Origin of the sequence: uncultured Massilia sp. (assembly GCF_913773735.1) — a bacterium.
In the GTDB taxonomy this organism is placed as follows: Bacteria; Pseudomonadota; Gammaproteobacteria; order Burkholderiales; family Burkholderiaceae_D; genus Telluria.
On record NZ_CAJYEB010000050.1, the window covers coordinates 1 to 45,944 of the forward strand.

The following is a 45,944-nucleotide window of genomic DNA, read 5'->3' on the forward strand; positions in this document are numbered from 1 at the left end:
AGGAAGAGGGCGGCCGTCACACCCCGTTCTTCAACAACTACCGTCCGCAGTTCTACTTCCGTACGACTGACGTGACCGGCTCGATCGAGCTGCCGGCCGACAAGGAAATGGTCATGCCGGGCGACAACGTGTCGATCACTGTCAAGCTGATCGCCCCGATCGCGATGGAAGAAGGTCTGCGCTTCGCAATCCGCGAAGGTGGCCGTACCGTCGGCGCCGGCGTGGTTGCCAAGATCCTGGCCTGATACGCTGAGGAGCCTGCCCTTGCAAGGGCAGGCCGCCACGCGGGCGCGGGACATGTCCCGCGAATTCCCCGCTACGCCGTGGTTGCCAGGATCCTGGCCTCATCGCCGGGTCCGGTAGCAGGAAGCGGCAGCCTCCGGGCTGTCGTATCCGACAGACAGAAGGGACAGGATGCAAATTCTGTCCCTTCTGCTTGTGCAGCAAGGGATGGTTCGGTGTTATACTGCCGTCCCCTCCGCAGTACAGCAACACCTATTACATGATTGCCGGCCGCGCGCCGGTTCGTTCTTTTTTAAGGAAATAGCATGTCCGCTCCGAATCAGAAAATCCGCATCCGCCTGAAAGCGTTCGACTACAAACTGATCGACCAGTCCGCCCTGGAAATCGTCGACACCGCCAAGCGCACCGGCGCCGTCGTCAAGGGCCCGGTCCCGCTGCCGACCCGCATCCAGCGTTTCGACGTGCTGCGTTCCCCGCACGTGAACAAGACCTCGCGCGACCAGTTCGAAATCCGTACGCACCAGCGTCTGATGGACATCGTGGACCCGACCGACAAGACCGTCGACGCACTGATGAAGCTGGACCTGCCGGCTGGCGTCGACGTCGAGATCAAGCTGCAGTAATCCAGGTTTCACTCCGGCGGATCCGTCCGCCGGCGATCACGGGGCCGGTTCCGCTTTGCGGGCCGGCCCCGTTTTCTTGTGCATGTCGTCCTGCTATGCTGTCATCAGAACAACAGCGGCAGCAAGGACATCCATGCCCCTATTTTCCCTGACCGGCGTCGGCCAACGCCTGCGCCTGCGTCCCTGGACGGACGTCCTGCGCGCTGCCTGGCTGCTGCTGTTGGCCGGCATCTGCCTGAAGATGCTGCTGCCAGCCAGCGCGTCGGCGCTGCGTTCTCTCGTGCCAGTCGCGCCGCTGCTGCCGCTGATGGCCAAGGACCTGGCGCACCTGCCGGACGCCCTGGCGCGCAGCCGCGCCCTCGCCGCGGCCAGGCGCTGGCATGCGCTGCCGGCCGCCTGGCTGCCGCCCGAACTGGTCGGCCTGCTACGGCTCGGCCAAGCCCAGCGCCAGGGCGTCTTCCACTGGCTGCGGCGCCGTCCGCACGCCGCACTCCCTGTCGGCCAGGCATTTACCTATCTCGAACGCGGTTCCTACCGCACCGCCGTCGCCATCGCCGTGTTCTGCGCGCTGGTCGAGCTGCCGCTGGATGCGGCCATCGTGGCGGTGCTGCCGGTCGCCGACGACAAGCGCCAGCTGCTGCACGTCCTGATGCTGGCCGGCGGCGTGTCTGCGCTCGCGTGGGTGCTGGGCGACCGCTGGCACGTCGGCGCCGGCTGCCACGTGTTGAACGCCGACGGGCTGGCCCTGCGCGTCGGCGCGCGCGCCGAAGGCACGATCCCGCTGGCGGCGATCGGTGCCTGCCGGCACCTGGACGAACGGGTCGCGGCGTGGTGCCGCAAGCATGGCATCGATGTGCGCCGGACGGTGACCGTGTCGCCATTCGACAGGCCGAACGTCGTCCTGCTCCTCGATCCCGCGCACCGCGCCAGCCTGCGCCACCTGGGCCGCGAGCGCGACGGGCTGGCTTGCGTGTTCCTGTACGTGGACCGGCCCGCGACGCTGCTGCAGGCGCTCAGCTAGATTCTTGCTGCAGCGGCGAACTGCAGGCGCCGAAGCGGCGCGACTGCGCCACCATGCGCTCGGCCCACGCCCGGTGGGTGGCCACCTCGCACATCGCATCCTGCATGCGGAACACCGCCGGGGCTTCCTGGTCGAGGATGGCGCGCGCCACCGCCAGGTCCTGCGGCCGGACCTGGAAGTGACGCTCGATCGGCGCGATCTGGGTCGGGTGGATCGCGGTCTTGCCGACCATGCCGTGCGCCAGGTCTTCCTGCACCTCCTCGTCGAGCAGCTCGGGCAGGTCGAGGTATTCGAACACCGGGGCCGTCAGCGTGAAGCCGTAGGGGCGGAAGGTGGTGACCAGGCGCGCGATCACGGGGCCCAGCGGCGTGCGGTACAGCGTCATGCCGCGCGGGCGGCGCAGGCCCAGCAGGGCGAGCAGGTCGTTGCCGCCGATGCGCAGCGCCAGGATGCGGTGGCGCACGCCGGGCGCCTCGAAGGCGGCGCGCAGCAGGCGCATCTCGGCGTCGTCGAACACTTCCGCCGTTTCCAGCGTCGGCATCAGGACGTGACGGGTGTCGCGCACCAGGCGGAAGTAGGTGCCGAAATTCTGGCGCGTGATCTTGGGCAGCACGAAGCCGTCCAGCTTGTCCGCGCCCGGCAGCGCGAGCACGCGCGCCATCACGTCCGGATTGCGCACGCGCACGAAGCGCTGCGCGGGCACCTGCGCGCGCATGTTCGCCAGCACGATCGACAGGTTGAACAGCGCCCAGCTCAGGTCGCGGTCGGCGATCGCGTCTTCGAGGCAGAAGATCAGCGAGCGCGCCTGCGCCAGCCGTTCGCCGTCGGCGATGTCCGCCAGGTGCTTGTGATTCGCCGGCACATACAGCGATGCGCCCAGGATGTCAGCCATCGGATGCACTCCTGATCAGGGATACCGCTTGGTAGGGAAGGTCCGGGTCGATCTCGACCGTCACCCGTTTTTCGCCGGCCAGCAGGGCCAGGTGGGCGACGTCCGCGCCCGCCGGGTCGCGCAGCAGGACCCGCCGCGGCACGCGCCGCAGCAGCACGCGCGTGGCTTCGCCGATGCCCGGCTTGACCAGGTTGGCGTCGCGGATGTCGTAGCGCCGCATGACGGCGTCGATGCAGGCGCGCGAGCGTTCCCGTGCCGCCGCCACGTCCTCCACGTCGGCCGCGTCCGGTTCGCCATGCGCCATGCCGGGCGCCCGGGCCAGGGCCAGCGCCGTCAGCGCGTCGGCGAATGCCAGCGAGCGATCGTGCGGCGCCAGGTCCGCGTAGAACACGCAACCGTGCAGGTCGTCCGCGCCCATGGCGTCGTCCATCACCGTGCGGCTGACCAGGCCCGAGACCGTGGCGTTCAGGATGCTCGACGGGATCAGGTAGTCGTCGCGCGTGGCGGCGCAGGCGGCGACGCCGGCCAGGTCCGACAGCACGCACAGGCCAGCGTCGATCGCCGTGCCGTGGGCGCGGTCGAAGGCGGCCACGGTGCGTTCCAGCTCGCGCGCGATCACGCCCTTGCCGGTCCAGCCGTCGACGAACACGATTTCTTCCGGCCGGTGGCCCAGCGCCAGGATCCGGCGCAGCGCCTGCGCGTCGATGCCGCGGTCGCGCACGATCGATACCGAATAATGCCGCACCGTGCGCCCGAACACGGCGCGCAGCAGGCGCGTGACCACCACGCCCACCGGCGTGCCGGCGCGCGCCAGCGAGACGAGGGCGAGCGGCCCGGCGCGGCGCCGCGCCACCAGCGCCGCCAGGCGCAGGCAGTCGCGCGCCATGCGGCCGTTGTTGGCGCGGCAGGCCTCGTCGAACAGTCGCATGTAGCGTGCCGACGGCGCGCTCTCCGGCGACAGCATCTGGCTGTAGTGGCGCGCGCCGCTCTGGATCAGGCGCTCCTTGGCGGCCACGGCGACGAAGTCCTGGCACGCCGGATCGAGGCGGCGCAGCAGGAAGTCGACGTCGTCCGGACGGTAGCTGCCGTGGAAGCTCACAGCGCCTCCAGCGTGGCGCCGGCCAGCTGCGTGCCGCGCGGGATGATGGCGTAGTCGCAGTCGGCCATGAAGCGCGCGTCGGAGCGGCTGTCGCCCATGCCGAAGGTGACGATGTCGCCGTGCTCGGCGCGCAGGCGCGCGGCGACGTGGGCCACCGCGTGGGCCTTGTCCAGCGCCTGCGGCAGGATGGCGAGGTTGTTGCCGTTGCGGTGGATGACGTAGGGGCGGTCGCCGTCGGCGATCCACGGCCGTACCACGTCGCGCTCCAGCGGCGCCAGGCGGGACGCCTCCTTGTCCGGATCCTTCACGACCAGGAAGAACGGGATGCCGAAGTCCTCGATCATGCGCGCGCGGCCGCCGTAGCTGCTGCGCGCGCCATGGTCGTCGACGTGGGCGGCGAGCTCCTGCAGGCCGGGCAGCGCCGCGTGCATGGCCGCGCGCATGGGTTCCATCCAGCTCGCGTCGACGCCGCCGCCGGGTTCCAGCACGACGCCGCCGTAGTCGATCACGGCGTAGCTGGAAAAGGGCAGGCCGACGCGGCGCAGGCCGTCGCGGTCGCGCGCCGTGGTCGGGATCACCGTCATCCCGTCGTGGAGCAGCGAGAACAGGGCGCGCTGGGCGCGCGTGGTGTAGGAGCACACGCTGCCGTCCTGGTACCAGGCGGCCGGCTCCAGGCCGTCCGGGCCGGGGCACTTGCCGATGGTCTGGAACAGCGTGTCGTCGAGGTCAGCGAACAGGAACTTCTTCAATGTCGTGCTCCGAGCGGAAGTGGAACAGGCGCGCGTCCAGCGTGCGCGCCAGGCCGTGCAGCGCCGGGCCGGGCGCCGTTTCGTGGCACACCAGCACGTGGTCGTACTGGCCGGGCGCGACGTTGTACAGGTAGTTGGCGATGCCCTCGCCGTAGTTGTCGGGGAAGTCGAGCGCCTGCGCCACCGCGCCCCAGCGCAGCACCGGCGAGCGCGTGGTCGACTGCACGACGACGTCCACGCCCAGCCGCTCGAGCGCCGCGCCCAGCAGCGTGGACGCGTGCATGAATTCGCCGGTGCCCAGCACCAGCACGCGCGCGCCCGGCGCGACGCCGGTGGCCAGGCGCGTGGCCAGCGCATCGGGCGCGGCCACGGCGCGCGCCAGGCCCAGGCGCCCGAAGGCGGGGCTGGCGCCGCGTTCGGCGTCCGCGTCGAAGCGCTGGGCCGCGCCCGGCGTGGTGGACAGCGCGCCCGGCGCGAACGAAAACGTGCCCTCGACCAGCGCGCCGGTACTGACGGGCAGGCCGAAGCGCGCGTCCAGCCCGGCCGTGGCGGCCGCGCCCATGAAGTTGACGATCGTCGCCAGGTGCACGCGTTCGATGCCCGGATTCAGGCGGCGGCAGGCATGCGCCAGGTTGACGAAGGTGTTGCCGGTGCTGGCTTCGTCGTCGACCAGCACCAGCGTGCGCGCCGCCGCCAGCAGGGCGTGCAGCGCGGGGTCCGACGGCGCGTGCAGGAACTGGCGCGGCGCGTGGCTGTGCGCTTCCTCGAATTCGATCAGCGCGCCGGCGCCGACCCGGTAGCGGGTGGTGTGCAGGAACAGCGCCGCGCGTCCCGGATGGGCGCGCAGCCAGGCTTCGAACACGCCCTGGCCCAGGCCGATCGCCGTCTCGGCCATGGCGATGAAGACCACCGGGCCGTCCGTGGCGGGCACGCCGGCGGCCAGGCGCGCGTGCACGTCCAGCATCGCGGACGGCCGCGACGGCCAGTGCTTGCCCAGCACCTTGCTCAGGAACAGGAAGCCGCGCTTCGCATTGGCGCGCGCGGCGAAGCCGAGCAGGTCGTCGAGTTCGGCGGCGCCGCGTTCCAGGCGCAGGTCGAGCATGCCGGTCGGCAGCGCCAGGCTGCGGCGCGCGGGGTCGGCAAAAGACGCGGCAGCAGGCGCCGCAATGGGGCCGGAGGAAGGGGCGGCGGAAGGATCGGCGAACAGCGGCGCGTTCATGGCAGTTCCGTCGCGACGCTCACTTCGCCGATGCGCATGCCGTCGCGCGCCGGCGGCACGTCCAGGCCGTCGAAGCCGTCGACGAAGCCGCGCAGCGCGATATAGGGCAGGTTGGGGCCGGCCAGGCAGGCCATGCCGATCCCGCCCGACATGCGCGGATTGATCTCCAGCAGGCGCGGGCGGCCGCCGCCTTCGCGGAACTGGACGTTGACGACGCCGTTCAGCTGGTACGCCGCGCACAGCCTGGCCGTCGCATCCAGGATGTCGGCGCGCATGTCGACCAGCTGGCCGGCGCCGGACTGCGCCAGCTTGCGCCGCACGACGGCGGACACCAGCCGGCCGTGGTCGCCCACGCAGTCGACGCTGTACTCGGGGCCGTCGAGGAATTCCATCAGCAGCATGGTGCGAAAGCGTCCCAGCTCGGCCAGGCCGCGGCGCAGGTCCTGGTAGCCGACGTGGTATTCGACGCCGGCCAGCAGCAGCGCGGCGCTGCTCCTCGCCTCGTCGACGACGGCGAAGCCCAGGCCGTAGATCGAGTGCGAGGGTTTCACGCACAGCTTGCCGTGGCGCGGGCGCAGTTCGGCCCAGGCGGCGTCGAATTCCTCCAGCGTCTCGAAGCGGCGGAACGCCGCCACCGGCGCCTGCGGCAGGTCGGTGTCGAGGTAGAAGCGCGCCTTGTCGTGGATGCGGTGCAGCAGCGGCGCCGGCGCCGCGCTCAGCACGCGCGTGCCGACGTCGGCGAAGCGCGCATGCTCGGCGGCCAGCACGGTGGCCTCGCGGCCCGGCACGAAGACGTCGATGCGCTGGTCGCGGCAGAAGGCCAGGCACCAGTCGACGTAGGCGTCGCCTTTCAGGCCGGTCGGCTCGAGGTGGAATGCATGGGCCAGGCGCGCCGCCGGCACGTGGCGGTTGGGGTGGCTGTGGACGATCGTGAAACGGTGTTCGGTGTCGGCATCGCGAATGAGGGCGATGGCCGCATGGACGGACGAGAACGTCCTGTTGTACCAGACGCGCATGCAGGATTCCCCGGGTGAGTTGGCAGGCCGCGGGAAGCCCCGGCGGCGCTGCCAATATAGGCGCTAATCAATCCATTGTATATCGAGAAATACCGAAGCAAATTTCAGATTGACAGCGATGCATCCCGCATGGACGGCGCCCCGGGGGCGGGGATCAGGGCTGCGGTGCCGCCGGCCCCGGCGCCGGCGTGATGCCATGCCGGCCGGCCTGCTGCGCCAGTTCCACGCCGGCGCGCACGTCCGGCAGGTGCAGCGTCTGCGTGGGGTAGGCCAGGCGCACCCCGCGTTCCTGCAGGCCGTCGACGACCTGCAGCAGGATCTGCTGCTGGATGTCCATGAAGCGGACGTAGTCGGGCGACTCGACCCAGTACACGACCTCGAAGTTCATCGCCGCCGGGCCGATGCCCTGGAAGTGGGCGCGGTCGAAGCTGACGTCCGGCTGCGCCTTGACGATCGCCGCCAGCATCGCCGGCAGCTCGGCGAGCCTCTCGCGCGGCGTGTCGTACGTGACGGCGATCGAGAACACGACGCGCCGGCGACTCATGCGCGTCATGTTCTGCAGGCGGCTCTTGAGCAGGTCGGCGTTCGAGAAGATCAGCTGCTCGCCGCCCAGGCTGCGGATGCGCGTCGTCTTCAGGCCCACGTATTCGACCGTGCCCAGGAACTTGTCGACGATGACGAAGTCGCCGTTGACGAAGGGCTTGTCCAGGACGATGGAGAGCGAGGCGAACAGGTCGCCCAGCACGTTCTGCACGGCCAGCGCCACCGCGATGCCGCCGATGCCCAGGCTGGCCACCAGCGTGGTGATGTTCACGCCCAGGTTATCCAGGATCATCAGGAGGATGACGACCCACAGCACCATGCGCAGGATGAAGCCGACCGCCGCCGCCGAGGTGGCGCGTCCCGGCTCGGCGGCGCGCTCCGCATAGTATTGCTGGAGCCAGCCGCGCAGCGCCGCATTGCCCCACAGCGCGGCCTGGAGCAGGCCGGTGACGATGGCCGCGCGCGTGGCGAACAGGTCGACCGAGGGCGGCAGGTCCAGGTAGGTGCTGCCGACGTAGACGCCCATGATCGCGATCACCAGCGGGCGGGTGGCGGCGAGCGCCTCGACGGCGATGTCGTCCAGGCGCGTCGCGGTGCGCCCGGCCAGGATGCGCAGGTGGTGCACCACCACCCGCTTGAGCACGTAGAGCGCCAGCGCGACCCCGGCGGCGATGCCGAGGGCCGTCAGCCAGGTCATGACCGTGTTATTGAAGAACACCAGTTGCATGCAATCTTCCTTTCGTTGGTTCCGGTGGCGCCGTCACGCCGCGCGCGCCTGGGCGCCGGCATCGGCCGCCGCCGCGGCGGCAGCGACGGCATCCAGGAATTCCCCGCCCCAGCGCGCGACGTCGTGCTCGGCCACGATGGCGCCCATGCGTTCCGTGCGGTAGGCGGCTTCGTCGGGCCCCATGGTAATGGCGCGGTACAGCGTGCTGGTCATCGAGTCGGCATCGTAGGGATTGGTCAGCAGGGCGCCGTGCAGCTCGACGGCGGCGCCGGCGAATTCGGACAGGATCAGCACGCCCGGCTTGCCCACCGCGCGGCGCGCCGCGATGTATTCCTTGGCCACCAGGTTCAGGCCGTCGCGCAGCGGCGTGATCCAGGCGATGCCGCAGGCGGCGTAGTGGGCCAGCACCGCCTCGAACGGCAGCGAGCGGTAGAAGTAGCGTACCGGCACCCACTCGAGCGTGGAGAAGCGGCCGTTGATGCGGCCCACCGTGCGGTCGAGCTCCTCGCGCAGGGTGTCGTAGATTTCCATGCCGGGCGCCGCCGGCGTGATGATGTTCAGCAGCGTGACCTTGCCGGCCAGTTCCGGGTGGCGTTCCAGCAGGCGCTCGAAGGCCTGCAGCTTTTCCAGCGAGCCCTTGACGTAGTCCAGGCGTTCGATCGAGACGATACCGGTGCGGCCGGCCAGGTAGGCGTCGATCTCGGCCAGGTCGGCCGCCACCCGCGGCGTGGCCACCAGGCGTTCGATCAGCGCCACGTCGGTGCCGACCGGGTGCGCGCCCAGCGCCACGCGCCGGCCCGCCACCTCGATCGCGGTGGTGGTGCGGTCCACGCCCAGCGCGCAGCCATAGGTCAGGAAGCGCGGCGCGCACGGGGCGCTGGCCACCACTTCCAGCGGGGTGAACGAGCGCGCGGCATCGAGGAAGTTCTCGGCGTAGCGCGGGATGTGGAAGCCGACGTAGTCGCACTGCAGCAGGCTGGCCACGATGTCGCGGCGCCACGGCAGGATGTTGAACACGTCGCTGGACGGGAAGGCCGTGTGGTGGAAGAAGGCGATCTTCAGGTCCGGGCGCAGCGGCCGCAGGAAGGCCGGCACCATCCACAGGTTGTAGTCGTGGATCCAGGCCGTGGCGCCTTCGGCGGCCTCGCGCGCGGTCTGCTCGGCGAACAGGCGGTTCACTTCCAGGAAGCGCTCCCAGTGGTCCTGGCGGAACACGGCGCGGTCGGGGAAGGAAAAGATGATCGGCCAGAACGCTTCCTTGGAAAATTTTTTGTAGAACAGGTCGACGTCTTGCGCCGTGAGGGCGATGCGCGCCGCCTCCAGGTTCGGATAGCGTTCGGGGTCGACGGCGACGTGGCTGGCGAACCCCGCCGGCGCGCGCGACTCCTGCTGCGACCAGGCCACCCAGGAGCCGGTGCGCCCGTTCGAGAACAGGCTCAACAGCGTGGGCATGATGCCGTTCGGGCTCTTCGGGCGGCGCCGCACCGGCACGCCGTCCTCGACCGCCTCGTCGAACGGCAGGCGGTGGTAGACCATGACGAGTTCGGCCTTGCCGCGCGTCTCGGCGGCCGGCGGCGCGCCGGGGCCGGCTTCGCGCAGGCCATGGTGGGCCAGGCCGTCGAGGATGCCGCCGCAGCCGGCGTTCTCGGCGATGAACACGTGCTTCATGCGGGCCACCGCCGCCACCAGCGCCGGTTCGGACCCGCCCACGGCGATGCCGCGAAAGCCCGCCTCGAACAGCGACAGGTCGTTCAGCGTGTCGCCGGCGACGACGATGTGGGCGGGATCGAAGCCCGCCGCGTCCGCCAGGCGGCGCAGGGCCGCGCCCTTGGCGACGCTGCGCGGCAGCACGTCGAGGTAGCGCCCGGCCGAGAACAGCAGGTCGCAGCCGAGTTGCTCGACGGCGCTGCGCAGGGCCGGCGTGATGGCGCTTTCGCCGACCAGGAAGGAGCAGCGCCGCTCCTGCGGCACGCTCTGGCGCGCCAGTTGCGGGAAGCCGGCCAGCGCCCTCAGCACGGCCTGGCTGCCGGGCCAGCGCGCGGCGATCTCGTGGTGCAGCGGCTCGACCGGCGTCAGGTCGCCGTGCACGATGGTGGCGCCGACGTCGGCGATGATGTAGGCGGGCGTGGGGATGGTCGGGTCGGCCAGCAGCGGCATCACCGATTCCAGGCCGCGGCCGGTGACGAACACCAGCTGCGCGCCTTCCAGTCCGCCGCCGAACAGGTCGCGTATCCGCCGCCGCGCCTCTTGCGGGCCGGCCAGCAGGGTGCCGTCGAGGTCGGTGGCAAGCACGAGCTTGCGCGGGTCCAGGAAAGGGGAACGGGAACGAAAGGGAATCGCTGCGGTCATGGGATCATCCTTGTTGTCGAGATGTCCCGCCGTATCGCCGGCACGGTGCCGGCACGACGAGAGATGGCGTGCGGGAACGGGGCACGATGCCACGTATGCGCACGGGAATGGCAGGACGCGTCGTCGTTGCGTCTGCCGCGAGGAGGGAACGAACCGCGGTGGCTGCATGAGCCGGGCCGGGCGCCAGCGTGAGGATGGTTGTTGTTGTGAGACGGCGTCTGTTCCCTCGTTGGAACCCCATTAGTCTAACATTGCAAAAAAACATCGACAACCGGGGCACGGTTGGCCGGCGCCGGTGGGGCATATTCGATGCGCATGGATTTTCGAAATTCGCTATTGCGCTTTGCCAAAAGATGCTCGTATAATGCGGCTCCCCGGGCGGTTAGTTCAGCTGGTTAGAATACTTGGTCGACATCCAAGGGGTCGCAGGTTCGAATCCTGCACCGCCCACCAGAATTCCTCCATTGCGCAGGCCCCGAGCCTGCAGAGAGAAGATGCAGCGGTGTGTCTTCTCTGTGCCATTCCGCCGGAATGGATTCCTCTGATCTCCAAGACTACAGCGTGAAAACGTAACAGCGTGCGTCAATCTTCGCATTCTCCTGTTGCGTCCATCCGTAGCGCGCGCTATACTAGCCGGCTTCGGTGTGGGTCTGTCTTTTTTGACCCATGCGTTTTGTAGTACTAACTAGCCCCGCCCAATCGTAGGTGGGAATGGAGAAAAAATGAGCCTGGGCCTTCTCGGTCGCAAGGTTGGCATGATGCGCATCTTCACGGACGACGGCGATTCGATCCCCGTCACCGTGCTGGACGTGTCGAACAACCGTGTTGCGCAAATCAAAACTCCTGAAACTGACGGTTACTCGGCAGTTCAGGTCGTATTCGGTCAACGTCGCGCCTCGCGCGTGAACAAGGCCGCTGCGGGTCACTACGCCAAAGCTGGCGTCGAAGCCGGCACGCTGCTGAAGGAATTCCGCATCGACGCCGCACAAGCCGCTGGTTTCAAGGCCGGCGACGCAGTCAATGTTTCCCTGTTCGAAGTCGGCCAGAAAATCGACGTGCAAGGCACCTCGATCGGTAAAGGCTACGCCGGTACCATCAAGCGTTACAACTTCGCATCGGGCCGCGCCACCCACGGTAACTCGCGTTCGCACAACGTGCCGGGTTCCATCGGTATGGCGCAGGATCCGGGCCGCGTGTTCCCTGGCAAGCGCATGACCGGTCACCTGGGCGACGTTACCGTCACCACCCAGAACCTGGAAATCGCCCGCATCGACGCAGAGCGTCAGCTGCTGCTGGTCAAGGGTGCCGTCCCGGGCGCGAAGAATGGCCAAGTGGTCGTCTCGCCTGCCGTCAAAGTCAAAGCCAAGAAGGGAGCTTAAACGATGGAACTCAAGCTCCTGAATGAGCAAGGCCAAGCCGGCTCGAACGTGACCGTCACCGACGAAGTCTTCGGTCGCGATTACAACGAAGCCCTGATCCACCAGATCGTGGTCGCCTACGCCGCCAACGCGCGCAGCGGCAACCGCAAGCAGAAGGATCGTGAAGAAGTCAGCCACACCACGAAGAAGCCGTGGCGTCAAAAAGGCACGGGCCGCGCCCGCGCCGGTATGTCGTCGTCGCCGCTGTGGCGCGGTGGTGGTCGCATCTTCCCGAACTCGCCGGACGAGAACTTCACGCACAAGGTCAACAAGAAGATGCACCGCGCAGGTATCTGCTCGATCTTCTCGCAGCTGGCCCGCGAAGAACGCCTGAACGTCATCGAGAACCTGACGATCGACGCCCCGAAGACCAAGCTGCTGTCGCAGAAGCTGCAGAGCATGGGCCTGGAATCGGTCCTGGTGATCACCGACACGATCGATGAAAACCTGCTGCTGGCATCGCGCAACCTGCCGAACGTGCTGGTCGTCGAGCCGAAGCATGCCGATCCGATGTCGCTGGTGTTCTACAAGAAAGTCCTGGTCACCAAAGCTGCTCTGGCCAAGATCGAGGAGATGTACGCATGAGCGCCGCAATCAAATTCAGCGAAGAGCGCCTGATGAAGGTGCTGCTGGCTCCGGTCATTTCCGAAAAGGCGACCTTCGTCGCGGAAAAGAACGAACAGATCGTGTTCAAGGTCCTGCCGGACGCGACCAAGCCGGAAATCAAAGCCGCCGTCGAGCTGCTGTTCAAAGTCGAAGTGGAATCGGTGCAGACCGTGAACCGCGAAGGCAAGCAGAAGCGTTCGGGCCGTTTCGTCGGTCGTCGCAACCACACCAAGCGCGCTTTCGTGGCCCTGAAGCCGGGCCAGGAAATCAATTTTGTCGAGGAGGCTAAATAATGGCACTCGTTAAGATGAAGCCAACCTCCCCAGGCCGCCGCGGCATGGTGAAGGTTGTGAACGCCGACCTGTACAAGGGTCGTCCGTTCGCAGCCCTGGTTGAGAAAAAATCGAAGACCGCCGGCCGTAACAACAACGGCCACATCACCACCCGCCACATCGGCGGTGGTCACAAGCACCACTACCGCGTGGTCGACTTCAAGCGCAACAAGGACGGTATCCCGGCCAAGGTCGAGCGCATCGAGTACGACCCGAACCGTACCGCGCACATCGCTCTGGTGTGCTACGCCGACGGTCACCGCGCGTACATCATCGCCACCAAGGGCATGTCCGTGGGCGATACCGTCATGAACGGCTCGGAAGCGCCGATCAAGTCGGGTAACTGCCTGCCGATCCGCAACATCCCGGTCGGCACCACCATGCATTGCGTCGAGATGCTGCCGGGTAAGGGCGCCCAGATGGCCCGTACCGCAGGCGCCGGCGTCGTGCTGATGGCCCGCGAAGGTACCTACGCCCAGGTTCGCCTGCGCTCGGGTGAAGTGCGCCGCGTGCACATCGAGTGCCGCGCAACGGTTGGCGAAGTCGGCAACGGCGAGCACAACCTGCGCAAGATCGGTAAGGCCGGTGCCATGCGTTGGCGCGGCGTTCGTCCGACCGTCCGTGGTGTCGTGATGAACCCGATCGACCACCCGCACGGTGGTGGTGAAGGTCGTACGGCTGCGGGTCGTCACCCGGTGTCGCCGTGGGGCCAGCAGACGAAGGGCAAGAAGACGCGTTCGAACAAGCGTACGTCTTCGATGATCGTTTCGCGCCGCGGCAAGAAATAAGGATAAGACATGACTCGTTCATTGAAAAAAGGGCCGTTCATTGACGCCCACCTGGTGAAGAAGGTCGAAGCCGCGCAAGCGACCAAAGACAAGAAGCCGGTCAAAACCTGGTCGCGCCGCTCGACGATCACCCCGGACTTCATCGGCCTGACGATCGCTGTCCACAACGGCAAGGTGCACGTGCCGGTGTACGTCTCCGAGAACATGGTCGGTCACAAGCTGGGCGAATTCGCCCTGACCCGCACGTTCAAGGGCCACGCCGCTGACAAGAAGGCGAAGAAATAATGGAAACTAAAGCTATCCTCAAAGGCGTTCGCCTGTCGGAGCAGAAGGGCCGCCTGGTTGCGGACCTGATCCGCGGCAAGAAGGTCGACGCTGCGCTGAACATCCTGCAGTTCAGCCCGAAAAAAGGCGCCACCATCATCAAGAAAGTGCTGGAGTCCGCCATCGCGAACGCCGAGCACAACGATGGTGCCGACATCGACGAACTGAAAGTGGTTCAGATCTATGTCGAAAAGGGCCCGATCCTGAAGCGTTTCACGGCTCGTGCAAAAGGCCGCGGCGATCGCATTTCGAAACAATCCTGTCACGTCTACGTGACTGTCGGTAACTAAGGAGCATACGATGGGTCAGAAAATCCACCCAACCGGCTTCCGCCTGGCGGTCACCCGTAACTGGGCATCGCGCTGGTACGCTGGCAACGGCAACTTCGCCGACATGCTGAAGGAAGACCTGGAAGCCCGCGCCTTCCTGAAGAAGAAACTGAAGAACGCCTCCGTCGGCCGCATCGTCATCGAGCGTCCGGCCAAGAACGCGCGCTTCACGATCTACTCGTCGCGTCCTGGCGTCGTGATCGGCAAGAAAGGCGAAGACATCGAAGTCCTGAAGTCGTCGCTGACCAAGATCATGGGCGTGCCCGTGCACGTGAACATCGAAGAGATCCGCAAGCCGGAAATCGACTCGCAGCTGATCGCCGATTCGATCGCCCAGCAGCTCGAAAAGCGCATCATGTTCCGCCGCGCCATGAAGCGCGCGATGCAGAACGCGATGCGCCTGGGCGCCGTCGGCATCAAGATCATGTCGTCGGGCCGCCTGAACGGCATCGAGATCGCACGTACCGAATGGTACCGCGAAGGCCGTGTGCCCCTGCACACCCTGCGCGCCGACATCGACTACGGCACCAGCGAAGCCTCGACCACGTACGGCATCATCGGCGTGAAGGTCTGGGTCTACAAGGGCGACCGTTCGCCGACCGGTGAAGCTCCGGTCATCGACGTGCCGGCCGACGAGAAAAAACCGCGCGGTCCGCGTCGCGATGATGGCAAGCCGGCAGGCCGTGGCCGTCCGGGCGCCAAACCAGGTACCGCTCCAGCAGGCCGCCGCGCTGCCAAGCCGGTTGCTGCTGAGAAAGCAGGAGAATAAGCATGCTGCAGCCATCCCGCAGAAAGTATCGTAAAGAGCAGAAGGGCCGTAACACCGGCATTTCGCACACCCGCGGCACCGCAGTGTCGTTCGGCGAATTCGGCCTGAAGGCAGTTGCCCGCGGCCGTATCACCGCACGCCAGATCGAAGCGGCGCGTCGTGCCATGACCCGTCACATCAAGCGTGGCGGCCGCATCTGGATCCGCATCTTCCCGGACAAGCCGATCTCGAACAAGCCGGCCGAAGTCCGTATGGGTAACGGTAAAGGTAATCCGGAATACTACGTCGCTGAAATCCAGCCGGGCAAGGTCCTGTACGAGATGGACGGCGTCGCAGAAGAACTGGCGCGCGAAGCATTCCGCCTGGCCGCTGCCAAACTGCCGCTGGCAACCACTTTCGTGGTGCGCCAAGTCGGCCAATAACAGGAGTTAAGAATGAAAGCAACGGAACTCCGCGGCAAGGATCAGGCAGCTCTGCAGCAAGAGCTGAATGAGCTGCTGAAGGCGCAGTTCGGCCTGCGCATGCAAATCGCTACGCAGCAGCTGACCAATACCGCCCAGCTGAAGAAAGTTCGCCGCGATATCGCGCGTGTCAAGACCGTGATGAACCAGAAGGAAGCCAAATGAACGACACCACTAAAACGGCGCTGAAGCGTACGCTGGTCGGCAAGGTCGTGTCCGACAAAATGGACAAGACGGTAACCGTGCTGGTCGAGCGTCACGTCAAGCACCCGCTGTACGGCAAGATCATCGTGCGCTCGAACAAGTATCACGCGCACGACGAGACCAACCAGGCCAAGACCGGCGACACGGTCGAGATCCAGGAAGGTCGCCCGATCTCGAAGACGAAGGCTTGGACCCTGACCAAAGTCGTACAGGTCGCACAGGTTCTGTAAGAAAAGCGAGTCGTAACGCGCCGTAGCGTTTACGACACGCTTAAAATTTGTCTTGCGAGGCCCGCTGGTATCTGAGATACTAGCGGGCTTCGTTCATGTGTTGCCGCAGTTTGTCCCCCGCGATTGCTGCGGCCTGCAATGAAGTACATTGGAAAGTCCAATCACCCAAACGTGGCGTCCGGTTCCGGGCGGCGCGGCGGGACCAAGACTGACCGCAGGCCTACGGTAATACCGTGGGATTTTCTACGGCTTAAGTTGGGAAAGAAAATATCATGATTCAAACCGAAAGCCGGCTCGAAGTGGCCGACAATACCGGTGCAAAAGAAGTCCTGTGCATCAAGGTATTGGGCGGCTCCAAGCGCCGTTACGCCAGCATTGGCGACGTGATCAAGGTCACCGTGAAGCAAGCTGCTCCGCGCGGCCGCGTCAAGAAAGGTGAAATCTACAATGCCGTGGTCGTGCGCACTGCCAAGGGTGTGCGCCGCCAAGATGGTTCCCTGGTGAAGTTCGACGGCAATGCCGCCGTGCTGCTGAACGCCAAGCTGGAGCCGATCGGCACCCGTATCTTCGGACCGGTGACGCGCGAACTGCGCACCGAGAAGTTCATGAAGATCGTGTCCCTGGCACCTGAAGTTCTGTAAGGGAGTCGTAATGTCTAAGATTCGTAAAAACGACGAAGTCATCGTCCTGGCCGGCAAGGACAAGGGCAAGCGCGGTGTCGTTCAGCAGCGCGTAGATGCTGAGCACGTCATCGTCGAAGGCGTGAACGTGGCCAAGAAGGCCGTCAAGCCGAACCCGATGACCGGCGTAACTGGTGGTATCGTCGACAAGACCATGCCGATTCACGTGTCGAACGTCGCGCTGTTCAATGCAGCGACCGGCAAGGCTGATCGCGTTGGCTTCAAGGAAGTGGATGGCAAAAAAGTCCGCGTCTTCAAGTCGAACGGCGAAGTAGTGAAAGGGTAATAAGAAATGGCCCGTCTCCAACAACTGTACAAAGACAAAGTCGTTGCCGAACTGACCGAAAAATTCGGTTACAAGTCGGTGATGGAAGTCCCGCGCCTGACCAAGATCACCCTGAACATGGGTCTGTCGGAAGCCGTCGCAGACAAGAAGATCATCGAGCACGCAACCGGCGACCTGGTCAAGATCGCTGGCCAGAAGCCGGTCGTCACCAAGGCCCGCAAGGCAATCGCCGGTTTCAAGATCCGCGAAGGCTACCCGATCGGCACGATGGTGACCCTGCGCGGCGCCCGCATGTACGAATTCCTGGACCGCTTCATCACCGTGGCCCTGCCGCGCGTGCGTGACTTCCGTGGCGTGAGCGGCAAATCGTTCGACGGTCGCGGCAACTACAACATCGGCGTCAAAGAGCAGATCATCTTCCCGGAAATCGATTACGACAAGATCGATGCGCTGCGTGGCATGAACATCTCGATCACCACGACCGCTAAGACCGACGAAGAAGCCAAAGCGCTGCTCGCCGCATTCAAATTCCCGTTCAGGAACTAAGTTCATGGCAAAACTTGCACTGATTAACCGCGAACAGAAGCGTGCAGACCTGGTGGAGAAATTCGCCGCAAAGCGTGCCGCTCTGAAAGCAATCATCGACGACCAGACCAAGTCGGAAGAAGAGCGTTACGAAGCCCGCCTGAAACTGCAGGCCCTGCCGCGTAACTCGAACCCGACCCGTCAGCGCAACCGCTGCGCCATGACCGGCCGTCCCCGTGGCACCTTCCGTAAATTCGGTCTGGCCCGTATCAAGCTCCGCGAATTCGCCATGAAAGGCGAAATCCCGGGTATGACCAAAGCTAGCTGGTAATAGGAGAACAAGCAATGAGTATGAGCGATCCTATCGCCGATATGCTGACCCGCATCCGCAACGCACAGGGCGTGCAGAAGACCAACGTGTCGATGCCGTCGTCGAAAGTGAAAGTTGCGATCGCCAACGTCCTGAAGGACGAGGGTTACATCGAAGATTTCGCCGTGACCACCGAAGGTGGCAAGGCTGAACTGAAAATCGGTTTGAAGTACTACACTGGCCGTCCGGTTATCGAGCGCATCGAGCGCGTGTCCCGTCCTGGCCTGCGCATCTACAAGGGCAAGGATGAAATCCCTCAGGTCATGAACGGCCTGGGCGTGGCAATCGTCTCGACCCCGAAGGGTGTGATGACCGACCGCAAAGCACGCGCAACCGGTGTCGGTGGCGAAGTGCTGTGCTACGTGGCTTAAGGAGTAGACGATGTCTCGAGTAGCTAAGATGCCAATCGCCGTCCCGGCCGGTACCGATGTCGCGATCAACGCGTCGTCGATCACCGTCAAGGGCCCGCTGGGCACCCTGACCCAGCCGCTGAACGGCCTGGTCAAAGTGGAAAACAACAATGGCACGCTGACCTTCGACGTGATCGACGATTCGCGCGAATCGAACGCGATGTCGGGCACCCTGCGTGCACTGGTCAACAACATGGTGACCGGCGTGACCAAGGGCTTCGAGCGCAAGCTGAACCTGGTCGGCGTGGGTTACAAGGCCGCCGTCCAGGGCAACGCCCTGAACCTGTCGCTGGGTTTCTCGCACCCGGTCCTGCACGCGATGCCGGAAGGCGTCACCGCAACCACCCCGACCCCGACCGAGATCGTGATCAAGGGTATCGACCGTCAAAAGGTCGGCCAGGTTGCTGCAGAAGTGCGCGCTTACCGCTCGCCGGAGCCTTACAAAGGCAAGGGTGTCCGTTATTCGGACGAAGTGGTTAAGCTGAAAGAAACCAAGAAGAAATAATCGGAGCTGACGATGGACAAGAAAGAATCGCGTCTGCGCCGCGGACGCCAAACCCGTATCAAGATCGCGCAGCTGGGCGTGAACCGCCTGTCGGTGCATCGCACCAACCTGCACATCTACGCGAACCTGATCAGCCCGGACGCCAAAGTCCTGGTGTCGGCTTCGACGCTGGAAGCGGAAGTGCGTGCGGAACTGGCTGGCAAGACTGGCGCCGGCGGCAACGCTGCCGCGGCTGCCCTGGTCGGCAAGCGCGTCGCAGAAAAAGCACTGAAAGCAGGGATCACCGAAGTCGCGTTCGACCGTTCGGGTTTCCGTTACCACGGCCGTGTCAAGGCGCTGGCAGAAGCCGCGCGCGAAGCCGGTCTGAAGTTCTAAGGAAGAATCGTCATGGCAAAAATGCAAGCGAAAATGGCAAGCGACAAGCCGGATGATGGCATGCGCGAGAAAATGATCGCGATCAACCGCGTGACCAAGGTGGTCAAGGGTGGTCGTATCATGGGTTTTGCAGCGCTGACCGTTGTCGGTGACGGCGATGGCCGCATCGGCATGGGCAAGGGCAAGTCGAAGGAAGTTCCGGTCGGCGTGCAGAAAGCGATGGAAGAAGCCCGCCGCAACCTGATCAAGGTGCCCCTGAAGAACGGCACGCTGCAGCACAGCGTCACCGGCCGCCACGGCGCGTCGTACGTGATGATGTCGCCGGCCAAGCCGGGTACCGGCGTGATCGCGGGTGGCGCAATGCGCGCCATCTTCGAGGTGATGGGCGTGACCGACGTGGTCGCCAAGTCGACCGGTTCGTCGAACCCGTACAACCTGGTTCGCGCGACCCTCGACGGTCTGGCAAAAATGAGTACTCCGGCTGACATCGCTGCCAAGCGCGGCAAGTCGGTGGAAGAGATCCTGGGTTAAGGGGAATACCATGGCAAACACCGTTAAAGTCAAGCTGGTCAAAGGCCTGATCGGTACCCGTCAGGATCACCGCGCCACCGTGCGCGGCCTGGGTCTGCGTCGTGTCAACTCGGTCTCCGAGCTGCAGGACACCCCGGCGGTCCGCGGCATGATCAACAAGGTCAGCTACCTCGTCAAAGTTGTCGACTAAGCCCCGGCTTGGTCAACGGAGAAAATAATGCAACTCAATACCATCCAACCAGCTGACGGCGCCAAGCACGCGAAGCGTCGCGTCGGTCGCGGTATCGGCTCGGGCCTGGGCAAGACTGCCGGCCGCGGTCACAAGGGTCAGAAGTCGCGTTCGGGCGGCTTCCACAAGGTCGGTTTCGAAGGCGGCCAGATGCCGCTGCAGCGCCGTCTGCCGAAGCGTGGCTTCAAGTCCCTGAACGCCACGTTCAAGGCCGAAGTGCGCCTGTCGGACCTGAACAACCTGGCCGTCGGCGACGTCGACATCCTGGTGCTCAAGCAAGCCGGCGTGCTGCCGGTCGTGGCTCGCGACGTGCGCGTGATCCTGTCGGGCGAAATCACCAAGGCGGTGAACCTGAAGGGCATCAAGGCGACCGCTGGCGCGAAGGCAGCGATCGAAGCAGCTGGCGGCTCGGTCGCTTAAAGCGACCGCTGCCTGATCGGAGCAAAAATTGGCGACTAATTCACAACTTGGTAAAAGTGCCGCTTCCGGCTTCCCCTGGGGCCGGTTGTGGTTCTTGCTTGGCGCGTTGGTCGTGTACCGCATCGGTGCTCACATCCCGGTCCCCGGGATCGACCCGATCGCCATGGCCCAGCTGTTCAAGCAGAACGAGGGCGGCATCCTGGGCATGTTCAACATGTTCTCCGGCGGTGCCCTGTCCCGTTTTGCCGTGTTCGCGCTTGGCATCACGCCGTACATTTCGGCTTCGATCATCATGCAGCTGGTGTCGATCGTCTCGCCGCAGATGGAGGCACTGAAGAAAGAGGGCGAGGCCGGTCGCCGCAAGATCACCCAGTACACCCGTTACTTCACGGTCGTGCTGGCTCTGTTCCAGGCGTTCGGCATCGCAGTCGCCCTGGAGGCGCAGCAAGGCCTGGTCATCGACCCGGGCGTTGCTTTCCGCTTCGTGACCGTCGTGACCCTGCTGACCGGCACCATGTTCCTCATGTGGCTCGGCGAGCAGATCACCGAACGTGGTCTTGGCAACGGTATCTCGATCATCATTTTTGCCGGTATCGCAGCCGGTCTGCCGAGCGCACTGGGTAGCTTGTTCACCCTGGTGTCGAACGGTTCGATCAGCAGCTTCGCCGCAATCTTCATCGTGATTCTGGTAGCCCTGGTGACCTACGCGGTCGTGTTCGTCGAACGCGGCCAGCGCAAGATCCTGGTGAATTACGCGAAACGCCAGGTCGGTAACAAGATCTATGGTGGCCAGAGCAGCCACCTGCCGTTGAAGTTGAACATGGCCGGCGTGATCCCGCCGATCTTCGCTTCTTCGATCATCCTGTTCCCGGCCACGATCGTCGACTGGTTCACGCGCGGCAAGGACACTTCGAGCCCGTTCATCGGGTTCCTGAAGGACCTGGCAGCGTCGCTGACCGCCGGCGAGCCGATCCACGCGTTGCTGTATGCGGTGGCGATCGTGTTCTTCTGCTTCTTCTATACGGCGCTGGTATTCAACAGCAAGGAAACGGCGGACAACTTGAAGAAGAGCGGCGCATTCGTCCCGGGCATCCGTCCGGGCGAGCAGACTGCGCGCTACATCGACAAGATCCTGATGCGCCTGACCCTCGCCGGTGCGGTCTACATCACGCTGGTGTGCCTGCTGCCGGAGTTCATGCAGAGCCAGTGGAAAGTGCCTTTCTACTTCGGCGGAACCTCGCTCCTGATCATCGTGGTCGTCACGATGGATTTCATGGCGCAGGTGCAGAACTACGTCATGTCGCAGCAATATGATTCGCTGCTGCGCAAGGCAAATTTCAAGGGTGGCATCCCGTCGCGTTGAGCGGCAGGACCAACCTCCAGGAGTGAATAGACCGAATGGCAAAAGACGACGTCATCCAAATGCAAGGGGAGATTCTGGAGAATCTCCCGAACGCGACCTTTCGCGTGAAGCTGGAAAACGGGCACGTGGTGTTGGGACATATCTCGGGTAAAATGCGGATGAACTATATCCGCATCCTTCCGGGTGACAAGGTAACGGTGGAACTGACCCCGTATGACCTGTCCCGGGCCCGCATCGTGTTCCGCACCAAGTAAATAATCAAGTTATCGAATCTGGAAGAGAGTGCAAAATGAAAGTTAACGCTTCAGTCAAGCGGATCTGCCGCAACTGCAAGATCATCAAGCGCAAGGGCGTGGTCCGTGTGATCTGCGTCGAGCCGCGTCACAAGCAGCGTCAAGGTTAATTTCGAGGAATAACGAATGGCACGTATTGCAGGGGTCAACGTCCCCAATCATCAGCACACCGTCATCGGCCTGACGGCGATCTACGGTATCGGCCGTACCCGCTCGAAGCAAATCTGCGCTTCGACTGGCGTTCCGACCGACAAGAAGGTCAAGGACCTGGACGACAACGAACTGGAAAAGCTGCGTGACGCAGTCGGCAAGTTCGTGGTCGAAGGCGATCTGCGCCGTGAGCTGTCCATGAACATCAAGCGTCTGATGGACCTGGGCTGCTACCGTGGCATGCGTCACCGCAAGGGCCTGCCGGTCCGCGGTCAGCGCACCCGTACCAATGCACGTACCCGCAAGGGCCCGCGCAAGGCAGCTCAATCGCTCAAGAAATAATCTAGGACAAGACCATGGCTAAGCAACAAAGCTCGGCGGCTGCAGCCCGCATCCGCAAGAAAGTCAAGAAGAACGTCGCCGAAGGCATCGCACACGTCCACGCATCGTTCAACAACACCATCATCACGATCACCGACCGCCAGGGCAACGCCCTGTCGTGGGCAACTTCCGGTGGCGCAGGCTTCAAGGGTTCGCGTAAATCGACCCCGTTCGCGGCGCAGGTCGCAGCCGAAGCAGCTGGCAAGGTCGCCCAGGAATACGGCGTGAAGAACCTGGAAGTGCGCATCAAGGGCCCGGGCCCGGGCCGCGAGTCGGCCGTGCGCGCGCTGAACAACCTGGGTATCAAGATCACCGAGATCCAGGACGTGACGCCGGTTCCGCACAACGGTTGCCGTCCGCCGAAGCGTCGTCGTATCTGATTCCCGCCGGGCGGCCTGGCCGCCTGTCGTGAACGCGATACGCCACGCGCCGTGGCAAAAGAAACGCCGGTGCAGTTGGCCCAGAAATGGGTTATACTGCCCGGCTATTGTCGCCTTGGATCAACCGATCCGTGGTGTTTGTAAGCCACGTCCGGTCTCTTGCAGAACCGGACTAGCGCCTGTTGCGGCATGGTTACCATGCGCCGCATCCGGGGCGTGATCATTCAAATAAAGGAAGTTTAACGTGGCACGTTATATCGGACCAAAAGCAAAACTGTCGCGCCGTGAAGGCACCGACCTGTTCCTGAAGAGCGCCCGTCGTTCGCTCGACTCCAAGTGCAAACTGGACGTCAAGCCGGGCCAGCACGGCGTCAAGTCGGGCCAGCGCACCTCGGACTACGGCAACCAGCTGCGTGAAAAGCAGAAGGTCAAGCGCATCTACGGCGTGCTGGAGCGTCAGTTCCGCCGCTACTTCGCCGAAGCGTCGCGCCGCAAGGGCAACACCGGCGAAACCCTGCTGAAGCTGCTGGAAGGCCGCCTCGACAACGTCGCTTACCGCATGGGCTTCGGGTCGACCCGCGCCGAAGCGCGCCAGCTGGTCAGCCACAAGGCCTTGACCGTCAACGGCAACGTCGTGAACATCGCGTCGTACCAGGTCAAGACCGGCGACGTCGTCGCTGTCCGCGAAAAGGCCAAGAAGCAAGTCCGTATCGCCGAAGCCCTGTCGCTGGCCGAACAAGTCGGCTTCCCGAGCTGGGTGTCGGTCGACGCCAAGAAGTTCGAAGGCACCTTCCGTTCGTTCCCGGAGCGTAACGAGATCGCCGCCGACGTCAACGAAGCGCTGATCGTCGAACTGTACTCGCGTTGATGAACGCGTGACGAAGGCGGACCGGCGTGCCGGCCCGTCTTCGTCACCCCGGCGCGGGCCGCGGCCCGCGCCGGGGCGACGGAATCCCCGTCCCCACACAGAATTCGTTGTACCGCCCGCCATCGCAGCGGGCGTTTCTACTGATGCCATCAGCCTTATCGGTGTAACGAACCGAGGGTATTGAAGAGGACACTCATGCAAAATAGTTTGTTGAAGCCACGTATCATCGACGTCGAAGCCCTGGGCGCCGGCCACGCGAAAGTCGTGATGGAACCGTTCGAACGTGGTTATGGCCACACGCTGGGCAACGCGCTGCGCCGCGTCCTGCTGTCGTCGATGATCGGCTATGCCCCGACCGAAGTGACGATCGCCGGCGTGGTGCACGAGTACTCGTCGCTGGACGGCGTGCAGGAAGACGTCGTCGACCTGCTGCTGAACCTGAAGGGCGTGGTCTTCAAGGTCCACAACCGCGATTCCGTCACGCTGACCCTGAAGAAGGAAGGCGAAGGCCCGGTCCTGGCATCCGACATCGACCTGCCGCATGACGTCGAACTGATCAACCCGGAACACGTGATCGCCCACCTGACCGCCGGCGGCAAGCTGGACATGCAGATCAAGGTCGAGAAGGGCCGCGGCTACGTGCCGGGCAACGTGCGCCGCCTGTCGGAAGACACCAACAAGACCATCGGCCGCATCATCCTGGACGCCTCGTTCTCGCCGGTGCGCCGCGTGTCGTACGCCGTGGAATCGGCCCGTGTCGAGCAGCGTACCGACCTGGACAAGCTGATCATCAACATCGAGACCAACGGCGTCATCACCCCGGAAGAGGCGATCCGCCAGTCGGCCCGCGTGCTGGTCGACCAGCTGAACGTGTTCGCCGCCCTGGAAGGCACCGAAGCCGCCGCGGAAGCCCCGTCGCGCGCGCCGCTGGTCGATCCGATCCTGCTGCGTCCGGTGGACGACCTGGAACTGACCGTCCGTTCGGCGAACTGCCTGAAGGCCGAGAACATCTACTACATCGGCGACCTGATCCAGCGTTCGGAAAACGAACTGCTGAAGACCCCGAACCTGGGTCGCAAGTCGCTGAACGAGATCAAGGAAGTCCTGGCTTCCCGCGGCCTGACCCTGGGCATGAAGCTGGAAAACTGGCCGCCCGCAGGTCTGGAAAAGTAATTTGCACTACCTGCCCGGACAATGTTGTCCGGGCAGTCCCTAACCCCCTAACCGGTCCGCGTCCACCCGCGCAAGCGCGTGAACGATCGAAGAACTGGAATTAAAACACTCGAAAGGAAATACCATGCGTCACCGTCACGGCCTTCGCAAACTGAACCGTACCTCGTCCCACCGCCTGGCAATGCTGCGCAACATGACCGTTTCGCTGCTGCGTCACGAAGCGATCAAGACCACCGTTCCGAAAGCCAAGGAACTGCGTAAAGTCGTCGAGCCGATCATCACCCTGGCCAAGAACGACACCCTGGCCAACAAGCGCCTGGCGTTCGCCCGCCTGCGCGACCGCGAAATCGTCCAGAAGCTGTTCGCCGAAATCGGCCCGCGCTACAACGCGCGTCCGGGCGGCTACATCCGCATCCTGAAGATGGGCTTCCGCGTCGGCGACAACGCACCGATGGCCTACGTCGAGCTGGTGGACCGTCCGGAAGTCGGCAGCGCCGACGATGCCCCGACCGCCGAGTAATCCACTCGCCGTTCCCCGAAAAACCAGGCCTTCGCGCCTGGTTTTTTTTGGCGCTGTTCGCGTTAATTGCGTCTCCTGTCCAGCCGCTTGCCGAACTGGACCGCTGCCCGCAGCAGCAGCGCCGGTGTCGTCAGCCGTTTCTCGTCCAGCATCCGCTGCCAGCCCGAGTAGTCGATCAGGTAGCGGCTGGCTACGCCGCGAAAGCGCAGCAGCCAGGTCTTGAAGCGGCTGTGCCAGCCGTTCACGTTCTGCAGGTGGATCGCGCCGCGCGTGCGGATGCCCGCCCGCAGGTTGACCGCCTCGTGCGTGATGCCCGCCCTGCCGGCAAAGGTCTTGTAGGCTTGCGCCGCATCGCTGACCAGCAGGACGTCGGGCGCCAGCACGGGCCGCAGGCAGCGCTCCAGCTGCGCGGCCGTCACCGGCCCGCGCCCGGTATAGAAATCGAGCGTTTGTCCGCTGCGATCGCGCGCCACCAGCAGGCATGCATGGTCGCGGTTGATGCCGCGGCGCCTGGCGACGCCGCCACGCTGGCGCGCCGGACGGTCCAGCGTGCGCGATCCCTTCTGCGATTCGAGCAGGTAGGTTTCGTCCGCCTCGACGATGGCCGACAGCGTCGGCACGCGTTCGTGCATGGCGCCCGGAATGAAGCGGTGACGCCAGCGAAAACTGGTGGTGCGGTGCACGCCCGTCACTGTTGCGGCGTCGCGCACGGTACGCGACTCCAGCACGCACTGCAGGTACGCCAGCCATGTCTCCTTGAGGCGCAGGCGCGCCAGCGGCGTGTCGCTCAAGGCGTTGTAGCTGCGCCCGCAGCGGCAGCAGCGATAGCGCTGCAAGCCGCTGGCGCTGCCGCAGCGGTGGACGCGCGTGGTGCGGCAGCGGGGACAGGGTGGCCGGCCGGCGGCCTGTTCGATGAGGGCGATGCATTCGCCGGGATCCGCGATGGAGGCGATCCAGCTGCGCAGGCGTGCGAGATCCTGCATGCACAGCGGTAACGCTTCGAGTGCGGCAAGCACGTCGTCGAAAGCCTGAGCCGGCATCGCTGTCTCCCCATGCGTTACCTCGACAATGGGTAAGACAGCCTGGACCAAATCCGGTTCGCAGAATTAACGCGAACAGCGCCAAAAAAACTCCCCGGACCTTGCGGTGCGGGGAGCTTTCCGGGAGCCTGGCGGCGCAGCGGCCGCCTGTCCGCATTACTGGTTCTGCAGGAAGGTCTTCAGCTTGTCCGAGCGCGACGGCTGGCGCAGCTTGCTCATCGCCTTGGCTTCGATCTGGCGGATGCGCTCGCGGGTGACGTCGAACTGCTTGCCCACCTCTTCCAGCGTGTGGTCGTTCGACATCTCGACGCCATAGCGCATGCGCAGCACCTTCGCTTCGCGCGGGGTCAGCGAATCCAGCACCTCCTTGATCACGCCGCGCATCGACGCGTGCATCGCGGCTTCCAGCGGCGCCAGGGTGGCATTGTCCTCGATGAAGTCGCCCAGCTGCGAATCGCCGTCCTCGCCCATCGGGGTTTCCATCGAGATCGGCTCCTTGGCGATCTTCATGATCTCGCGCACCTTCGATTCCGGCATCTCCATCTTCGCGGCCAGCGTCGCCATGTCCGGCTCGGTGCCGGTTTCCTGCATGATCTGGCGCGAGATGCGGTTCATCTTGTTGATGGTCTCGATCATGTGCACCGGCACGCGGATCGTGCGGGCCATGTCGGCGATCGAACGGGTGATCGCCTGGCGGATCCACCAGGTCGCGTAGGTCGAGAACTTGTAGCCGCGGCGGTACTCGAACTTGTCGACGGCCTTCAGCAGGCCGATATTGCCTTCCTGGATCAGGTCGAGGAACTGCAGGCCGCGGTTGATGTACTTCTTGGCGATCGAGATCACCAGGCGCAGGTTGGCGACGGTCATCTCGCGCTTCGCGGTGCGCGCGCGCTTTTCGCCGGCGGCCATCTGCTTGTTGATCTTGCGCAGGTCGGCCAGCGGCAGGGCCACGCGCGCCTGCAGGTCGATCATGCGGCGCTGCAGTTCCATGATGGCCGGCGCGTTACGCGACAGCACGGCGCTGTACGGGTAGGCGCAATCGACTTCGCGCTGCACCCACTCGAGGTCCGTCTCGTTGCCCGGGAAGACCTTGATGAAGTGGGCGCGCGGCATGCCGCAGCGGTTCACGCAGATGTCCAGCACGGCGCGCTCGATCGAACGCACCTCGTCCATCTGGCCGCGCAGCGTGTCGCACAGCTTTTCCACGACCTTGGCCGTGAAGCGGATGCCGAGCAGCTCGTTCGAGATGGTTTCCTGGGCCGTCACGTAGGCGTCCGAACCGTAGCCCTGCGTCTTGAACGCATGGCCCATCTTGTCGAACTGGGTCTCGATGATGGCGAACTTTTCCAGCGCGTTCTTGCGCAGCGCGGCCAGTTGCTCGGTCGAGTAGCCCGCCGCGGCGCTGCCGCCCGATTCGCCCTCTTCTTCCTCGTCCTCGACCTCGTCTTCCTCGTCGTCCTCGTCCGACGAGGCGGATGCCGCCGGCGCCGGGGCGCCGGTGTCGTTCAGGTCGACGAAGCCGTCGACGACGTCGTCGATCTTCAGCTCGTCCGACGCGATCTTGTGCGACAGCGCGATGATTTCCGAGATGGTCACCGGGCAGGCCGAGATCGCCTGCACCATGTCCTTCAGGCCCTCTTCGATGCGCTTGGCGATGGCGATCTCGCCTTCGCGGGTCAGCAGCGACACGGCGCCCATCTCGCGCATGTACATGCGCACCGGGTCGGTGGTGCGGCCGAAGTCGGAATCGACGGTCGACAGCGCGGTCGCGGCGGCGGCCTCGACCTCGTCCTCGCTGGTCGGCGTGACGACCGCGTCCGACAGCAGCATCATTTCCGCTTCCGGGGCGCGCTCGTAGACGGCGATGCCCATGTCGTTGAAGGTCGCGATGATGCCTTCGATCGCTTCCGGATCGATGATGTTTTCCGGCAGGTGGTCGTTGATCTCCGCATGGGTCAGGTAGCCGCGCTCCTTGCCCATGTTGATCAGGTTCTTCAACTGGGTGCGACGCTTTTCCAGCTCCTCGTTGGAGAAGCCCTCTTCACCGCCCAGCATGGCGGGGATGCCCTTGGCCTTGCGCTCGCGCAGCTTCGACGCCGCCTTCAATTCGGCGCGCTCGACCGCGTTCAGCGCCGCGATCTCGTCGTTCTCGGGCACGAATTCGCTCGGCTTGCGGCCGCGCCGGCCCGGCACCTTCACCTGCGGCAGCAGGTAGCCGGACGTGTCGATGGCGGCCAGCGTGGCGGCATCGGTCGTGGTGTTGACGGTGTTGCCGGACGGCGCGGCGACGGCGGGCGCCGGCTCGATGCGGCGCGCGGTGCGGGTGCGCACGACGCGCGCGGCCGGGGCGGCCTCTTCCGCCGGAGCGGCCGGCACGGCAGCGGCCGACGCTGCCGGCGCCGGCGCGGCGGCCGGCGCTTCCTCGACCTCGGCCGCCTTCAGGGCCGCCAGCTTGGACACGCGCTTGCGCACGATCACCGGCGGCGCGCTCGGCGCCGCCTGGCTCGGGATGAAGCCGAGGCCGACGTCCGGCTCGGCTTCCGGCTCGGCCGCCGCTTGCGGCGCGGCGGCCTGCGGTGCGGCGACTTGGGGCGCGGGCGCTTGCGGCGCGGCGGCCGGCGCGGCCGCTGCAACGGCATCGGCGGCCGGCGCCGCGACCGGCTCGTTCGCGGCGACAGGTTCGTTCGCGGCGACCTCGACGGCCACATCCTGCGCGGCGGCGGCGCCGGCGTCGGCCGCCTGGTCGAAGGATTCCGGCTGCAGCTGGCCCGCCTGCTCGGCCTGGACCGCCTTCAGCGAGGCCAGGCGCGAGCGCGTCTTGACCACCGTGACCTTGGCAGCCGCTTCCGTTTCGAGGAAATACGAGGTCGCGGTCTTCGGCACCGACAGCTGGGCCGTGCTTTTCGCCGGCGCCTTCTTTGCGGTCAGGGTCAAGGTCTTGGCGGTGTTTTTCATGTAGCTTTCTCCAGTCGAGGCGAGATGCGCGCCTGCGAAGTCAATAATCCACCGGGTCCGCCGCGCGGACCTGGAAGAAAGAAATAAGGAAGGGCCCTAACTAGGGGCGGACCGGCCGGATATCAAGCATCCCTGGCGCCGCCGCCCACCGGTCGGCGCTTCGCGCGGCAGGCCGGATGGCCGGCGGCATGCGCACAACGGGACGGGTGGCGGAACGGCGTGGGGTTGAGATCGCGGTTTAGCATGTCGGAACGAAAAAAAGCCCGTCAGACAACGGGCTTGCAATCTATTTTTCCAAGGGAGAAATAGAGGAGACAGACGAATTATGCACCAAGGAAAGATTTGGTGATAATTGAATTATTGGATAATGGATATATATTTAGCGTATATCCACTCCACCGCCCCCTTGGCCGGTCTGCGTCGGCGCAAGCCCGACGCAAGGAAAGAGGCGGATCATACACGATTTCTCGTGCTCGCGCCCGTCGTCGACGCGGCCCGATGCGCCCCATCCACCTTTTTCCGCCCATTCCTGCACCGCTGAGCGGCGCACACCAGCCGCCCGCCATGCTATCCTTCCGCTTCCTGTTCTTACCATGAAGTCAATGAATACCATTAGCACTGTCGCCGAGTCCACCGAGGCCCACGAAAACACCGCCGCCAACCACGCACCCGAGTCCGTCGAAGGCGGCGCCGCGGCGGAATCGGCCGCAACCGGCGCGCCGCCGGCGGATGCCGCCGCCGCACAGGCGCCGGCCGCCGGCGCCGACACGCAATCGCCGCGCGCCCTGCTCAAGCAGCTGCAGCAGCAGTTCCCCGCCTTCCGCGACTGCCTGCCGCTGGCGATCGGCGTCGACAAGCAGGTGCTGGCGCGCCTGCCCGGCCTGAACCGCAAGACCATGCGCGCGGCGCTCGGCATCCATACCGGCTCCATGCGCTACCTGCGCGCGATGGAAAAGGCGACCGTGCGCTACGACCTCGACGGCAATCCGGGCGCGGAAGTGACCGACACCCACCGCCAGCACGCCAAGGAATTGTTGCAGCAGCGCTTCAAGAAGGAAGCCGAGCGCAAGAAGGCCGAGCGCGACGCGGCGGTCCAGGCCGAGGCGGACCGCAAGCGCCAGGAAAAGCTGCAGCAGCTGGCATCGAAGTTCTCGCGCCGCTGAGCGGCCGCCTTCGATGAGCCCAGTCCCCGCCGACGCCGCCGATCCCGACGCCCTTCCGCCCTACGAAGGCATCGCGCTGTCCGCCGTGCGCCTGGTGCGCACGCAGGCGGACGCGGCGGCGGCGCTGGCGGCCCTGCTGGCCGCCGACGCCATCGGCTTCGACACCGAATCCAAGCCGACCTTCCAGAAGGGCGAGGCCTCGACCGGGCCGCACCTGGTGCAACTCGCCACTGACGACCACGCCTACCTGTTCCAGATCGGCGCGGTGCCCGACCCGGCGCACCCGCTTCCGGGCCTGGACGTCTTGCGCGCCGTGCTCGAATCGCCCACGATCCTGAAGGCCGGCTTCGGCCTCGGCGACGACCTGCGGCGCCTGCGCGCCAAGCTCGGCATCGAGACCCGCAACGTGCTCGACCTGGCCACCGCGCTGCGCCGCGGCGAACGCAATGCCTGGGGCGCGAAGACGGCGGTGGCACGCTTCTTCGGCAAGCGCCTGCAAAAGTCGCGCAAGATCACCACCACCAACTGGGCGCTGCCGCGCCTGTCCGACAAACAGATCCAGTACGCGGCCGACGACGCCCACGTCGCCCTGCGCGTGTACCGCCACTGGCGCGCCAATCCGCCGCCGCCCATGCCGCCGAAACCCGTCGCCGGCGGACCGCGCCGCGCCGCACAAACGTAGCGCAGGGTGGGCCGCGCCACCGGTGCGGGAAGAATGGCGACAGAAGGAGTGCGGCCCACCCTGCGCTTTTATTATCATGTCCGCATGCGCCCGACCCTGCTCCTCGCCCTTCCCCTCCTGCTGGCCCTGCAAGCCTGCTCCGACACGGGCGGACGCCCCGTCGACGGCGCGCTGGCCTTCAAGAAATGCGCGTCCTGCCATGCCGTCGGCCCCAACGCCAGCGGCGCCTTCGGCCCGCAACTGAACGGGCTGTTCGGCCGGCGTGCCGGCTCCACCACCGACTACGCCTATTCCGACGCCATGAAGCGCTCCGGCATCGTCTGGGACGACGCCACCCTGGCGGCTTTCCTGCGCGCGCCGCACGACGTGGTGCCCGGCACCAGGATGCGCTTCTGGGGCATCGGCGACGAACGCGAGATCGCCGCCCTGCTCGCGCACCTGCGCACCTACCAGGACGTGCGCTAACCTCCCGGGCTGACGGCACCCCGCTGCGGCGCCCGCAATCCATCGCTGCATTGCAATAAATAAAACATTGCGTATAAGTCAAAGCATCGCGGTATGATGCTGCGCTAAGGCTGTTTCCTTTTCATGGGACGATCATGCGTGCTTTCCCCGCGTCCGCCGCGTTGCTGTTCGCCTGCATCCTTGCGGGTCCGGCTGCGTGCGCCCGGCCGGCCGCCGCCGTGCCGGACACGCTGGCGCAGCGCCTGGCCGCCTGCGCGTCCTGCCACGGCGGCCCGTCCGCGACGCCGGCCATCGATGCCGCCGCCGCTGCTTCCTCCGCTTCCGGCGAGCGGCGCTACTATCCGCGCATCGCCGGCAAGCCGGCCGGCTACCTGTACAACCAGCTGGTCAACTTCCGCGACGGGCGGCGCCAGTACCCGCTGATGACCTGGATGGTGGACCACCTGTCCGACGACTACCTGCGCGAGATCGCCGGCTACTTCGCCAGCCAGCACCTGCCCGCGCCGGTGCTGGCGCGCGCCGGCCTGCCCGCCGCCGACGTCGAACGGGGCCGCCGCCTCGTCCTGCAGGGCGACCCCGCCCTCAAGGTGCCGGCCTGCGTCGCCTGCCACGGCGAACGCCTGACCGGCGCGCTGCCGACGATTCCCGGCCTGCTGGGCCTGCCGCGCGACTACATCAACGCCCAGTTCGGCGCCTGGCGCAACGGCACCCGGCGCGCCCACGCGCCCGACTGCATGGCCACCATCGCCGGGCGCCTCAGCCTGTCCGACGTGGCGGCCATCTCCGGCTGGCTCGCCAGCGAGCCGGCGCCGGCCGATGCCAGCCCGGCGCCGGCCGCGCCGCGGCCGCTGCCGCTGGCCTGCGGCAGCGCGCCGGAGGACAAGCCATGAAGCGCCGCACCTGGTTCCTCGTCCTGGTCGTGCTGCTGGGCGCCGCCGTCGCGCTGGCCTGGCCGCGCGCCGAATTCATCCCGTCGGCGTCGCCCGCGGCCTGGGCGGCCACCCCAGCGAACATCGCGCGCGGCGCCTACCTCGCCCGCGCCGGCGACTGCATGGCCTGCCACACGGCGCGCGGCGGCGCGGACTATGCGGGCGGCCGCGCGATCGACACGCCGTTCGGCCGGGTGGTCGCGCCCAACATCACCCCCGATGCGCAGACGGGCATCGGCGCCTGGAGCGCGGACGATTTCTGGCATGCGCTGCACAACGGCATCGCGCCGGGCGGGCGCCTGCTGTATCCGGCCTTCCCCTATCCGAACTACACCAGGGTCACCCGCGCCGACGCCGACGCCCTGTACGCCTACCTGCGCAGCGTGGCGCCGGTGCGCCAGCCGAACCTGCCGCACGCCCTGCGCTTCCCCTACGACCGGCAGGCGACGCTGGCCGGCTGGCGCCTGCTGTACTTCCGGCCGGGCGTGCAGCAGGAAGACGCCGCCCGCTCGCCCGACTGGAACCGCGGCGCCTACCTGGTCGAGGGCCTGGGCCACTGCGGCGCCTGCCACAGCGAGCGCAGCCACATGGGCGCCACCCGCAAGGCGCTGTCCGGCGGCCTGATTCCGGTCGTCGGCTGGTATGCGCCGTCGCTCACCTCCGATGTCGAAGCCGGGGTCGGCCAGTGGGACACGCGCCACATCGTGCAATTGCTGCGCACCGGCGTGTCGCCCGAGGGCGCCGTGTTCGGGCCGATGGCGGAAGTGGTGCGGCGCAGCCTGCAGCATCTCGACGAGGCCGACGTCGGCGCGATGGCGGTCTACCTCAAGTCGCTGCCGCCCGACGGCCGCCGGCCGCCGCCGGCCGCGCCGCCGCCGCAGGACACGCTCAAGGTCGGCAAGACGCTGTACGAGACCCATTGCGCCGACTGCCATGGCGCCGACGGCCGCGGTGCCGGCCTCGCGTACCCGCCGCTGGCCGGCAACCGCGCGCTGACGATGGCCGAGCCGGTGAACGCCATCCGCATCGTGCTCAACGGCGGCTTCCCGCCCGCCACCGCCGGCAATCCGCGGCCCTACGGCATGCCGCCCTACAGCCCGGTGCTGAACGACGCCGAGGTGGCCGCCGTCGTCACCTGGGTGCGCAACAGCTGGGGCAACGCGGCCGGCACCGTCACGCCGGCGCAGGTGAACCGCTACCGCGCCGTGCCGCTGGACTGAGCGCCGGCAAGCGCCAGCGAGGCGATGTACTCGGTCGCGCCCGCAACGGCGGCCTGGAACCGTAGGGGCATGCGCCATGCCGACGCCCGGTGCGCACGGGGTGCGCACCCTACGGGCCGGTTTTCCAGGCCGCCGCCTGCGCGTCCAGCAGCGCCAGGATATCGCCCAGCACCAGGTTGACGTCCCAGCGGTGCAGCCCCCAGCCGGGCATCCCGTCCGGCAGGCGCGCCGCGCCGCTCACGCGCAGCACATTGCCCTGCCGGTCGGCCACGCAGGCGGCCGAGACCACGCCTTCGGGCACGATCCACGGCGGCCCGTCCGGGTCCATGCCCGGCGGACGCGGCAGGTAGGGCCGCAGCGGGTGGGCGCCGCCGCCGGGCGCCGCCGGATTCACGCAGACGGCGTCGCGGCTGCCGGGCGGCGCGCGACCGAACAGCCGGCGCGGCGCGTCGTCGCCGGCGCGGTAGCTGCCCCAGACGTACACGCAGCCGGTCTCGCCCGCCGTCCGGCACGGCCCGATGTGCGCGAAGGCCGCGCCCTGGGGCGATCCGGCCAGGAAGGCGGAGACGAGCAGGCGCTGCGCCGGCCGGCCGTCGATCTCCTCGGCGATCAGCCTGCGCAGCAGGACCGTGCCCTGGCTGTGCCCGACCAGCACGACGCCCCGCCCCCCGTTGTCGTGTTCCAGGTACCAGCGCCACGCCGCCAGCACGCCCCGGTAGGGCGGCTCCCAGTCCGGCCGGCGCAGGCTGCCCATGACGTCGGCCAGGCCGGCACGGGTGAGCTGGCGGTACAGCGGCACGAACAGCCGGCAGCGCGACCCCAGCCGGCCGGCCTGGGACTGCGCCACCCGCGCCAGCTCGGGCGATGCCGCCAGGTCCGCATACATGCCGCGCTCGCGCGAGACGGTCGGGTAGACGTAGAAGCAGTCGATGCCGGGGTCGGCGGCGGGCACGAACGGTTCGGCCACGCGGCTGCCGTCCGGGCGCACCACCAGCGCGTCCAGGCCGCGCTGGCAGGCCTCCTGCATGCCCGGCCGGCACAGCCACGCCGATGGCGCGCCATAGTCGACGGGGTCGGCCTGCGCGGCCGGCAGTTGCAGCAGCAGCGCCGCCGCGATCGATGCCGGAATCGATGCCGGAATCCATGCCGCAGGCGCCCTCATTTGGCCGCATCCCGGGCGCGCCGCAGCGCCGCCGCGTCGATGACGCCGTCGCGGTCCGCGTCCAGCCAGTCGAACAGGCGCGTGCCGGCCACGAATTCGTCGCGGTCCAGCCGGCCGTCGCCGTTCGCATCCAGCGCGCGGACCAGCTGGTCGAACTGCGCGCCCTGCCGGCCGCCGCGCAGCATCGCCGGGATGTCGTCGGCGGACAGCTGGCCGTCGTGGTTGCGGTCCATGCGGGCGAAGCGCGCGGCGCGCCAGGCCGTCCATTCCTCGCGCACGATGCGGCCGTCCTGGTTGGCGTCGGCGTCGGCGACGTTGTCCAGCATGCGGGCGAACTGCCGGCCCGGCTGGCCGGACGGCTGGGCCAGGGCGCCGGGGGACGGCGCGCACAGCGCGGCCGCGAGCAGGCCGGCCACCAGGGAAGTCTGGATGCGCATGATCGTCTCCTCAGTGGCCGCGGCAGGCGATCGGCGCACCGGCGGCGTCGGTGCAGCCGGCGCTGCGGGTGATGCCCTGCCCCTTCTCGTAGCTGGCATTGCGCTGGAAGCTGTTGCCGGTCGCCGCATCCGTCACCCGCAGGGTGCGCGTGGCGCTGGCCGCGCCGTCCCCGGCATGCCGGTAGCTGCGCTGCGCCGCCACCGTGCCGCGCGGGCCGGCGGCGTCCAGCGCCACGTCGCGGCTGGTGTTGCCCCGGCCGTCGCGCTGCACGGTGCGGCTGCGCAGGTAGCCGGCGTCGGCCCACGCGGCCTGCAGCGGCATGGCCTGGCCGAGCACCAGGACCGTCGCCAGTATCGTTCTCTTCATCGTCGTTCTCCTTCGGTCGAGGGGTCAAGGGATGGGGGCAGGATGCTCCCGGACTGTTACGCAACGATGAGGAAACGGGGCAGGATGTTACGAAACGATGCAGGCGCGCCGCCGTGTAACGGTTTGTCATGGTTGGCCGTCCCGACGGTCCCCGGAGTTGCGGTAGCATGACGGCTCGTCCCCACAGGAAGGCCCCATGACTTCATCCGCCGGCCGCGTGGTCGTCGTCGACGACGACCCGGAAATGCGGTCCCTGCTGCAGCGCTATCTCGGCGAGAACGGCTACGACGTGCGCGTGCTGGCCGACGGCGCCGGCCTGGAACGGACGCTGGCGCGCGCGCCGGCCGACGTCCTGATCCTGGACGTGATGATGCCCGGCGAGGACGGCCTGAGCCTCTGCCGGCGCCTGCGCGCGGCCGGGGAGCAGACGCCGATCATCATGCTGACGGCGAAAGGCGATCCGGTGGACCGCGTGCTGGGCCTGGAAATGGGCGCCGACGACTACCTCGGCAAGCCCTTCCTGCCGCGCGAACTGGTGGCGCGCGTGGCCGCCATCCAGCGCCGCAATCCCAAGGCCAGCTTCGTGCAGAACGGCAGCCGCCAGCTGCGCTTCGGGCGCTTCGTGCTGGACCTGGACGGCATGAGCCTGTCCCGCGACGGCCGCCAGGTCGACCTGTCCACGCGCGAATTCAGGCTGCTGACGGTGCTGGTGCAGCAGGCCGGCCGCCCGCTGTCGCGCACGCAGATCATCGACCTGGCGATGGGCCGCGACGCCGACGTCACCGACCGCGCCATCGACGTGCAGATCGTGCGCCTGCGCCGCATGATCGAGGACGATCCGGCCCGGCCGCGCTGGATCAGGACCGTGTGGGGCCACGGCTACGTCTTCAGCAAGGCACAGGACGGCGCATGACGGCCCCCCGCCCGTGGCCGCGCCGCCTGCTGGCGCAGACCCTGCTGTCCACCGCGCTGGTCGTGGTGCTGGCGCAGGCGCTGAGCCTGGCGATGTTCTATTTCCTGTCCCTGCGCCCGGCCCTGCTGGAAGTGGCGCAGGTGACGGCGCGCGGCGTGGCCGTGCTGGCCGACGCGCTGGAATACGTGCCGCCCGCCGAGCAGAAGACCGTGCTGGAACGGGTGGCGCGCGCCTCGGCGCTCGAGATCTGGACCGGCGCGCGCCCGCCCGACGACCGGGGACCGCGCCCGCGGCCCGTCGAACGCGTGTTCATGCGCGAATTCGCGCGCGCGCTGGACGCGCGCACCGACATCGCCTGGCGCACCGACCGCCAGCGCCGGCTGTGGATCCGCACCCGGCTGGGCCAGGACAGCTACTGGGTCAGCATGCGCGCCTATCCGTCCGGCGCCGGCCTGACGCTGGTGTCGATCATGCTCGGCACGACGGCGCTGGCGCTGCTGGCCTCGTGGATGCTGCACCGCCGCCTGCTGCGTCCCCTGCACGCGCTGTACCGCGCCACCGAATCCTACCGCCCGTCCGCCCCCGTCGCGCCGCTGCCGGAAGCGGGGCCGCGCGAAGTGGCCGTGCTGGCGCGCAGCTTCAACCGCATGACCGAGCGGCTGGCGCGCGCCGACGCCGAACGCGCCATGGTGCTGGCCGGGATCTCGCACGACCTGCGCACCCCGCTGTCGAAGCTGAAGCTGGCGCTGGAAATGATGCGCCCCGACGATCCGCAGCTGCAGGACAGCGCCCAGCGCCAGGTCGACGGCATCGAGCGCATCCTGGCGCAGTTCATGACCTTCGCGCGCGGCTTCGACGCCGAGCCGGAAACGCTGGCCGACCCGAACGCGCTGTTCGAGGAACTGGCGGCCGACCATGCCGACCACGACATCCGCGTGGCGCCGCTGCAGCCGCCGGCGCTGCTGCGCTGCCGTCCCGAGGCCCTGCGCCGCGCGCTGGGCAACCTGCTGGAAAACGCGCTGCGCCACGGCGCCGGGCCCGTCATGCTGTCGGCCGACCGCACCGGCGGCATGCTGCGGCTGGCCGTGCGCGATGGCGGCGCCGGCATCCCGCCCGCCCTGCTGCCCTCGGTGACGGAACCGTTCGTGCGCGGCGACCCGGCGCGCGGCGCGGGAACGAGCGGTACCGGCGGCACCGGCCTCGGCCTGTCGATCGCGGAGCAGGTGGCGCAGTTGCACGGCGGCCGGCTGCGGCTGGACAACGTGGCGGGCGGCTTCTGCGCCGCCCTGCTGCTGCCCGGCGGGCGCACCAGCCCTATGCCGGCGGCGTCGCCGGATCCTTGACGACCCGGTCGACGTAGCACCAGCCCCAGGTCTCGCCCGGCTCGCCGGAGCGGATGACGGGGTGGCCCGTCGCATGGAAATGGCGCGTGGCGTGCTTGTTCTTCGAGTCGTCGCAGCAGCCGACGTGGCCGCAGGACAGGCATACGCGCAGGTGCACCCAGCTGTCGCCCATGCGCAGGCATTCCTCGCAGCCGTCGGTATTGCCCGCGCGGGCGGAGACTTCATGAAAATGCCGGCAATCGTTCTGCATCACTCCTCCTGATCGTCTACCCCGAGCATCGCCGATCCCGGCACGGCGCGCCCCTATCGGGAGACAGGCCGCCCTCCGCCCGGCACAGCACCGGATTGGCGCCGTCGCGGCTCCATTCGCACCAGCCGCCGTCGTACACGGCGATGCGCTCCCAGCCCATCAGCCAGGCGTAGAAGAACGCCAGCGACGCGCGCCAGCCGGTGCCGCAGTAGAACACCGTCAGGCGCTCCTGCCGGATGCCGCCAGCTTGCCACATCGCGCGGATCCGCGCCGCCGGCTTCATGTCGCCGTGGGCGTCGTGGAACGCGCTCATGCTGTGGACGTCGTCGCCCTCGCCGGCGCGGCCCCAGACGGCGCCGGGGATGTCGCCGCGCGCCGCGATGTAGCTGTAGCCGGAAGTCCTGCCGGTGAATTCGTTCCAGGTGCGGATGCTGACCAGCGTGCCGTCGGCGCGCGCCAGCAGGTCGCGCGTGCGCGCCATGTCGAACAGGTAGTCGGGCCGTGCGGGAAACGGCGCGCCGAAGTCGCCGGCGGCGGGCCAGCGGCGCGGCGCACCCCGCGCCAGCGGCAGGCCGGCGCGCAGCCAGGCGTCGAACCCGCCGTCGAGCAGGCGCACGTCGGCGACGCCGGCATACAGCAGCAGGTGGGCGGCGCGGGCGGCGGCCAGCGGATGGCGTCCGTACAGCACGACGGTGGCGTCGTGGCGGATGCCGTGGGCGAGCAGGACCTGTTCCAGCGCGGGGTCCGGCACCTTGTTCCACAGCGGGCCGTGTTCGAGTTCCGTCGTGTCGATGTAACCGGCGCCGGGGACGTGGCCGGCGCCGAACGCGTCCGCGGCGCCGCAGCCGATCTCGAACAGGCGCCATGCGCCGGCCGGCGCGGCGGCGACGGGCGCACCGGCGACGAGGCCGGCGATCCAGGCGGGCGTGACGAGCTGGCGCCAGCGCGGCAGGTCGCGGCGCCAGCCGAAGGGGACGATGGCCGCGGTGCTGTGCAAGAGAGATGGAAGACGTGGTCGGGTGGATGGGGGATTATACCGGCGCCCGCGCTCCCGATCGCCCCTCAGGCGCCGGGCGGCCCCGCCTCGTACCACACGCGCAGCCCGCGCTCGACCGCATCGATGCCGATGCTGCCGCGCACCTGGCTGCGGATGGTCTCGACGTTCAAGGGCCGCACGCCGGTGCGCAGCAGCCACGCGTTGGCGGCCACCAGGGCGCCGTCGATGCCGTCGAGGTCCTGCTTCGACGTGAAATCCCGGAATGCGATCATGTGGGTTCCCTGCTCCATTCAGACCATCTCGGCAAAGCCGATGCGATCCGTCGTCGCCGCGCGCGCCTCCTCGACGCCCACCTTGTGCGCCGCCAGCAGCGCCTCGAGCACGCTGTTCATCGTGTGGCAGCCGGGCCCGCGCCCGGCGTTCATGTGGGCGCGGATGGCGCCCAGATCGCCCTGCCCGATCATCTCGACGATGGCCGGGCTCAGGCTCAGGCACTCGGTGGCCAGATGGTAGCGGTTGCCCTGCTTCGACGGCAGCAGCGCCTGGCACAGCACGCCGCGCAGCGCGTGCGCCAGCGCCTGGCCCTGGGCGTCGGCATTGCCCAGCAGGCGCAGCATCTTCTGCAGGCCCAATTCGGTCGAGCGCGCGTGCAGCGTGGCCAGCACCAGCGGGCCGGATTCGGCCAGCGCCAGCGCCTCCTGGGCCGTCTGGGCGTCGCGGATCTCGCCGATCACGATCACGTCCGGACGCTCGCGCAGCGCGTCCAGCGCGCCCAGGTAATAGCTGCCGACGTCGCCGTCCGCGCCCACCTCGCGCTGGGTGATGATGCACTTGCGCTGCGGGATCAGGGTCTCGACCGGGTCCTCGATGGTGATGATGTGGCCGGAGCGCGTGCGGTTGATCTCGTCCAGCATCGAGGCGATGGTGGTCGACTTGCCCTGGCAGGTATCGCCGATGATCAGGACCAGGCCGCTCGTCAGCCGGGCGAACTCCAGTTCGTCGCGGTGCAGGCCCAGTTCGGCCAGCGGCACCGGCTCCTTGGGAAAGCGCCGGATCACGCAGCCCAGGCGCTTGCGCCCCTGGAAGCGGAAGCAGTTGGCGCGGATGCGCGCCGTGTGCAGGTCGATCGAGCGGTCGAAGGCGCGCTCGTCGATGCGTTCGGCCCAGTTCGGCTCGATCACGTCGAAGAATTCTTCCAGCTCTTCCTTCGTGATCGGCGAATCGGTCACCGCCACCAGGCCCTTCGGCTGGCGCAGCATCAGGGGGCTGTTCTGGTGGATGATGATGTCCGAGAACACCAGCTTCGAGTTCAGCAGGTGCAGGATCTGCTCGACCAGGGTGCCGAACACCGGATGGTCTTCGTTCTCGATATAGGACAGGGTGGGAATCTGCGAGGACTGGTGGTGTTCCATCGGCGCTTTGGTGACGAACGCGAAAGATTCATTATAAAACCGTCATCCGCACAAAGTTCCTATCAGCAAGATATTTTTTCCCCCCGAACGGCAGGAATGCGCGATCGGCAGGCGCGTATTGTTGTCGATGCGTAACAGGCACCGGATATGGAACAGTTTTTTGGCGGTTGATATTGCTCAAAAGAATTTAAAAACTTAGAGTTACGCACATTCCCCAACTCGTTCGACCACCGATGACCTCTTCCGCTTCCCGTATCGTCTTCATCGACCGCGCCGTGGCCGGCCACGCCGCGCTCGCAGCAGCCCTGCCCGCAGGCTTCGAAGCCGTCTTCATCGACACCGACCGCGACGGCCTCGTGCAGGTCGCCGACCTCCTCGAACACCGCGCGGACATCGCCTCGGTAAGCATCGTCAGCCACGGCACGGCCGGCGTGCTGGCGCTCGGCAGCACGCAACTGAGCGCCGCCAATCTCGACGCCTACGCCCCGCAGCTGGCGACGCTGCGCCACGCGCTGGCGCCGGGCGCCGACCTGCTGCTGTACGGCTGCGACGTCGCCGCCACGGCCGGCGGACAGGCGCTGGTCGACGCGCTGGCGGCCGCCACCGGCGCCGACGTCGCCGCGTCGGCCGACACGTCCGGCGCCGCCGCGCTGGGCGGCAACTGGGACCTGGAGCGGCAGACCGGCACGATCGCGGCAGCCAGCCTGCTGCCGGACGCGGCGCTGGCGAGCCTCTCCACCACGCTCGACTTCAGCGCGCCGAGGAGCTACGCACCCGCGCCGTCACCGATTCCCGAATTCACCACCACCGGCTGGCTGTACTCGGTGACCGGCGACTTCGACGGCGACGGCGACCTGGACATGATGTACGACGGGGCCGTGGACGGCAAGCTGCAGATGTTCTTCTACGAGAACAAGGGCGGCATCCTGACGCCCTCGACCACCATGGGAACGCCCTCGGTGCCGAATCCGACGAACATCAACATCAGCATCAGCCGGCTCGTGGATTTCGACGGCGACGGCGACCTCGACCTGTACTTCGGCGTCAACAGCGACGATCCCGACATCTACCTGGTGAACAACGGCAAGGGCGTGTTCTCGCAGGCGGCATCCCCGCTGCCGAAGGCCGACCCGGTGATGGGCGCGATCATGACCCTGGTCGGCGATTTCGACAACGACGGCGACATGGACGTGCTGCGCCAGGACGCCGTCGGCGCCGCGCCGGTCTTCTACGAGAACGTCGACGGCGCGCTCGGCGTCTCGACCAAGGTGGTCGTGCCGGCCGTGCCGAGGCTCAGCTTCTATGGCGGCGCCATGGCGGCCGACTTCGACGGCGACGGCGACCTCGACATCTACATGGCCGTCCAGGGCTACAAGCAGAACGGCACCAACGACATCTACCTGCGCAACGACGGCGGCATCTTCAGCGAGGCGCCCATCCCGGCGCCCGAAGCGATCAACGTCGCCTTCTATCCATCGATCACCGGCGATTTCGACAGCGACGGCGACCTCGACATGATCAAGCAGGAGGGCGTGAACCTCGTCTACCTCAAGAATACCAATGGCGTGCTCGCGGTCTCGACCGACATCGTCATGCCGTCGGCCCAGGGCCTGAGCATCGGTTACGCGCGCGCCGGCGATTATGACAACGACGGCGACCTCGACATCTACATTCCGGTCTATGGCGCGAACAACGACTTCTACTTCCAGATGCCGGGCACCGGCCCCCTGCTGACCGGCTCCTCCCCCGCCGACGCCAGCGGCGCGATCGCGCCCGACGCGAACATCGTGCTGCGTTTCAACAAGACCGTGGTCGCCATGGGCGGCAACATCTACATCCACGACGCCGCCGACGGCAGCATCGTCGCGACGATTTCCAGCACCGGCACCCAGGTCAGCGGCAGCGGCACCAGCACGATCACGATCGATCCGGCGCAAGCGCTGGCCGTCGACCACACGTTCTACCTGACCTTCGACACCCATACCTTCGTCGATGGCGATGGCATGCTGTTCGGGAAGTTCGACAAGCACAACGTGCTCGTCGGCCAGGACGACCCCTACCTGGTGCGCTTCACCGCCTTTGTGCCGAACGACGTGCCGACGCTGGGCACGATGGACAAGCTGACCGGCGGCGTCGAGGACAACGTCCGGCCGGTGTCGTTCGCCGACCTCGCGGCCGCCGGCAACGCGCTCGACACCGACGGCAGCGTGGCCGCCTTCGTGGTCAAGGCCGTCAGCAGCGGCACCCTCAGGATCGGCCTCGACGCCGCCAGCGCCACGCCCTGGGCGGCCGGCAGCAACGACGTGGTCGACGCCACCCACCTGGCGTTCTGGACCCCGGCGGCGAACGCCAACGGCGCCGGCCTCGACGCCTTCACGGTCGTCGCGCGCGACGACCGCCACGCCGACTCCGCGGTGCCGGTACAGGTCCGGATCGACGTCGCCGCCGTCAACGACACGCCCACGCTGGCCCACGGCGCCAGCCTGCCGACGCTGCAGGAAGACCCGGCGGCGAATCCCGGCGCCAGGGTCGCCGACCTGCTCGCCGCCTCCGGCTACGCGGATGCCGACGGCGACGCCGCGGCCGGCATCGCCATCGCGGCGGCCGGCGCCGATCCCGTCCACGAAGGCCATTGGGAATACGCGACCGACCCGTCCGGCCAGGACTGGCAGGCAGTCGGCGCCGTGACGCCGGCGGCCGCCCTGCTGCTCCCGGCCGGCGCCTGGCTGCGTTTCGTGCCGGTGGCCGACTATGCCGGCACGCCGGGGACGCTCACCGTGCATGCCGTCGATGCCGCCTACCAGGGGTCCTGGAGCGGCACCATGGACGTCTCCGCGCTCGGCGCCGCCGCCCACGCCTCGGCCGGCGCGGCCTGGTCGATCGCGGTCGCCGCCGTCAACGACAAGCCCGTCATCGGCAACCTGGGCCACGGCGACGACCGCACCGTCAACGTCAGCGACGGCGCGGTCGCGATCGACCTGGGCGCGAACGCCACCATCGCCGACGTCGACAACGCCAGCTTCGCCGGCGGCCGCCTGGCCGCCGCGATCGCGGCCGGCGGCGACGCCGCCGACGTGCTCGACGTCCGCACCGACGCCCGCGTCACGCTGGCCAACGGCATCGTCAGCATCGACGGCGTCGCGATCGGCACGCGCGCCCTGGTACCCGGCCTGGCATTCGACCTGAACGCCGACGCCACCGCGGCGCGCGTGGCGACGCTGTTGCAGCACATCACGTTCGACACCGTCGGCACCGTCGCCGGCCCGCGCACCGTCCAGGTCACGCTGGCGGACGGCGCCGGCGCCACCTCCGACGTGGCGGAAACCACCATCACCGTCGTGCGCAATCCGACGCTGGCCATCTCCAGCACCGCCGCGACGCTCAAGGCGGGCGAGACCGCCACGCTGACGCTGACCTTCAGCAGCGCGCCGCAGGGCTTCGCGCTGGCCGACCTCGACGTCACCGGCGGCACCGTGACCGACCTGCAGCCGACCGCCGATCCGCGCACGTTCAACGCGACCTTCACGCCGGCCGCCACGCAGGCGCTGGCGGCCTCGATCTCGATCGCGGCCGGCGCCTTCACCGATGCCGACGGCCTGGGCAACATGGCGGCGAGCGCGCTGGTGGCGTTCGGCGGCGACACGCTGGCGCCGGCCGTCACCGGGATCACCGTGCTCGGCGCCCCGGCCGCCGACGCCACCACGGTGCAGTTCCAGGTCAAGCTGAGCGAGGCCGTCACGGGCCTCGACGCCGCCGACTTCACGCTTGCGGCCGGCGGCGCCACGACCGCCACGATCGGCAACGTCAGCGGCGCCGGCGACACCTACACGGTCACCGTGAAAGACATCGCCGGCAACGGCAGCCTGCGCCTTGACCTGAAGGGCAGCGCTACCGGCATCGCCGACGCCGCCGGCAATGCCGCCGGCGCCTACGCGAACGGCGCGGTGCACACCGTCTCGTTCAACGCCGTGCCGGTCATCGTCTCGAACGCGGGCATGGAACAGGCCACGGTCAAAATGGCCGAGGGCAGGACCGCCGTCGCGACGGTGCAGGCCAGCGATGCCGACCATGATGCGCTCGCCTACGCCATCGACGGCGGCACCGATGCGGACCTGTTCACGATCGATGCCGTCACCGGCGCACTGGCGTTCAAGCATGCGCCGGCCTGGTCGTCCGCGCCGAACGCCGTCAACAGCTACCAGGTCAGGGTCGGCGTGACCGACGGCCATGGCGGCAGCGACAGCCAGCTCCTCACCGTTCAAGTGCTGAGCGACATCGACCGCGACGGCATTCCCGACGTCGACGACGACGACATCGACAACGACGGCCTGCCGAACACGATCGACGGCGCAGTGCCGGACGCCCATGGCAACGGCCATGGCGACGGCAACGGCGACGGCATCCCCGACAGCCAGCAGATCAACGTCGCCTCGCTGCCGACGGCGGCGCCCGGCAATCCCTATGCCACGCTGGCGGTGGCCGACGGCTACACGCTGGGCAGCCTCGGCACCTCCCCGGCGCCCGCCAGCGGCCTGCCGCGCGGCGTCAAGCTGCCGCTGGGCGTGCTCGATTTCACCATCGGCAACGTCGCGCAGGGCGGCACCGTCGAGATGGCGATCTACGTCGACGCCAGCCTGAAGGTGAACGCGTACTACAAGCAGGACATCAACGGCGCCTGGAAGAACATCGCCAAGTCCGTGACGACCGTCGGCACCAAGACGAAGATCACCTTCGACCTGACCGACGGCGGCCTGTTCGACAACGACCACCAGGCCAACGGCAGCATCCAGGATCCGGGCGGCGTGGCCTTCGTCACGCCGCAGATCACCAGCAACGGCGGCGAAGCCACGGCAGCCGTGCAGGTGAAGGAAAACATGGCGGCGGTGACGACCGTGACCGCCAGCGCCATCGGCGCCGTGAGCTATGCCATCACGGGCGGCGCCGATGCCGCGCTGTTCAAGATCGACGCGGTCACCGGCGCGCTGCGCTTCGTCGACGCGCCGGACTTCGAGAGCCCGCGCGACCAGGGCGACGGCGTCGGCAACAACACCTATGTGGTGCAGGTGCAGGCGCTGGATGCCAACGGCAGCGAGACGCAGACGCTGACGGTGCGCGTGACCGACGTCGACGAGACCGTGCCCACGCAGGAAACGACGGTCGACGGCGTCAAGGTCGTCGCCACCACCCAGCAGAACCCCGACGGCAGCA

At 67.3% G+C, this 45,944-nt stretch carries 54 protein-coding genes, 1 tRNA gene and 1 pseudogene; 40 read left to right on the forward strand and 16 right to left on the reverse strand.

Translation table 11 applies throughout. The features are described 5' to 3' along the window. The 3 genes and pseudogenes from tuf to QZ749_RS25095 all read left to right on the forward strand — a co-directional run. Positions 1 to 245, forward strand: a pseudogene (tuf, locus tag QZ749_RS25085) (elongation factor Tu); the annotation flags it as partial. Positions 246 to 548: 303 nt separating this feature from the next. Beyond that, complete coding sequence (gene rpsJ, locus QZ749_RS25090; RefSeq protein WP_005663509.1) at positions 549 to 866, forward strand: 30S ribosomal protein S10; 318 nt, start codon at positions 549 to 551, stop codon at positions 864 to 866. A gap of 133 nt (positions 867 to 999) precedes the next feature. Beyond that, complete coding sequence (locus QZ749_RS25095) at positions 1,000 to 1,887, forward strand: hypothetical protein (RefSeq protein WP_296953133.1); 888 nt, start codon at positions 1,000 to 1,002, stop codon at positions 1,885 to 1,887. Here the strand turns inward: QZ749_RS25095 and QZ749_RS25100 are convergent. From QZ749_RS25100 to ggpS, 7 genes are all read right to left on the reverse strand, one after another. Further along, positions 1,880 to 2,779, reverse strand: a complete 900-nt coding sequence (locus QZ749_RS25100; protein WP_296953135.1) for an HpcH/HpaI aldolase/citrate lyase family protein — start codon at positions 2,777 to 2,779, stop codon at positions 1,880 to 1,882. The genes QZ749_RS25095 and QZ749_RS25100 overlap by 8 nt on opposite strands. Beyond that, on the reverse strand, positions 2,772 to 3,878 hold the full coding sequence (locus QZ749_RS25105) for a cysteine protease StiP domain-containing protein (RefSeq protein ID WP_296953136.1): 1,107 nt from the start codon (positions 3,876 to 3,878) through the stop codon (positions 2,772 to 2,774). Before QZ749_RS25105 ends, QZ749_RS25100 begins: the two co-directional genes overlap by 8 nt. Beyond that, on the reverse strand, positions 3,875 to 4,627 hold the full coding sequence (locus tag QZ749_RS25110; RefSeq protein WP_296953137.1) for a hypothetical protein: 753 nt from the start codon (positions 4,625 to 4,627) through the stop codon (positions 3,875 to 3,877). The genes QZ749_RS25105 and QZ749_RS25110 overlap by 4 nt, the downstream gene beginning before the upstream one ends. After that, positions 4,605 to 5,846 (reverse strand): phosphoribosyltransferase domain-containing protein, encoded by a 1,242-nt coding sequence (locus QZ749_RS25115; protein WP_296953139.1) that lies wholly within the window; start codon positions 5,844 to 5,846, stop codon positions 4,605 to 4,607. Before QZ749_RS25115 ends, QZ749_RS25110 begins: the two co-directional genes overlap by 23 nt. Continuing rightward, entirely contained in the window at positions 5,843 to 6,862 is a 1,020-nt protein-coding gene (locus QZ749_RS25120) for an ATP-grasp domain-containing protein (RefSeq protein ID WP_296953141.1), read from the reverse strand. The genes QZ749_RS25115 and QZ749_RS25120 overlap by 4 nt, the downstream gene beginning before the upstream one ends. Positions 6,863 to 7,016: 154 nt before the next feature. Continuing rightward, positions 7,017 to 8,132 (reverse strand): mechanosensitive ion channel family protein, encoded by a 1,116-nt coding sequence (locus tag QZ749_RS25125; RefSeq protein WP_296953142.1) that lies wholly within the window; start codon positions 8,130 to 8,132, stop codon positions 7,017 to 7,019. A 33-nt stretch (positions 8,133 to 8,165) separates the two neighbouring features. Next, on the reverse strand, positions 8,166 to 10,481 hold the full coding sequence (gene ggpS / locus QZ749_RS25130; RefSeq protein WP_296953144.1) for a glucosylglycerol-phosphate synthase: 2,316 nt from the start codon (positions 10,479 to 10,481) through the stop codon (positions 8,166 to 8,168). Positions 10,482 to 10,857: 376 nt separating this feature from the next. On the opposite strand from ggpS, the gene QZ749_RS25135 reads away from it, so the two are divergent. The 29 genes from QZ749_RS25135 to rplQ all read left to right on the forward strand — a co-directional run bounded on the left by QZ749_RS25135 (position 10,858) and on the right by rplQ (position 25,401). Beyond that, positions 10,858 to 10,934: transfer RNA gene (locus QZ749_RS25135), tRNA-Val, on the forward strand. A gap of 269 nt (positions 10,935 to 11,203) precedes the next feature. Then, complete coding sequence (gene rplC / locus QZ749_RS25140) at positions 11,204 to 11,860, forward strand: 50S ribosomal protein L3 (protein ID WP_296953146.1); 657 nt, start codon at positions 11,204 to 11,206, stop codon at positions 11,858 to 11,860. A 3-nt stretch (positions 11,861 to 11,863) separates the two neighbouring features. Then, positions 11,864 to 12,484 (forward strand): 50S ribosomal protein L4, encoded by a 621-nt coding sequence (gene rplD / locus QZ749_RS25145; RefSeq protein WP_296953147.1) that lies wholly within the window; start codon positions 11,864 to 11,866, stop codon positions 12,482 to 12,484. Further along, positions 12,481 to 12,798: a 50S ribosomal protein L23 gene (gene rplW, locus QZ749_RS25150; protein WP_230023578.1), complete on the forward strand. Its 318-nt coding sequence runs from the start codon at positions 12,481 to 12,483 to the stop codon at positions 12,796 to 12,798. The genes rplD and rplW overlap by 4 nt, the downstream gene beginning before the upstream one ends. Further along, entirely contained in the window at positions 12,798 to 13,625 is an 828-nt protein-coding gene (rplB, locus tag QZ749_RS25155) for a 50S ribosomal protein L2 (RefSeq protein WP_166857984.1), read from the forward strand. Before rplW ends, rplB begins: the two co-directional genes overlap by 1 nt. Positions 13,626 to 13,634: 9 nt before the next feature. Next, positions 13,635 to 13,910, forward strand: a complete 276-nt coding sequence (gene rpsS / locus QZ749_RS25160) for a 30S ribosomal protein S19 (RefSeq protein WP_078034747.1) — start codon at positions 13,635 to 13,637, stop codon at positions 13,908 to 13,910. Further along, entirely contained in the window at positions 13,907 to 14,239 is a 333-nt protein-coding gene (gene rplV, locus QZ749_RS25165) for a 50S ribosomal protein L22 (protein ID WP_170976705.1), read from the forward strand. Before rpsS ends, rplV begins: the two co-directional genes overlap by 4 nt. 10 nt (positions 14,240 to 14,249) lie before the next feature. Then, positions 14,250 to 15,047, forward strand: coding sequence for a 30S ribosomal protein S3 (gene rpsC, locus QZ749_RS25170; protein ID WP_296953149.1), 798 nt, complete (start codon positions 14,250 to 14,252; stop codon positions 15,045 to 15,047). Between the two features lie 2 nt (positions 15,048 to 15,049). Next, entirely contained in the window at positions 15,050 to 15,469 is a 420-nt protein-coding gene (rplP, locus tag QZ749_RS25175) for a 50S ribosomal protein L16 (RefSeq protein WP_005663456.1), read from the forward strand. Positions 15,470 to 15,481: 12 nt separating this feature from the next. Next, positions 15,482 to 15,673, forward strand: a complete 192-nt coding sequence (rpmC, locus tag QZ749_RS25180) for a 50S ribosomal protein L29 (protein ID WP_036240341.1) — start codon at positions 15,482 to 15,484, stop codon at positions 15,671 to 15,673. Beyond that, positions 15,670 to 15,942, forward strand: a complete 273-nt coding sequence (gene rpsQ / locus QZ749_RS25185) for a 30S ribosomal protein S17 (protein WP_047826119.1) — start codon at positions 15,670 to 15,672, stop codon at positions 15,940 to 15,942. Before rpmC ends, rpsQ begins: the two co-directional genes overlap by 4 nt. Positions 15,943 to 16,214: 272 nt before the next feature. Next, complete coding sequence (gene rplN, locus QZ749_RS25190) at positions 16,215 to 16,583, forward strand: 50S ribosomal protein L14 (protein WP_036172202.1); 369 nt, start codon at positions 16,215 to 16,217, stop codon at positions 16,581 to 16,583. 10 nt (positions 16,584 to 16,593) lie between these two features. Continuing rightward, positions 16,594 to 16,908, forward strand: a complete 315-nt coding sequence (rplX, locus tag QZ749_RS25195) for a 50S ribosomal protein L24 (RefSeq protein WP_296953155.1) — start codon at positions 16,594 to 16,596, stop codon at positions 16,906 to 16,908. A 6-nt stretch (positions 16,909 to 16,914) separates the two neighbouring features. After that, complete coding sequence (gene rplE, locus QZ749_RS25200; RefSeq protein ID WP_296953157.1) at positions 16,915 to 17,454, forward strand: 50S ribosomal protein L5; 540 nt, start codon at positions 16,915 to 16,917, stop codon at positions 17,452 to 17,454. Between the two features lie 4 nt (positions 17,455 to 17,458). Further along, the gene (gene rpsN, locus QZ749_RS25205; protein ID WP_296953159.1) at positions 17,459 to 17,764 is read left to right on the forward strand and encodes a 30S ribosomal protein S14; all 306 of its coding nucleotides are present in this window, start codon (positions 17,459 to 17,461) and stop codon (positions 17,762 to 17,764) included. 14 nt (positions 17,765 to 17,778) lie between these two features. Next, on the forward strand, positions 17,779 to 18,174 hold the full coding sequence (rpsH, locus tag QZ749_RS25210) for a 30S ribosomal protein S8 (protein ID WP_296953161.1): 396 nt from the start codon (positions 17,779 to 17,781) through the stop codon (positions 18,172 to 18,174). Between the two features lie 10 nt (positions 18,175 to 18,184). Continuing rightward, positions 18,185 to 18,718, forward strand: coding sequence for a 50S ribosomal protein L6 (rplF, locus tag QZ749_RS25215; protein WP_296953163.1), 534 nt, complete (start codon positions 18,185 to 18,187; stop codon positions 18,716 to 18,718). Between the two features lie 12 nt (positions 18,719 to 18,730). Further along, positions 18,731 to 19,093, forward strand: coding sequence for a 50S ribosomal protein L18 (gene rplR / locus QZ749_RS25220; RefSeq protein ID WP_109345400.1), 363 nt, complete (start codon positions 18,731 to 18,733; stop codon positions 19,091 to 19,093). A gap of 12 nt (positions 19,094 to 19,105) precedes the next feature. Beyond that, positions 19,106 to 19,624: a 30S ribosomal protein S5 gene (gene rpsE / locus QZ749_RS25225; RefSeq protein WP_036240359.1), complete on the forward strand. Its 519-nt coding sequence runs from the start codon at positions 19,106 to 19,108 to the stop codon at positions 19,622 to 19,624. 10 nt (positions 19,625 to 19,634) lie between these two features. Beyond that, the gene (gene rpmD, locus QZ749_RS25230) at positions 19,635 to 19,814 is read left to right on the forward strand and encodes a 50S ribosomal protein L30 (RefSeq protein WP_296953168.1); all 180 of its coding nucleotides are present in this window, start codon (positions 19,635 to 19,637) and stop codon (positions 19,812 to 19,814) included. A 27-nt stretch (positions 19,815 to 19,841) separates the two neighbouring features. Next, a complete protein-coding gene (gene rplO / locus QZ749_RS25235) occupies positions 19,842 to 20,273 on the forward strand; it encodes a 50S ribosomal protein L15 (RefSeq protein ID WP_296953170.1) in 432 nt (143 codons plus the stop codon). A 28-nt stretch (positions 20,274 to 20,301) separates the two neighbouring features. Continuing rightward, positions 20,302 to 21,636, forward strand: coding sequence for a preprotein translocase subunit SecY (secY, locus tag QZ749_RS25240; protein WP_296953171.1), 1,335 nt, complete (start codon positions 20,302 to 20,304; stop codon positions 21,634 to 21,636). Positions 21,637 to 21,671: 35 nt separating this feature from the next. Beyond that, positions 21,672 to 21,890 carry a translation initiation factor IF-1 gene (infA, locus tag QZ749_RS25245; RefSeq protein ID WP_005663428.1) on the forward strand — a complete coding sequence of 73 codons (219 nt, stop codon included), beginning with the start codon at positions 21,672 to 21,674 and terminating at the stop codon, positions 21,888 to 21,890. Between the two features lie 35 nt (positions 21,891 to 21,925). Then, a complete protein-coding gene (rpmJ, locus tag QZ749_RS25250; RefSeq protein ID WP_005663407.1) occupies positions 21,926 to 22,039 on the forward strand; it encodes a 50S ribosomal protein L36 in 114 nt (37 codons plus the stop codon). 16 nt (positions 22,040 to 22,055) lie between these two features. Beyond that, entirely contained in the window at positions 22,056 to 22,421 is a 366-nt protein-coding gene (rpsM, locus tag QZ749_RS25255) for a 30S ribosomal protein S13 (protein WP_296953172.1), read from the forward strand. Positions 22,422 to 22,435: 14 nt separating this feature from the next. Continuing rightward, the gene (rpsK, locus tag QZ749_RS25260) at positions 22,436 to 22,840 is read left to right on the forward strand and encodes a 30S ribosomal protein S11 (RefSeq protein ID WP_036172227.1); all 405 of its coding nucleotides are present in this window, start codon (positions 22,436 to 22,438) and stop codon (positions 22,838 to 22,840) included. A 244-nt stretch (positions 22,841 to 23,084) separates the two neighbouring features. Next, positions 23,085 to 23,708: a 30S ribosomal protein S4 gene (gene rpsD / locus QZ749_RS25265; RefSeq protein ID WP_296953175.1), complete on the forward strand. Its 624-nt coding sequence runs from the start codon at positions 23,085 to 23,087 to the stop codon at positions 23,706 to 23,708. A gap of 195 nt (positions 23,709 to 23,903) precedes the next feature. Then, positions 23,904 to 24,881, forward strand: a complete 978-nt coding sequence (locus tag QZ749_RS25270) for a DNA-directed RNA polymerase subunit alpha (protein ID WP_296953178.1) — start codon at positions 23,904 to 23,906, stop codon at positions 24,879 to 24,881. A 124-nt stretch (positions 24,882 to 25,005) separates the two neighbouring features. Continuing rightward, positions 25,006 to 25,401, forward strand: coding sequence for a 50S ribosomal protein L17 (rplQ, locus tag QZ749_RS25275; RefSeq protein ID WP_296953180.1), 396 nt, complete (start codon positions 25,006 to 25,008; stop codon positions 25,399 to 25,401). A gap of 62 nt (positions 25,402 to 25,463) precedes the next feature. Here the strand turns inward: rplQ and QZ749_RS25280 are convergent, their stop codons facing one another. Continuing rightward, on the reverse strand, positions 25,464 to 26,441 hold the full coding sequence (locus QZ749_RS25280) for an IS1595 family transposase (RefSeq protein WP_296953182.1): 978 nt from the start codon (positions 26,439 to 26,441) through the stop codon (positions 25,464 to 25,466). Positions 26,442 to 26,597: 156 nt separating this feature from the next. Beyond that, the gene (gene rpoD / locus QZ749_RS25285) at positions 26,598 to 29,396 is read right to left on the reverse strand and encodes an RNA polymerase sigma factor RpoD (RefSeq protein ID WP_296953184.1); all 2,799 of its coding nucleotides are present in this window, start codon (positions 29,394 to 29,396) and stop codon (positions 26,598 to 26,600) included. A 602-nt stretch (positions 29,397 to 29,998) separates the two neighbouring features. Between rpoD and QZ749_RS25290 the strand changes: the two genes are divergently transcribed. The 5 genes from QZ749_RS25290 to QZ749_RS25310 all read left to right on the forward strand — a co-directional run bounded on the left by QZ749_RS25290 (position 29,999) and on the right by QZ749_RS25310 (position 33,855). Continuing rightward, positions 29,999 to 30,559: a ProQ/FinO family protein gene (locus QZ749_RS25290; RefSeq protein WP_307726683.1), complete on the forward strand. Its 561-nt coding sequence runs from the start codon at positions 29,999 to 30,001 to the stop codon at positions 30,557 to 30,559. Between the two features lie 13 nt (positions 30,560 to 30,572). Next, positions 30,573 to 31,241: a 3'-5' exonuclease gene (locus tag QZ749_RS25295; RefSeq protein WP_296953187.1), complete on the forward strand. Its 669-nt coding sequence runs from the start codon at positions 30,573 to 30,575 to the stop codon at positions 31,239 to 31,241. An 84-nt stretch (positions 31,242 to 31,325) separates the two neighbouring features. Then, on the forward strand, positions 31,326 to 31,706 hold the full coding sequence (locus QZ749_RS25300) for a cytochrome c family protein (RefSeq protein ID WP_296953189.1): 381 nt from the start codon (positions 31,326 to 31,328) through the stop codon (positions 31,704 to 31,706). A gap of 134 nt (positions 31,707 to 31,840) precedes the next feature. Beyond that, entirely contained in the window at positions 31,841 to 32,596 is a 756-nt protein-coding gene (locus QZ749_RS25305) for a cytochrome c4 (RefSeq protein WP_296953191.1), read from the forward strand. Then, positions 32,593 to 33,855: a cytochrome c gene (locus tag QZ749_RS25310; RefSeq protein WP_296953193.1), complete on the forward strand. Its 1,263-nt coding sequence runs from the start codon at positions 32,593 to 32,595 to the stop codon at positions 33,853 to 33,855. Before QZ749_RS25305 ends, QZ749_RS25310 begins: the two co-directional genes overlap by 4 nt. A gap of 109 nt (positions 33,856 to 33,964) precedes the next feature. Here the strand turns inward: QZ749_RS25310 and QZ749_RS25315 are convergent, their stop codons facing one another. Genes QZ749_RS25315 through QZ749_RS25325 form a run of 3 tightly spaced genes read right to left on the reverse strand, consistent with a single transcriptional unit; the run spans position 33,965 to position 35,821 of the window. Then, on the reverse strand, positions 33,965 to 35,017 hold the full coding sequence (locus QZ749_RS25315; RefSeq protein WP_296953195.1) for a DUF3089 domain-containing protein: 1,053 nt from the start codon (positions 35,015 to 35,017) through the stop codon (positions 33,965 to 33,967). Next, complete coding sequence (locus QZ749_RS25320) at positions 35,014 to 35,454, reverse strand: EF-hand domain-containing protein (protein ID WP_296953197.1); 441 nt, start codon at positions 35,452 to 35,454, stop codon at positions 35,014 to 35,016. Before QZ749_RS25320 ends, QZ749_RS25315 begins: the two co-directional genes overlap by 4 nt. 10 nt (positions 35,455 to 35,464) lie before the next feature. After that, entirely contained in the window at positions 35,465 to 35,821 is a 357-nt protein-coding gene (locus tag QZ749_RS25325) for a hypothetical protein (RefSeq protein WP_296953198.1), read from the reverse strand. Positions 35,822 to 36,017: 196 nt separating this feature from the next. On the opposite strand from QZ749_RS25325, the gene QZ749_RS25330 reads away from it, so the two are divergent. Together QZ749_RS25330 and QZ749_RS25335 are read left to right on the forward strand one after the other, a co-directional pair. Then, entirely contained in the window at positions 36,018 to 36,734 is a 717-nt protein-coding gene (locus tag QZ749_RS25330) for a response regulator (RefSeq protein WP_296953201.1), read from the forward strand. Further along, on the forward strand, positions 36,731 to 38,077 hold the full coding sequence (locus QZ749_RS25335) for an ATP-binding protein (protein ID WP_296953203.1): 1,347 nt from the start codon (positions 36,731 to 36,733) through the stop codon (positions 38,075 to 38,077). The genes QZ749_RS25330 and QZ749_RS25335 overlap by 4 nt, the downstream gene beginning before the upstream one ends. On the opposite strand, the gene QZ749_RS25340 is transcribed toward QZ749_RS25335, so the two are convergent. From QZ749_RS25340 to QZ749_RS25355, 4 genes are all read right to left on the reverse strand, one after another. After that, positions 38,049 to 38,327 carry a UBP-type zinc finger domain-containing protein gene (locus QZ749_RS25340; RefSeq protein WP_296953206.1) on the reverse strand — a complete coding sequence of 93 codons (279 nt, stop codon included), beginning with the start codon at positions 38,325 to 38,327 and terminating at the stop codon, positions 38,049 to 38,051. The genes QZ749_RS25335 and QZ749_RS25340 overlap by 29 nt on opposite strands. A 16-nt stretch (positions 38,328 to 38,343) precedes the next feature. Then, positions 38,344 to 39,324: a sulfurtransferase gene (locus tag QZ749_RS25345; RefSeq protein ID WP_296953208.1), complete on the reverse strand. Its 981-nt coding sequence runs from the start codon at positions 39,322 to 39,324 to the stop codon at positions 38,344 to 38,346. A 65-nt stretch (positions 39,325 to 39,389) separates the two neighbouring features. Further along, the gene (locus QZ749_RS25350; protein ID WP_296953210.1) at positions 39,390 to 39,596 is read right to left on the reverse strand and encodes a hypothetical protein; all 207 of its coding nucleotides are present in this window, start codon (positions 39,594 to 39,596) and stop codon (positions 39,390 to 39,392) included. A gap of 18 nt (positions 39,597 to 39,614) precedes the next feature. After that, complete coding sequence (locus QZ749_RS25355) at positions 39,615 to 40,736, reverse strand: type IV pilus twitching motility protein PilT (RefSeq protein WP_296953212.1); 1,122 nt, start codon at positions 40,734 to 40,736, stop codon at positions 39,615 to 39,617. A 233-nt stretch (positions 40,737 to 40,969) separates the two neighbouring features. Between QZ749_RS25355 and QZ749_RS25360 the strand changes: the two genes are divergently transcribed. Continuing rightward, positions 40,970 to 45,944: DUF4347 domain-containing protein (locus QZ749_RS25360; RefSeq protein WP_296953214.1), on the forward strand; the 4,975-nt coding region annotated here is incomplete at its 3' end.

Bases quoted from the DNA above. Each gene is read 5' to 3' on its own strand.
- rpsN (WP_296953159.1), top strand. From the start codon at position 17,459: ATGGCAAAACTTGCACTGATTAACCGCGAACAGAAGCGTGCAGACCTG.
- rplR (WP_109345400.1), top strand. From the start codon at position 18,731: ATGGACAAGAAAGAATCGCGTCTGCGCCGCGGACGCCAAACCCGTATC.
- QZ749_RS25310 (WP_296953193.1), top strand. From the start codon at position 32,593: ATGAAGCGCCGCACCTGGTTCCTCGTCCTGGTCGTGCTGCTGGGCGCC.
- QZ749_RS25355 (WP_296953212.1), bottom strand. From the start codon at position 40,736: ATGGAACACCACCAGTCCTCGCAGATTCCCACCCTGTCCTATATCGAG.
- rplQ (WP_296953180.1), top strand. From the start codon at position 25,006: ATGCGTCACCGTCACGGCCTTCGCAAACTGAACCGTACCTCGTCCCAC.
- QZ749_RS25125 (WP_296953142.1), bottom strand. From the start codon at position 8,132: ATGCAACTGGTGTTCTTCAATAACACGGTCATGACCTGGCTGACGGCC.
- QZ749_RS25290 (WP_307726683.1), top strand. From the start codon at position 29,999: ATGAATACCATTAGCACTGTCGCCGAGTCCACCGAGGCCCACGAAAAC.
- rplW (WP_230023578.1), top strand. From the start codon at position 12,481: ATGAGCGCCGCAATCAAATTCAGCGAAGAGCGCCTGATGAAGGTGCTG.
- QZ749_RS25120 (WP_296953141.1), bottom strand. From the start codon at position 6,862: ATGCGCGTCTGGTACAACAGGACGTTCTCGTCCGTCCATGCGGCCATC.
- rplD (WP_296953147.1), top strand. From the start codon at position 11,864: ATGGAACTCAAGCTCCTGAATGAGCAAGGCCAAGCCGGCTCGAACGTG.
- rpsM (WP_296953172.1), top strand. From the start codon at position 22,056: ATGGCACGTATTGCAGGGGTCAACGTCCCCAATCATCAGCACACCGTC.
- rpsC (WP_296953149.1), top strand. From the start codon at position 14,250: ATGGGTCAGAAAATCCACCCAACCGGCTTCCGCCTGGCGGTCACCCGT.
- QZ749_RS25335 (WP_296953203.1), top strand. From the start codon at position 36,731: ATGACGGCCCCCCGCCCGTGGCCGCGCCGCCTGCTGGCGCAGACCCTG.
- QZ749_RS25320 (WP_296953197.1), bottom strand. From the start codon at position 35,454: ATGCGCATCCAGACTTCCCTGGTGGCCGGCCTGCTCGCGGCCGCGCTG.
- rpmC (WP_036240341.1), top strand. From the start codon at position 15,482: ATGAAAGCAACGGAACTCCGCGGCAAGGATCAGGCAGCTCTGCAGCAA.
- QZ749_RS25300 (WP_296953189.1), top strand. From the start codon at position 31,326: ATGCGCCCGACCCTGCTCCTCGCCCTTCCCCTCCTGCTGGCCCTGCAA.
- rplX (WP_296953155.1), top strand. From the start codon at position 16,594: ATGTCTAAGATTCGTAAAAACGACGAAGTCATCGTCCTGGCCGGCAAG.
- QZ749_RS25305 (WP_296953191.1), top strand. From the start codon at position 31,841: ATGCGTGCTTTCCCCGCGTCCGCCGCGTTGCTGTTCGCCTGCATCCTT.
- QZ749_RS25330 (WP_296953201.1), top strand. From the start codon at position 36,018: ATGACTTCATCCGCCGGCCGCGTGGTCGTCGTCGACGACGACCCGGAA.
- QZ749_RS25340 (WP_296953206.1), bottom strand. From the start codon at position 38,327: ATGCAGAACGATTGCCGGCATTTTCATGAAGTCTCCGCCCGCGCGGGC.
- QZ749_RS25100 (WP_296953135.1), bottom strand. From the start codon at position 2,779: ATGGCTGACATCCTGGGCGCATCGCTGTATGTGCCGGCGAATCACAAG.
- rplC (WP_296953146.1), top strand. From the start codon at position 11,204: ATGAGCCTGGGCCTTCTCGGTCGCAAGGTTGGCATGATGCGCATCTTC.
- rplB (WP_166857984.1), top strand. From the start codon at position 12,798: ATGGCACTCGTTAAGATGAAGCCAACCTCCCCAGGCCGCCGCGGCATG.
- rplE (WP_296953157.1), top strand. From the start codon at position 16,915: ATGGCCCGTCTCCAACAACTGTACAAAGACAAAGTCGTTGCCGAACTG.
- infA (WP_005663428.1), top strand. From the start codon at position 21,672: ATGGCAAAAGACGACGTCATCCAAATGCAAGGGGAGATTCTGGAGAAT.
- ggpS (WP_296953144.1), bottom strand. From the start codon at position 10,481: ATGACCGCAGCGATTCCCTTTCGTTCCCGTTCCCCTTTCCTGGACCCG.
- rplO (WP_296953170.1), top strand. From the start codon at position 19,842: ATGCAACTCAATACCATCCAACCAGCTGACGGCGCCAAGCACGCGAAG.
- QZ749_RS25315 (WP_296953195.1), bottom strand. From the start codon at position 35,017: ATGAGGGCGCCTGCGGCATGGATTCCGGCATCGATTCCGGCATCGATC.
- QZ749_RS25095 (WP_296953133.1), top strand. From the start codon at position 1,000: ATGCCCCTATTTTCCCTGACCGGCGTCGGCCAACGCCTGCGCCTGCGT.
- rpsK (WP_036172227.1), top strand. From the start codon at position 22,436: ATGGCTAAGCAACAAAGCTCGGCGGCTGCAGCCCGCATCCGCAAGAAA.
- QZ749_RS25280 (WP_296953182.1), bottom strand. From the start codon at position 26,441: ATGCCGGCTCAGGCTTTCGACGACGTGCTTGCCGCACTCGAAGCGTTA.
- rpsJ (WP_005663509.1), top strand. From the start codon at position 549: ATGTCCGCTCCGAATCAGAAAATCCGCATCCGCCTGAAAGCGTTCGAC.
- QZ749_RS25350 (WP_296953210.1), bottom strand. From the start codon at position 39,596: ATGATCGCATTCCGGGATTTCACGTCGAAGCAGGACCTCGACGGCATC.
- rpmD (WP_296953168.1), top strand. From the start codon at position 19,635: ATGGCAAACACCGTTAAAGTCAAGCTGGTCAAAGGCCTGATCGGTACC.
- rpsQ (WP_047826119.1), top strand. From the start codon at position 15,670: ATGAACGACACCACTAAAACGGCGCTGAAGCGTACGCTGGTCGGCAAG.
- QZ749_RS25270 (WP_296953178.1), top strand. From the start codon at position 23,904: ATGCAAAATAGTTTGTTGAAGCCACGTATCATCGACGTCGAAGCCCTG.
- rpsH (WP_296953161.1), top strand. From the start codon at position 17,779: ATGAGTATGAGCGATCCTATCGCCGATATGCTGACCCGCATCCGCAAC.
- rpmJ (WP_005663407.1), top strand. From the start codon at position 21,926: ATGAAAGTTAACGCTTCAGTCAAGCGGATCTGCCGCAACTGCAAGATC.
- QZ749_RS25295 (WP_296953187.1), top strand. From the start codon at position 30,573: ATGAGCCCAGTCCCCGCCGACGCCGCCGATCCCGACGCCCTTCCGCCC.
- QZ749_RS25115 (WP_296953139.1), bottom strand. From the start codon at position 5,846: ATGAACGCGCCGCTGTTCGCCGATCCTTCCGCCGCCCCTTCCTCCGGC.
- rpsS (WP_078034747.1), top strand. From the start codon at position 13,635: ATGACTCGTTCATTGAAAAAAGGGCCGTTCATTGACGCCCACCTGGTG.
- rpoD (WP_296953184.1), bottom strand. From the start codon at position 29,396: ATGAAAAACACCGCCAAGACCTTGACCCTGACCGCAAAGAAGGCGCCG.
- QZ749_RS25325 (WP_296953198.1), bottom strand. From the start codon at position 35,821: ATGAAGAGAACGATACTGGCGACGGTCCTGGTGCTCGGCCAGGCCATG.
- rplF (WP_296953163.1), top strand. From the start codon at position 18,185: ATGTCTCGAGTAGCTAAGATGCCAATCGCCGTCCCGGCCGGTACCGAT.
- rplN (WP_036172202.1), top strand. From the start codon at position 16,215: ATGATTCAAACCGAAAGCCGGCTCGAAGTGGCCGACAATACCGGTGCA.
- rpsE (WP_036240359.1), top strand. From the start codon at position 19,106: ATGGCAAAAATGCAAGCGAAAATGGCAAGCGACAAGCCGGATGATGGC.
- rplP (WP_005663456.1), top strand. From the start codon at position 15,050: ATGCTGCAGCCATCCCGCAGAAAGTATCGTAAAGAGCAGAAGGGCCGT.